At 56.8% G+C, this 57671-nt stretch carries 50 protein-coding genes (2 of these 50 running past the window's edge); 27 read left to right on the plus strand and 23 right to left on the minus strand.

The window, feature by feature from the left end; genetic code table 11:
- Both gyrA and mtnA read right to left on the minus strand, forming a co-directional pair.
- Positions 1-352, minus strand: the 5' portion of a protein-coding gene (gene gyrA, locus AACY26_RS07725; RefSeq protein ID WP_339512641.1) for a DNA gyrase subunit A. Its footprint begins 2315 nt before the window's first position; only the first 352 of its 2667 coding nucleotides appear in the window; it begins with the start codon at positions 350-352; the stop codon falls past the left edge of the window.
- Positions 353-815: 463 nt separating this feature from the next.
- Positions 816-1892: an S-methyl-5-thioribose-1-phosphate isomerase gene (gene mtnA, locus AACY26_RS07730; RefSeq protein ID WP_339512643.1), complete on the minus strand. Its 1077-nt coding sequence runs from the start codon at positions 1890-1892 to the stop codon at positions 816-818.
- 178 nt (positions 1893-2070) lie between these two features.
- Here mtnA and AACY26_RS07735 point away from each other — a divergent pair, with 178 nt between their 5' ends.
- The 5 genes from AACY26_RS07735 to AACY26_RS07755 all read left to right on the plus strand — a co-directional run bounded on the left by AACY26_RS07735 (position 2071) and on the right by AACY26_RS07755 (position 6876).
- Positions 2071-3393 carry a TRZ/ATZ family hydrolase gene (locus AACY26_RS07735; protein WP_339512645.1) on the plus strand — a complete coding sequence of 441 codons (1323 nt, stop codon included), beginning with the start codon at positions 2071-2073 and terminating at the stop codon, positions 3391-3393.
- Positions 3394-3526: 133 nt separating this feature from the next.
- Entirely contained in the window at positions 3527-4225 is a 699-nt protein-coding gene (ubiG, locus tag AACY26_RS07740; RefSeq protein WP_339512646.1) for a bifunctional 2-polyprenyl-6-hydroxyphenol methylase/3-demethylubiquinol 3-O-methyltransferase UbiG, read from the plus strand.
- The gene (gene mupP / locus AACY26_RS07745) at positions 4225-4896 is read left to right on the plus strand and encodes an N-acetylmuramic acid 6-phosphate phosphatase MupP (protein ID WP_339512648.1); all 672 of its coding nucleotides are present in this window, start codon (positions 4225-4227) and stop codon (positions 4894-4896) included. The genes ubiG and mupP overlap by 1 nt, the downstream gene beginning before the upstream one ends.
- 97 nt (positions 4897-4993) lie before the next feature.
- Entirely contained in the window at positions 4994-5734 is a 741-nt protein-coding gene (locus tag AACY26_RS07750; protein ID WP_339512650.1) for a YciK family oxidoreductase, read from the plus strand.
- A 215-nt stretch (positions 5735-5949) separates the two neighbouring features.
- Positions 5950-6876 carry a GGDEF domain-containing protein gene (locus AACY26_RS07755; RefSeq protein WP_339512652.1) on the plus strand — a complete coding sequence of 309 codons (927 nt, stop codon included), beginning with the start codon at positions 5950-5952 and terminating at the stop codon, positions 6874-6876.
- 77 nt (positions 6877-6953) lie between these two features.
- On the opposite strand, the gene rluB is transcribed toward AACY26_RS07755, so the two are convergent.
- The 6 genes from rluB to AACY26_RS07785 form a co-directional block, all read right to left on the minus strand.
- On the minus strand, positions 6954-8117 hold the full coding sequence (rluB, locus tag AACY26_RS07760; RefSeq protein ID WP_339512654.1) for a 23S rRNA pseudouridine(2605) synthase RluB: 1164 nt from the start codon (positions 8115-8117) through the stop codon (positions 6954-6956).
- A 216-nt stretch (positions 8118-8333) separates the two neighbouring features.
- On the minus strand, positions 8334-9323 hold the full coding sequence (gene scpB / locus AACY26_RS07765; protein ID WP_339512656.1) for an SMC-Scp complex subunit ScpB: 990 nt from the start codon (positions 9321-9323) through the stop codon (positions 8334-8336).
- Positions 9310-10026 carry a segregation and condensation protein A gene (locus tag AACY26_RS07770; RefSeq protein WP_339513122.1) on the minus strand — a complete coding sequence of 239 codons (717 nt, stop codon included), beginning with the start codon at positions 10024-10026 and terminating at the stop codon, positions 9310-9312. The genes scpB and AACY26_RS07770 overlap by 14 nt, the downstream gene beginning before the upstream one ends.
- A gap of 133 nt (positions 10027-10159) precedes the next feature.
- Entirely contained in the window at positions 10160-11374 is a 1215-nt protein-coding gene (locus AACY26_RS07775; RefSeq protein WP_339512658.1) for a tryptophan--tRNA ligase, read from the minus strand.
- A gap of 110 nt (positions 11375-11484) precedes the next feature.
- A complete protein-coding gene (locus AACY26_RS07780; RefSeq protein WP_339512660.1) occupies positions 11485-12111 on the minus strand; it encodes an L-threonylcarbamoyladenylate synthase in 627 nt (208 codons plus the stop codon).
- A 1-nt stretch (position 12112) separates the two neighbouring features.
- A complete protein-coding gene (locus AACY26_RS07785) occupies positions 12113-12988 on the minus strand; it encodes a PHP domain-containing protein (RefSeq protein ID WP_339512662.1) in 876 nt (291 codons plus the stop codon).
- A 179-nt stretch (positions 12989-13167) separates the two neighbouring features.
- On the opposite strand from AACY26_RS07785, the gene AACY26_RS07790 reads away from it, so the two are divergent.
- The 5 genes from AACY26_RS07790 to AACY26_RS07810 all read left to right on the plus strand — a co-directional run bounded on the left by AACY26_RS07790 (position 13168) and on the right by AACY26_RS07810 (position 16539).
- Positions 13168-13467, plus strand: coding sequence for a YciI family protein (locus AACY26_RS07790; protein WP_339512664.1), 300 nt, complete (start codon positions 13168-13170; stop codon positions 13465-13467).
- 51 nt (positions 13468-13518) lie between these two features.
- Positions 13519-13911, plus strand: a complete 393-nt coding sequence (locus AACY26_RS07795; RefSeq protein ID WP_339512666.1) for a translation initiation factor 2 — start codon at positions 13519-13521, stop codon at positions 13909-13911.
- Between the two features lie 5 nt (positions 13912-13916).
- Positions 13917-14600: a response regulator transcription factor gene (locus tag AACY26_RS07800; RefSeq protein WP_339512668.1), complete on the plus strand. Its 684-nt coding sequence runs from the start codon at positions 13917-13919 to the stop codon at positions 14598-14600.
- A gap of 124 nt (positions 14601-14724) precedes the next feature.
- The gene (locus tag AACY26_RS07805) at positions 14725-15114 is read left to right on the plus strand and encodes a Spy/CpxP family protein refolding chaperone (RefSeq protein WP_339512670.1); all 390 of its coding nucleotides are present in this window, start codon (positions 14725-14727) and stop codon (positions 15112-15114) included.
- 96 nt (positions 15115-15210) lie between these two features.
- On the plus strand, positions 15211-16539 hold the full coding sequence (locus AACY26_RS07810; RefSeq protein ID WP_339512672.1) for a HAMP domain-containing sensor histidine kinase: 1329 nt from the start codon (positions 15211-15213) through the stop codon (positions 16537-16539).
- A 24-nt stretch (positions 16540-16563) separates the two neighbouring features.
- Here the strand turns inward: AACY26_RS07810 and AACY26_RS07815 are convergent, their stop codons facing one another.
- Together AACY26_RS07815 and AACY26_RS07820 are read right to left on the minus strand one after the other, a co-directional pair.
- On the minus strand, positions 16564-17124 hold the full coding sequence (locus AACY26_RS07815; RefSeq protein ID WP_339512674.1) for a nitroreductase family protein: 561 nt from the start codon (positions 17122-17124) through the stop codon (positions 16564-16566).
- A 172-nt stretch (positions 17125-17296) separates the two neighbouring features.
- A complete protein-coding gene (locus AACY26_RS07820; protein WP_339512675.1) occupies positions 17297-17668 on the minus strand; it encodes a YkgJ family cysteine cluster protein in 372 nt (123 codons plus the stop codon).
- Between the two features lie 163 nt (positions 17669-17831).
- Here AACY26_RS07820 and AACY26_RS07825 point away from each other — a divergent pair, with 163 nt between their 5' ends.
- Positions 17832-19286, plus strand: a complete 1455-nt coding sequence (locus tag AACY26_RS07825; RefSeq protein WP_339512676.1) for a TrkH family potassium uptake protein — start codon at positions 17832-17834, stop codon at positions 19284-19286.
- Positions 19287-19372: 86 nt separating this feature from the next.
- Positions 19373-20833, plus strand: coding sequence for a TrkH family potassium uptake protein (locus AACY26_RS07830; RefSeq protein WP_339512678.1), 1461 nt, complete (start codon positions 19373-19375; stop codon positions 20831-20833).
- Between the two features lie 90 nt (positions 20834-20923).
- Here AACY26_RS07830 and AACY26_RS07835 read toward each other — a convergent pair whose 3' ends face one another.
- Entirely contained in the window at positions 20924-21925 is a 1002-nt protein-coding gene (locus AACY26_RS07835; RefSeq protein ID WP_339512680.1) for an AraC family transcriptional regulator, read from the minus strand.
- Between the two features lie 164 nt (positions 21926-22089).
- Here AACY26_RS07835 and AACY26_RS07840 point away from each other — a divergent pair, with 164 nt between their 5' ends.
- The 3 genes from AACY26_RS07840 (at position 22090) to AACY26_RS07850 (ending at position 24545) form a co-directional block, all read left to right on the plus strand.
- The gene (locus AACY26_RS07840) at positions 22090-22407 is read left to right on the plus strand and encodes an Mpo1-like protein (RefSeq protein ID WP_339512682.1); all 318 of its coding nucleotides are present in this window, start codon (positions 22090-22092) and stop codon (positions 22405-22407) included.
- A 13-nt stretch (positions 22408-22420) separates the two neighbouring features.
- Positions 22421-22993, plus strand: coding sequence for an HD domain-containing protein (locus AACY26_RS07845; protein ID WP_339512684.1), 573 nt, complete (start codon positions 22421-22423; stop codon positions 22991-22993).
- A 163-nt stretch (positions 22994-23156) separates the two neighbouring features.
- Positions 23157-24545 (plus strand): adenylate/guanylate cyclase domain-containing protein, encoded by a 1389-nt coding sequence (locus AACY26_RS07850; protein WP_339512686.1) that lies wholly within the window; start codon positions 23157-23159, stop codon positions 24543-24545.
- 117 nt (positions 24546-24662) lie between these two features.
- Here the strand turns inward: AACY26_RS07850 and AACY26_RS07855 are convergent, their stop codons facing one another.
- Together AACY26_RS07855 and AACY26_RS07860 are read right to left on the minus strand one after the other, a co-directional pair.
- Positions 24663-25700 (minus strand): glycosyltransferase family 4 protein, encoded by a 1038-nt coding sequence (locus tag AACY26_RS07855; RefSeq protein ID WP_339512688.1) that lies wholly within the window; start codon positions 25698-25700, stop codon positions 24663-24665.
- A complete protein-coding gene (locus AACY26_RS07860) occupies positions 25697-26512 on the minus strand; it encodes a UDP-2,3-diacylglucosamine diphosphatase (protein WP_339512690.1) in 816 nt (271 codons plus the stop codon). The genes AACY26_RS07855 and AACY26_RS07860 overlap by 4 nt, the downstream gene beginning before the upstream one ends.
- A 163-nt stretch (positions 26513-26675) precedes the next feature.
- Between AACY26_RS07860 and AACY26_RS07865 the strand changes: the two genes are divergently transcribed.
- The 3 genes from AACY26_RS07865 (at position 26676) to AACY26_RS07875 (ending at position 28696) form a co-directional block, all read left to right on the plus strand.
- Complete coding sequence (locus tag AACY26_RS07865; RefSeq protein WP_339512692.1) at positions 26676-27431, plus strand: AraC family transcriptional regulator; 756 nt, start codon at positions 26676-26678, stop codon at positions 27429-27431.
- 81 nt (positions 27432-27512) lie between these two features.
- A complete protein-coding gene (locus AACY26_RS07870; RefSeq protein ID WP_339512694.1) occupies positions 27513-27848 on the plus strand; it encodes a tRNA-binding protein in 336 nt (111 codons plus the stop codon).
- Positions 27845-28696, plus strand: a complete 852-nt coding sequence (locus AACY26_RS07875) for a DMT family transporter (RefSeq protein WP_339512696.1) — start codon at positions 27845-27847, stop codon at positions 28694-28696. Before AACY26_RS07870 ends, AACY26_RS07875 begins: the two co-directional genes overlap by 4 nt.
- Positions 28697-28725: 29 nt before the next feature.
- On the opposite strand, the gene AACY26_RS07880 is transcribed toward AACY26_RS07875, so the two are convergent.
- The 4 genes from AACY26_RS07880 to recQ form a co-directional block, all read right to left on the minus strand.
- On the minus strand, positions 28726-29019 hold the full coding sequence (locus AACY26_RS07880; protein ID WP_010483227.1) for a SelT/SelW/SelH family protein: 294 nt from the start codon (positions 29017-29019) through the stop codon (positions 28726-28728).
- Between the two features lie 66 nt (positions 29020-29085).
- Positions 29086-31209 carry a FimV/HubP family polar landmark protein gene (locus tag AACY26_RS07885; RefSeq protein WP_339512699.1) on the minus strand — a complete coding sequence of 708 codons (2124 nt, stop codon included), beginning with the start codon at positions 31207-31209 and terminating at the stop codon, positions 29086-29088.
- Between the two features lie 326 nt (positions 31210-31535).
- Entirely contained in the window at positions 31536-31970 is a 435-nt protein-coding gene (locus tag AACY26_RS07890) for a MarR family transcriptional regulator (protein ID WP_339512701.1), read from the minus strand.
- A gap of 142 nt (positions 31971-32112) precedes the next feature.
- On the minus strand, positions 32113-34248 hold the full coding sequence (gene recQ / locus AACY26_RS07895; protein ID WP_339512703.1) for a DNA helicase RecQ: 2136 nt from the start codon (positions 34246-34248) through the stop codon (positions 32113-32115).
- Between the two features lie 287 nt (positions 34249-34535).
- On the opposite strand from recQ, the gene AACY26_RS07900 reads away from it, so the two are divergent.
- From AACY26_RS07900 to lapD, 4 genes are all read left to right on the plus strand, one after another.
- Positions 34536-35123, plus strand: a complete 588-nt coding sequence (locus AACY26_RS07900; protein ID WP_339512705.1) for a YecA family protein — start codon at positions 34536-34538, stop codon at positions 35121-35123.
- Positions 35124-35138: 15 nt separating this feature from the next.
- A complete protein-coding gene (locus tag AACY26_RS07905) occupies positions 35139-35540 on the plus strand; it encodes a YbaN family protein (protein ID WP_339512707.1) in 402 nt (133 codons plus the stop codon).
- A gap of 277 nt (positions 35541-35817) precedes the next feature.
- The gene (gene lapG, locus AACY26_RS07910; protein ID WP_339512709.1) at positions 35818-36507 is read left to right on the plus strand and encodes a cysteine protease LapG; all 690 of its coding nucleotides are present in this window, start codon (positions 35818-35820) and stop codon (positions 36505-36507) included.
- A gap of 9 nt (positions 36508-36516) precedes the next feature.
- Positions 36517-38469: a cyclic di-GMP receptor LapD gene (gene lapD, locus AACY26_RS07915; protein WP_339512711.1), complete on the plus strand. Its 1953-nt coding sequence runs from the start codon at positions 36517-36519 to the stop codon at positions 38467-38469.
- Between the two features lie 171 nt (positions 38470-38640).
- Here lapD and AACY26_RS07920 read toward each other — a convergent pair whose 3' ends face one another.
- Both AACY26_RS07920 and AACY26_RS07925 read right to left on the minus strand, forming a co-directional pair.
- The gene (locus AACY26_RS07920) at positions 38641-38979 is read right to left on the minus strand and encodes a tryptophan synthase subunit beta (protein WP_339512713.1); all 339 of its coding nucleotides are present in this window, start codon (positions 38977-38979) and stop codon (positions 38641-38643) included.
- A 106-nt stretch (positions 38980-39085) separates the two neighbouring features.
- Positions 39086-46366, minus strand: coding sequence for a retention module-containing protein (locus tag AACY26_RS07925; RefSeq protein WP_339512715.1), 7281 nt, complete (start codon positions 46364-46366; stop codon positions 39086-39088).
- A 457-nt stretch (positions 46367-46823) separates the two neighbouring features.
- Here AACY26_RS07925 and AACY26_RS07930 point away from each other — a divergent pair, with 457 nt between their 5' ends.
- Genes AACY26_RS07930 through AACY26_RS07940 form a run of 3 tightly spaced genes read left to right on the plus strand, consistent with a single transcriptional unit; the run spans position 46824 to position 51722 of the window.
- The gene (locus tag AACY26_RS07930; RefSeq protein WP_339512717.1) at positions 46824-48179 is read left to right on the plus strand and encodes a TolC family outer membrane protein; all 1356 of its coding nucleotides are present in this window, start codon (positions 46824-46826) and stop codon (positions 48177-48179) included.
- Positions 48180-48200: 21 nt separating this feature from the next.
- Positions 48201-50357, plus strand: coding sequence for a type I secretion system permease/ATPase (locus tag AACY26_RS07935; RefSeq protein WP_339512720.1), 2157 nt, complete (start codon positions 48201-48203; stop codon positions 50355-50357).
- Between the two features lie 9 nt (positions 50358-50366).
- On the plus strand, positions 50367-51722 hold the full coding sequence (locus AACY26_RS07940; RefSeq protein WP_339512722.1) for an HlyD family type I secretion periplasmic adaptor subunit: 1356 nt from the start codon (positions 50367-50369) through the stop codon (positions 51720-51722).
- 6 nt (positions 51723-51728) lie between these two features.
- Here AACY26_RS07940 and AACY26_RS07945 read toward each other — a convergent pair whose 3' ends face one another.
- Positions 51729-52334, minus strand: a complete 606-nt coding sequence (locus AACY26_RS07945) for a tRNA-uridine aminocarboxypropyltransferase (RefSeq protein ID WP_339512724.1) — start codon at positions 52332-52334, stop codon at positions 51729-51731.
- A gap of 12 nt (positions 52335-52346) precedes the next feature.
- Positions 52347-53258, minus strand: coding sequence for a LysR family transcriptional regulator (locus tag AACY26_RS07950; RefSeq protein ID WP_339512726.1), 912 nt, complete (start codon positions 53256-53258; stop codon positions 52347-52349).
- 166 nt (positions 53259-53424) lie between these two features.
- On the opposite strand from AACY26_RS07950, the gene speB reads away from it, so the two are divergent.
- The gene (gene speB, locus AACY26_RS07955; RefSeq protein ID WP_339512728.1) at positions 53425-54384 is read left to right on the plus strand and encodes an agmatinase; all 960 of its coding nucleotides are present in this window, start codon (positions 53425-53427) and stop codon (positions 54382-54384) included.
- Positions 54385-54509: 125 nt separating this feature from the next.
- Positions 54510-55904: a sodium:solute symporter gene (locus AACY26_RS07960; RefSeq protein ID WP_339512730.1), complete on the plus strand. Its 1395-nt coding sequence runs from the start codon at positions 54510-54512 to the stop codon at positions 55902-55904.
- A 269-nt stretch (positions 55905-56173) separates the two neighbouring features.
- On the opposite strand, the gene AACY26_RS07965 is transcribed toward AACY26_RS07960, so the two are convergent.
- Together AACY26_RS07965 and AACY26_RS07970 are read right to left on the minus strand one after the other, a co-directional pair.
- Positions 56174-56308, minus strand: a complete 135-nt coding sequence (locus AACY26_RS07965) for a PA1414 family protein (RefSeq protein WP_010483193.1) — start codon at positions 56306-56308, stop codon at positions 56174-56176.
- Positions 56309-56427: 119 nt separating this feature from the next.
- A protein-coding gene (locus AACY26_RS07970; protein WP_339512732.1) for a TonB-dependent receptor family protein crosses the window boundary here: on the minus strand, positions 56428-57671 show its 3' portion. 811 nt of this gene lie beyond the right edge of the window; only the last 1244 of its 2055 coding nucleotides appear in the window; its start codon lies off the right edge, out of view — the gene reads right to left on this strand; the stop codon is at positions 56428-56430.

Genomic DNA, 57671 nt, shown 5'->3' on the forward strand with positions numbered 1-57671 from the left:
CGGCGTTATCGCCGTCGACCGAACCGAAGTTACCCTGACCGTCTACCAACAGGTAGCGCAAAGAGAATGGCTGAGCCATACGGACGATGGTGTCGTAGACCGCTGTATCACCGTGTGGGTGATATTTACCGATCACGTCACCAACGACACGAGCCGACTTCTTGTACGCCTTGTTCCAGTCATTACCCAGCTCGCTCATCGCGTACAACACGCGACGGTGCACGGGCTTCAAGCCATCGCGCGCATCCGGCAGTGCTCGACCGACAATTACGCTCATCGCGTAATCGAGGTAGGACTGCTTGAGTTCGTCTTCGATATTGACCGGGAGGATTTCTTTGGCCAGTTCGCCCATGAGTAGCCTGGTTCCTTTTTCTGGTGAAACTCCGCGCCATCCGTGCTGAACGAGGCGAAGCCTGTCGCTGTAACATCAAGTCAGCATCGACTCACGACAAATCAATAAGTTATGCCATGTGTGTATGCGATTTGGACAACCGCAAGCAGTTGTTCTGATAACTGCCGGAGGTTACCACAAACAGCGCTTTACACCTACCCTAAACCGACCAGCAAAAACGGCTAAATAGCCCTGTGACGCACTGAGAGGCCGCACAAGCCGATTTATTCCTTTGCAGCCTCCACCGCAGGCCATGCATAAATGCCATCAGAACGTCATCAAAACGCGTACCGGGAGCGCCAGCCAATGCAGTGAACCAAGACCGTACGATGTCAAAGATGCAAAACGCGGCCAGCACGCACTAATTGGAAATAAGTGCCTGAGCCGTCCCTCAATCTGCTCAGGCAAGTGCTATCCATGCCGGTTAATGCAGGCGCTTGCGGCACATCAACTGGGTCATCTTGGCCAAATCCGGGCGCTCGACCACACCTTTTTCGGTGACAATAAAATCGATTAAATCCGCAGGCGTTACATCGAACACCGGATTGACGGCATCGACACCCGCCGCAACGCGTTTGCCAGCCACTTCGAGCAACTCGCTGCCGTCACGCTCTTCAATCGGGATGTCTTCACCGCTTTCCAGGTCCATATCGATAGTCGAACTGGGCGCGACCACCATAAAGCGCACACCATGGTGCATGGCATTGACAGCCAACTGGTAAGTGCCGATTTTATTGGCGACGTCACCATTTGCGGTAATGCGGTCCGCTCCGACTATGACCCAAGTAATGCCACGGGTTTTCATCAGATGCGCCGCTGCTGAGTCAGCATTAAGGCTTACCGGGATACCTTCGTTAGCCAACTCCCAGGCAGTCAATCGCGAGCCTTGCAGCCAGGGGCGCGTTTCATCGGCATAGACTCGCTCGACCAAGCCGTCGAGATACGCCGCGCGAATCACACCCAAGGCCGTGCCAAAACCACCGGTTGCCAGCGCACCGGTATTGCAATGGGTCAAGAGGTTTTGCAGATTGCCCTGGTGCTTGCGGATCAAGTCGACGCCAAGCTGGGCCATGGTCAGATTGGCCTCACGATCGCTTTCGTGAATACCCAGCGCCTCAGCCTCAAGCACCGCCAGCGCGTCGTCTTGCGGCTTGATGCGTGCCAGCCGCTCACGCATGCGGTTCAACGCCCAGAACAGGTTCACCGCCGTGGGCCGCGAATCGGCCAGCACCTTGAAGTCAGCCTCAAGCGCTGCACGCCAGTCACCGCCTTCTTTTATACGCTGACGAGCTCCGAGCACCACGCCATAAGCTGCACTGATCCCAATGGCTGGCGCACCGCGCACCACCATCGACTTGATTGCCAAGGCAACCTCTGCGGCACTTTCATAGGCAAGCCATAATTCTTCGAAAGGGAGTACGCGCTGATCTAGCAGATAAAGACAACCATCACGCCACTCGATAGCCTTGACCTTTTCTGCTGCTAACAACTGCTCGCGCATCGACCCACCCTCGTAAAGCAAAGCCGCTGATTATACGCCCAAGCGCTCGCCAGCCTGTAACCATAGTTGCAGCAAAATCTCAAAATCACCGAATAAGACCTGTTTGCAGTCCTTTCGACTTCATGCGCGCGGCGTTCCACTATAGAATCGCCGGTCAACCATGCATAGGCGCCTATAAATGTCCGAAGCCCCTCTCGACCTTATCCTGCTCCCCACATGGCTGGTGCCTGTTGAACCGGCTGGTGTTGTGCTGCGCGACCACGGGCTGGGCATCCGCGACGGCAAAATAGCAATCATCGCCCCACGCGAAACCATTCTTAAGCATAGCGCCCTGCACATCCGTGAACTTCCGGAGCACATCATCACTCCTGGCCTGGTTAACGCTCACGGCCACGCAGCAATGACCCTGTTTCGTGGATTGGCAGATGACATGCCGCTGATGACCTGGCTGGAACAGCACATCTGGCCTGCCGAAGCCAAATGGGTCAGCGAAGCATTTATTCAGGACGGTACCGAGCTGGCGATTGCCGAACAGCTCAAAGGCGGCATCACCTGTTTCTCGGACATGTACTTCTTCCCGGAAATTGCCAGCCAGCAAGTTCACAGCAGCGGTATTCGCGCACAGATCACCATTCCCGTCCTCGATTTTCCGATACCCGGCGCCCGCGACGCCGCCGAAGCCCTGCATAAAGGCCTCGAGCTATTGAGCGACCTCAAGCATCACCCACGGATTAAAATCGCTTTTGGCCCGCACGCGCCCTATACCGTAAGCGACGACAAGCTAAGCAACATCAATGTGCTGGCCGAGGAGCTTGAGGCGGGTATTCACATGCATGTCCACGAAACTGCATTTGAAGTCCAGCAAAGCCTGGAACAACACGGCGAGCGCCCGCTAGCACGCCTGGCGCGTCTTGGCCTGCTTGGGCCGCGCTTCCAGGCCGTGCATATGACCCAGGTTAACGACGAAGACCTCGAACTCTTGGTCGCCAGCAACACCAGTGTCATCCATTGCCCGGAATCGAACCTCAAGCTCGCCAGTGGTTTCTGTCCGGTCGAGAAGCTGTGGAATGCAGGCGTCAACGTTGCCATCGGCACTGACGGCGCAGCCAGCAATAACGACCTCGATTTACTGGGCGAAACGCGCACCGCCGCGTTGCTGGCCAAGGCAGTCGCAGGCTCGGCCACAGCCTTGGATGCACATCGGGCTCTGCGCATGGCAACCCTCAATGGCGCGCGCGCCCTTGGTCTTGAGGCTGAAATTGGCTCATTGGAAGTTGGCAAGGCTGCGGATATATGCGCCTTCAACCTGTCCGGCCTGGCTCAGCAGCCGGTGTACGATCCGGTATCGCAACTGATCTACGCCAGCAGCCGCGCCTGCGTTGAGCACGTTTGGGTCGGCGGCAAGCAGTTGCTGGAGAACGGCAAGCTGAGCCGCATGGACGAAGCTCAAATCATCGCCAAGACCCGGGCCTGGGGCGCCAAGATTGGTGAAAAAGCCTGAAGCGGCTGCACATATATGCCAGCCGCTGCGACAAACTGACATACACTGGCCTGCTGGCAAGCGCCCACTAACAGACGTGGAAGTGGCACCATAATGCAGGCCACTAAATTGCAGATTTAACCAGGAACAGCTAATGAGTAACGTCGACCCGGCTGAAATCGCCAAGTTTGAAGCCCTTGCCCACCGCTGGTGGGACCGTGAAAGCGAGTTCAAACCACTGCACGAGATCAATCCACTGCGGGTTAACTGGATTGACGAGCGCGTCGGCCTGGCCGGCAAGAAAGTACTGGACGTTGGCTGTGGCGGCGGCATCCTCAGCGAGTCCATGGCCCAGCGTGGCGCCACCGTCACCGGTATCGACATGGGTGAAGCGCCCCTGGCCGTTGCCCAGTTGCACCAGCTCGAATCGGGCGTTTCGGTTGAATACCGGCAGATCACCGCTGAAGCCCTCGCAGAAGAAATGCCCGAGCAGTTTGATGTCGTGACCTGCCTGGAAATGCTTGAGCACGTGCCTGACCCGGCATCGATCATCCGCGCCTGCTACCGCATGGTGAAACCGGGCGGCCAGGTGTTTTTCTCGACCATCAACCGCAACCCAAAGGCCTACATGTTTGCCGTGATTGGCGCCGAATACCTACTGCGCCTGTTGCCCCGTGGCACCCATGACTTCAAGAAATTCATCCGCCCGTCCGAGCTGGGCAGCTGGAGCCGCGCTGCGGGCCTGGAAGTCAAAGACATTATCGGCCTGACCTACAACCCACTGACCAAGCACTACAAGCTGGCAGCGGACGTAGACGTCAATTACATGATCCAGACGCTCAAGGAGCAATGATGCGACTGCGTGCAGTACTTTTCGACATGGATGGCACCCTGCTCGACAGTGCCCCTGACTTTATTGCGATCTGCCAAGCCATGCGCGTCGAGCGCGGGCTGGAGCCCATTGCCGAGAAACTGATCCGCGACCAGGTCTCTGGCGGCGCCCGCGCCATGGTTTCGGTCACCTTTGGCCTGGACCCGCAAGATGCAGAGTTCGAACCCCTGCGCCTGGAATTCCTCGACCGCTATCAGCGTCACTGCGCCGTACTGACCCGGCCGTTCGACGGCATCAATGAATTGCTCGACGACATTGAGCAAGCCAAGCTGATCTGGGGCGTAGTGACCAACAAGCCGCTACGCTTTGCCGAGCCGATCATGCAGCAACTGGGCCTGGCCAAGCGCTCGGCCATTCTCATCTGCCCCGACCATGTCAAAAACAGCAAGCCCGACCCAGAGCCGATGATCCTCGCCTGCAAAACCCTGGACCTGGATCCGGCCAGCGTGTTGTTCGTTGGTGATGATCTGCGTGATATCGAATCCGGGCGCGCTGCCGGAACCAAAACCGCGGCGGTCACCTACGGCTATATTCATCCTCAGGACAACCCACGCAACTGGGGCGCCGATGTAGTGGTCGATCATCCGTTGCAGCTACGCGCGGTGCTGGACAACGCACTGTGCAGCTGCTGAATCCCCGACTGACCTGCGCCCAGCCGCGCAGGTTTGCGTAACCATTGAAACCGGCAACGGCGCAGCAGCGACGCAGCCAAGCAAGCGAGACCGAGTCATGTTCGATTACACCGCCCGCCCCGACCTCCTCAAAGACCGCGTTATCCTCGTTACCGGCGCTGGCCGCGGCATTGGCGCAGCAGCAGCCAAAACCTTCGCCGCGCATGGCGCAACGGTATTACTGCTGGGCAAGACTGAAAGCAACCTGAGCAAGGTCTATGACGAAATCGAAGCAGCCGGCCACCCGCAAGCTGCGGTAATCCCGTTCAACCTCGAAACCGCCCTGCCACATCAGTACGATGAACTGGCGGCGATGATAGAAACCGAATTTGGCAAAATTGACGGCCTGCTGCACAACGCCTCGATCATTGGCCCGCGCACCCCGGTCGAGCAGTTGTCCGGCGAGAACTTCATGCGCGTCATGCAAGTCAACGTCAACGCCATGTTTATGCTGACCAGCACCTTGCTGCCTTTGCTCAAGCTCTCAAGCGACGCCTCGGTGGTCTTTACCTCAAGCAGTGTTGGCCGCAAGGGCCGCGCCTATTGGGGCGCCTACGGCGTTTCGAAATTTGCCACCGAAGGTTTTATGCAAACCCTGGCGGATGAACTGGAGAATGTCGCTCCAGTGCGCGCCAACAGCATCAACCCCGGCGCAACCCGCACCGACATGCGCGCCCAGGCCTATCCGGGTGAAAACCCGGACAACAACCCCGCGCCAGCCGACATCATGCCGGTTTATCTGTACCTGATGGGCCCAGACAGCACAGGCGTCAGCGGCCAGGCATTTGACGCGCAGTAAGCTTCAATAGTGGCAAAACAATGCCAGTTTATTGGCAGCTGACCGGCAAGCCTTTGCCGGTCATTTGTCATCCGTGCCGAACACAGCCTTGGACATTCGCCACCAATCGTCATAAGTGACTGAGTTCACAGAATTTTTCATAAAAATGAAACGGCTGGCACGAAAATCGCTCTAACCGACCATTGCCGCACTTTAGCGCCAGAGGTTTAGCGTTCATGGCCCCCCCAAACTCCAGCAACACAATTGATTTCGATGCGGCCAAGCTGCAACGTCTCGGCTACTCGAGCAAGCGAAAGCAATCATTGCAGCCCCTTACCCTTGCCCAACTGCGCCAGCACCTTAATTTGCAACTGCAAACCAGTCTTGACGCAGAGCGCACACTGAATCTGTTTTTCAGCGAAATTCAGCGTCTGGTCGCACTCGACGGCTTGTCTTATCAGCACAATATCAGCGACCTGAACCTGGAGTTCGGCCAAGCGGCAGGCAATGCAGCCAGCTACCGCCTCAGCCATGAAGGTGAATACCTCGGTGAGCTGATTTTCCGGCGCAAACAACGCTTTAGCGAAGACGAACTTCATCAGTTAGAAGCATTGCTTGGCAGTTTGCTCTATCCACTGCGCAATGCCCTGCTGTATCGCACAGCCATCCAGAATGCGTTACGCGACCCGCTGACCAATACCGGTAACCGTATTGCCATGGAGCAGATGCTTCACCGTGAAGTGGATATGGCACGCCGTAATCTTCAACCGCTGTCACTGCTGATGCTCGACCTTGACCACTTCAAGCAGATCAACGACAACCATGGGCACGGTGTTGGCGATGAAGTCCTCAAGGCCGTGGCGACCACCATCAAGGCGCAACTGCGCAATGTGGATATGATTTTCCGCTACGGCGGCGAAGAGTTCCTGATCCTGCTTTCAGGTACCGGGCGCGATGCCTCGGCTATGGTGGGCGAACGCTTGAGGCATTCGGTCGAGCAACTGCAATACATCAACCAAGGCCAACCGCTGACACTGTCGATCAGCCTCGGCGGCGCCAGCCTGTTGCCCGGCGAGTCCGACGAAAGCCTGCTACGCCGCGCCGATAACGCGCTGTACATCTCCAAGCGTGACGGCCGCAACCGTTTGAGCATGGCCGGATAATCCCGACCATCGCAATTGAGAACTCACAGAAAGCAAAAAGGGTCGCACGAGGCGACCCTTTTTTATTGCGCCTAGGCTTATGCCTTCGGCTCAGGCTTACGACCACGACCGAAGCCTGGACGCTGACCTTCAGCCGCTGGCGCGCTACGACGCTTGGCCGGAGCACCCGCTGGCTTGCGCCCGCCGCGCTCGCTCGACTCTGAACCAGCCCGCTCAGGACGAGGCTTGCCAGAAGTGCGCTGCTTGTTCATATCGCTTGGACGCTCGGCAACCGCAGACGACTTACCGGCACCACCACGGGACTGATCACGCGAACCGCGACCGGAACGGGCATCACCTTCAGCCGGGCCACCATGGGCTGGACGCAAGGTACGCGCTGAGCGATCACTGCGACCAACCGGCTTGGCCGATTTGCGCTGCTGGCGGTCCAGCTTATCGCGCGCCTTTTCTTTCATGTCCGGCAAGGCAACAGGCTTGAGGCCGACTTCTTCGCTGAGAATATCAACTTCGCGCTGGCCCATTTCACGCCAACGGCCCATGGTCAGGTCGGAGGTCATGAACACAGGCCCGAAACGTACGCGCTTCAAACGGCTGACGACCAAGCCTTGGGATTCCCACAGGCGGCGCACTTCGCGATTACGGCCTTCCATCACCACGCAGTGATACCAATGGTTAAAACCTTCGCCGCCGGGTGCTTCCTTGATGTCGGTAAACTTGGCCGGACCATCTTCGAGCATCACGCCCGCCTTCAGGCGCTCGATCATCTCTTCATCGACTTCGCCACGCACCCGCACCGCGTATTCACGGTCCATCTGGTAGGAAGGGTGCATCAGGCGGTTAGCCAGTTCACCGTCGGTGGTAAACATCAGCAAGCCAGTGGTGTTGATGTCGAGACGGCCGATGTTGATCCAGCGGCCTTCTTTAGGGCGCGGCAAACGGTCGAACACAGTCGGACGGCCTTCAGGATCGTCACGGGTGCAGATTTCGCCATCGGGCTTGTTGTAGATGATCACGCGACGCAGGTTTTCAGCCGCTTCTTCGCGCTTGATGACCTTGCCGTCGAGGGCGATCGCGTCATGCAGGTCGACGCGCTGCCCCAGGCTTGCGGCTACGCCGTTGACCTTGACACGGCCAGCACCGATCCAGGTTTCGATCTCGCGGCGTGAGGCCAGGCCCATGCGCGCCAGGACCTTCTGCAGTTTTTCGCCTGCAGGGCTAGTTTGTTCAATTTCTTCACTCATCTGGGCACCTCCCGGTGTTTCTCTGTGATGCGACGACATCTCGTCGAGGGCGCGCATCATACGCGCCCGGTGAAAGAGTAGCTAGCCGTAAAGACCTTATTGGAATTTCTGCCGACCGGCATGGTGGACAAGCTTCGCGTTGTCACACCCTACAGAGCTTGATGTGTTGGGTGGAAGACGCTTCACCCTTCCACCATTGTCAACCACGCCCAACCACTAATAGTTGCCGTTAAGCTCATCGGCGATGGCGGCTTGCAAGGCGCGCTCGGCTTCGGCTTCTTCATCCCGCGCGGCCTGAACCGGGTCATAATGCGTCAGATCCGGCCCGGTTTGCTCAACGCTGTCAGCGCCGATTGCCGGGCTTGGCGCTTGCGTGTCCTGATTTTGCTCGATTTGCACATCAGGCGACTCAGAAGACTCTGACGGCTCATCATCAGGCGACGACTCTAAATCATCAAAATCGATTTTCAGCCCTTGCTCCATGTCATCCAACTCGGCCAGCAAGCTGCTGAAACTGGTTTCTTCTGGGATCTTTTCAGCTGCAGGCGCCACATCGTCACCGCCCTCTTCCCCGGCCAATGCCAAGTCAGCCCGCGCTTGCAGACTGGCGGGCACTGGTGCTTCGCCTTCGGCGTAGCCAACAAACTCAGGTTCTGGCTCAGCGCTCGGCTCCAACTCACGCAAGTCAGCCAGCGGCGGCAATTGATCAAGGCTTTTCAAGTTGAAATGATCGAGAAACTGCTTGGTGGTCGCCAGCATCGCCGGTTTTCCCGGCACCTCGCGGTAACCGACTACGCGAATCCACTCGCGCTCAAGCAAGGTTTTGACAATGTTGCTGTTGACCGCAACACCGCGAATATCTTCAATTTCACCGCGCGTTATCGGCTGCCGATAGGCAACCAGGGCCAGGGTTTCAAGCATTGCCCGGGAATAGCGCTGTGGCCGTTCCTCCCACAAGCGCCCAACCCAGGGGGCAAATTTTTCACGCACCTGCAGGCGATAGCCACTCGCCACCTCGACCAACTCGACCGCACGTCCGTCACAGGCCTTGCGCAGCACTTCGATCGCTTTCTTGAATACGCCTGGCTCCGGCCGCTCACCTTCCTCGAACAATTCATACAAGCGCTCAAGCGTCTGCGGCTTGCCAGACGCCAGCAAGAAGGCTTCAAGCAAGGTGGCCAGGTCTTTGGGTTCATTCAAATTCATTTATTTGCTCAGCTCGCGCCCGGACGTGAATTGGACCATAGGGCTCATTTTGCACTAACTCAGCCAGCGATTCCTTGATCAACTCAAGCACCGCCATAAAGGTGACCACCACACCCAAGCGCCCTTCTTCGGCGACAAACAAGCTGACGAAGGGAACGAATTCACCGCCCTTGAGTCGCTCGAGCACATCACTCATGCGCTCGCGGGTCGACAGGGTTTCGCGGGTGATCTGGTGGCTTTCAAACATATCGGCACGGCGCAGCACTTCAGCCATGGAAACCAGCAACTCCTCCAGGCTGACATCTGGCAGCAACTTGCGCGCCTTGGCTTGCGGCGCATCCAGGCGCGGCACCGTGAGATCGCGGCCAACCCGTGGAATACCATCCAAGCCCTCGGCTGCCGCCTTGTAGCGCTCGTACTCTTGCAGACGGCGGATCAACTCGGCACGCGGGTCGTCCTCTTCCTCTTCGGCGCTGGCAGAACGCGGCAGCAGCATGCGCGACTTGATCTCGGCCAGCATGGCCGCCATCACCAGGTATTCGGCTGCCAACTCCAGACGCACGCTATGCATCAGCTCGACGTAGCCCATGTACTGGCGGGTAATCTCGGCAACGGGAATATCCAGCACATCAATATTCTGTTTGCGGATCAGGTACAGAAGCAGGTCCAGCGGCCCTTCAAACGCTTCAAGAAACACTTCCAGAGCATCTGGTGGAATGTACAAGTCCAAAGGCATCTCAGTGAGCGCTTCGCCGTAAACCTTGGCAAACTGCAGCTCTTGCTGGGCATTGGCTTGATCGTCTGTGACCGCTGGCGTGGCTTGGCTCATGGCTTGCTCATCGATAGTTCATGCCAAGTGCCTGGCGCACTTCGACCAAGGTGTCGCGCGCTTCATCGCGAGCTCGCTCAGCGCCGCTGGCGAGAATGCCACGCACCACGTCGAGATTATCTTCGTATTCAGCGGCTCGCAGTTGGATCGGCTGCAAGTCCTGCTGCACTGACTCGATCAGCGGCTGCTTGCATTCCACACAACCGATGCCCGCGCTGGTGCAACCTTGCTGCACCCAATCACAGGTGGTCTCGCTGGAATAGAGCTTGTGCAGCGGCCACACCGGGCAACGGGCTGGCTCACCCGGATCATTGCGGTGAACGCGGGCCGGATCGGTCGGCATGCGCTTGATCTTCTCTTCAACCTGCTCTTGGCTGTCACGCAAGTAAATCGCGTTGTTGTGCGACTTGGACATCTTGCCGCCGTCCAGCCCGGTCAAACGTGGCGCGTCACTGAACATGGCTTGCGGCTCGGGCAGCACTAGCTTGCCGCCGCCTTCCAGATAACCGAGCAAACGTTCCTTGTCGCCCAAGGTGATGTTTTGCAGCTCCTTGAGCAGCGCCCGAGCGGTATCCAACGCCTCGCTGTCGCCTTGTTCCTGGTAGGCCTGGCGCAAGTTGTTGTAGAGCTTCGAGTTTTTCTTGCTGAGCTTGCGGATTGCAGCCTCTGCCTTGGCTTCAAAGCCAGGTTCACGACCATATAGATGGTTAAAGCGCCGGGCCACATCGCGGACAAACTCGATATGCGCCAGCTGGTCAGAGCCAACCGGCACTATGCCGGCGCGATAAAGCAGAATGTCAGCGGCTTGCAGCAAAGGGTAACCGAGAAATCCATAGGTCCCCAGATCACGGCCCAGATGCTGTTCCTGCGACTCTTTATACGAGGGTACGCGCTCCAGCCAGCTCAGCGGGCAGAGCATCGACAGCAGCACATGCAGCTCCGCATGCTCCGGCACCTGTGACTGGATAAACAGGGTTGCTGAGCTTGGGCTCAAGCCGCAAGCCAGCCAGTCAATCGCCATGTCCTGCACATGCTTGGACAGTTGGCTGACATCTTCATAATCGGTGGTGAGCGCGTGCCAGTCGACGATGCAAAAAAAGCAGTCATAGCTGTGCTGCAGCTTGACCCAGTTTTTCAGTACGCCGTGATAATGGCCAATATGCATCTGGCCGCTTGGACGCATACCTGAAAGCACGCGCCGCTCAGAGTCTACAAGGTTCAAACCGGGTTTCCCGCTCAAAGCATTTGCACAGACATTAGCAAGTCACAGCGCGTTACGACAGCCTGACGAAGCATCAGATCTTCAGCCTGCATCACACGCCAATCAATGCTTCAAAGATTTTCGAAGGGTGCCGGATCACCGCAACCAACACGCACGATCTCAGGCTCTGCCTCAGACAGGTTGATCACGGTAGAGGCCTCCAGGCCACCAAAGCCGCCATCAATGATCAGCTCGACATGGTGTTCGAGCAGCGAACGCATTTCATAGGGATCGCTCATCGGCAAGGTCTCATCCGGCAAGATCAAGCTCACGCTCATGATCGGCTCGCCCAGTTCCTCAAGCAAAGCCTGGGCAATCGGGTGGCTCGGCACCCGCAGACCAATGGTCCTGCGCTTGGCGTGCAGCATGATTCGCGGCACCTCACGCGTGGCATTGAGAATGAAGGTGTAAGGCCCGGGCGTGTGGGTCTTGAGCAGGCGGAAAGCGCCGGTGTCGACCTTGGCGAAGGTGCTCAGTTGCGACAGATCCCGGCAGACCAAGGTGAAGTTGTGCTTGTCATCCAACTGGCGCAAGCGGCGAATACGCTCCAGCGCGTTCTTGTCCCCCAAGCGGCAGCCAATGGCATAGGATGAGTCGGTCGGATAGACAGCAACACCGCCGCCGCGGATGATTTCCGCCGCCTGTTTTATCAGGCGCGACTGAGGGTTCTCCGGGTGAACCTGGAAGAATTGACTCACATTAGCTCCCTGCTCGTAAGACTGCGGATTGTTGAACATGCTCAAAGCGCGTCCATAGTGGCAAGAGGTCTTCGGGTACCGGGCGATACATCCCCAGTTCCGACCAGTTGCCCGGTGCATGAAAGTCACTACCAGCGCTGGCCAGCAGATCAAACTCGCGCGCCAGGATGGCCAAGCCACCAACCTGCTCAGCTGGCTGCATGCCGTTACAGACCTCAAGTGCATGGCCACCTGCTTCAGAAAATGCTGCTACCAAACGGCGCCGCTTACTACGAGTAAAGTCGTACTGCCACGGGTGCGCCAGACTAATCAATGCATCAGCTTGCTGTAAGGTCGCTACCGCCTCGTCAAGCGTCGGCCAGTGCTGCTTCACATCGCCCAACTTGCCCGAGCCTAGCCACTTGCGAAAGGCTTCAGCGCGATCTTTCACAAAGCCTGCACGGACCATGAATTCAGCGAAATGCGGCCGCGCCGGGGCATTGCCACTGTCGCCCAGCTCCTGTTGAATCGCACGTGCGCCTTCAAGCGCGCCGGGCATGCCCTTGGCGGCGAGGCGCTGGTCAATTTCCGCTGCGCGTAGCCAGCGCCCCTGGTGCAACTCGGCAATTGCCTTGCTCAACACAGGCGCATCACTAGCGAAGGCATAGCCCAGCACATGAATGGTTGCACCGCCCCACATGCAGGACAGCTCAATACCATTGACCAGTTGCATACCATGCTCATTGGCGGCGGCGCGGGCCTCATCAAGCCCTTCAATCGTATCGTGGTCGGTCAACGCAAGCAGCTTGACCCCACGTTCATGTGCCCGCGCCACGACCACTGCCGGCGCCAATGCGCCGTCAGATGCAGTGCTGTGACAATGTAAATCGACATCCATATGGGCACTATCTCAATAATTTAGGGTTGATATTATGCGGGCAGATGGAGATTCTTGCTGAGTTGAGTCGCACCCAACTGTTTTTATAGACATAAAGGTTATGATTCGGCGCTGTATAGTTCCTGTAAATCTGCCACCTATGCCTAGGCTGCTGTGCCTACTACTGATTAAGGATCGAGATGCTCTACGCCATTATCGCCACTGATGTAGAAAACTCCCTGGAAAACCGCATGGCTTCGCGCCCGGCGCACCTTGCGCGTCTTGAGCAACTTAAAGCCGAAGGTCGTCTTGTTCTCGCGGGCCCGCACCCGGCTATCGACAGCAACGACCCAGGCTCCGCAGGTTTCTCTGGTAGTTTAATCGTAGCTGAGTTTGACTCGCTGACTACCGCGCAAGAGTGGGCCAACGCTGATCCCTACAAGGCCGCCGGAGTGTACAGCTCGGTTGTAGTCAAACCTTTCAAGCGAGTTATGCCTTAAACGCCATACCACAATGCTCGAGCCAATCAACAGTAGGACAAAGGAGCTCTAATGCGCCCTACTACGCTCACCTTGTTACTTGCTCTATGCTTGCTTGCGCCTGCCCTGCAGGCCGAGCAGACCCCAGATGAAACCGAAGCAACCCAAGCCCGGATTGATGCACTGGAACAACGCCTGGCCTTGAGCGAAGACCAACGCATGCAACTCAGTGAGCAACTACAAGAGCAGAGCACCGAGCGCGAGAGCATTCAACTGCAGCGCCTGCGCCAGGATAATCAGCGGCTCAAGCTGCAACTCAAAGCCGCCCAGGCCCAAACCCCGCCACCGCTGATTAACGAACGCCAGCAATGGTTTGCAGTTGGCGCTGGCGCAGGACTATTGGGCGTGCTGATTGGCGCACTGTTGCGCGGCAGTCGCCGTAAACGCCGTGAATGGACCAACTGATCAACATGAGCGCACTTTTACTCATTGACGATGACATCGAGCTTTGTGAGTTGCTGAGTCACTGGTTGACCCAGGAAGGCTTCAACGTGACGGCTTGTCATAACGGCCAGCAAGCTCGAGAAGCCCTAAGTCACCAGGCGCCCGATGCCGTGGTGCTGGACGTGATGCTGCCTGACGGCAGCGGACTGGAGCTGCTCAAGCAATTGCGCAGCGAGCATGCCGAGCTGCCAGTGCTGATGCTCTCAGCGCGAGGCGAGCCGCTGGACCGGATTCTCGGGCTGGAACTGGGCGCCGATGATTACCTGGCCAAGCCCTGTGATCCCCGCGAATTAACGGCCCGCTTGCGTGCCGTATTGCGCCGCAGCACTACAACTGCCTCAACCACACCGCAGCAACAGTCTTTAGGCGACCTGCAACACAGCCCAGCCCGCGGCATTGTCAATATTGGCGAAACCGAGGTATTGCTCACCCTTTCCGAAAGCCGGGTGCTTGAGGCCTTACTCAATACGCCGGGCGAGCCGGTCGATAAACAGGCGCTGGCGCAGTTGGCCTTGGGTCGCAAGCTCACGCTGTATGACCGCAGCCTCGATATGCACGTCAGCAACTTGCGCAAGAAGATCGGCCCCCACCCCGACGGCCGGCCACGCATCATGGCCCTGCGCAGTCGCGGCTATTACTACAGCCTGTAAAGCTGCTGTGGATTGCTGTGCGATCTTTACCTTGGCTTTACCATTCGCTGACTGCGCTTGACCAAGACCTGCATAAACTGAGCTCATCCGGTAAACAACCGGCCTTGAGATTAGGAGATACATCATGCGCAAGACTCTCACTGCAGTATTACTCGCCCTGACTCTGCCAACACTGGCCATGGCTGCAACAGATGGCAGCCATCATGACGGTAAAGGCCCAGGTCATCGCGGCGCCATGTTCAAAGACCTGGACCTCAATAAGGAACAGCGCCAGGACATGCGCAAACTGATGGGCGAACAGATGAAAACTCGCCACGAGATCACCAAGCGCTACCTGGAAAAACTGCCCGAGAAAGAGCAACAAGCCATGAAGGCCGAGCTCAAGGCGTCTTTCGACAAGCAACAGGCCGCCATGCGCAGCCTGTTGACGCCCGAGCAGCAAAAAAAGTTTGATGAGCACCTAAAGAAAATGGAAGAGCGTCGTGCTGAAAAGCACAAAGCCAAAGCCGAATAAATAACCAGACCACAGCCTCGCTTGCGAGGCTAACTAATTAACTGCCAGGCTCGACAGCGCTATGCTGCCGGGCCTGACTGCATCAAGGAGTTACCTGTGCGGTCACTGTTCTGGCGAATCTTTGCGAGCTTCTGGCTGGCGATTGCCTTGGTTGCTGGCTTGTCCATGCTACTCGGCCGTGCCCTCAACCAAGACAGCTGGATACTCAACAACACCCCAGCTCTGCAGGGAATTGCCGAAACCTGGACCGAACGTTACGAGAGCGGCGGCAAAGGCCCCGCACAAGCCTTTCTGAGACACCACAAGGATAAATATCAGGTTGACGTGCAAGTACTGGGTGAAAACGGCCAGCAACTGGTCCCCGGTACATTCCCGGCACGCGCTGCAGCCTTTGAGTCACGACAAAAAGACAAGCGTCTGCCTTGGCGGCGCCTGACCACTGAATACATCAGCCCCAACACCGACAAAACCTATCTGTTTATTTACCGAATCCCTTATCCAGTGCTCAATAGCTGGCATCGCGATAGCCTGCTCTGGCCGATCAGTGCGCTGGCCATTGCTCTGGTGGTATTAACGGCCTTGAGCCTGCTTCTGACCTTGTCGATTACCCGACCACTGAACCGCTTGCGCGGCGCGGTGCATGACCTTGGCCAAACCAGTTACCAGCAAAATAGCCTGGCGCACCTGGCCAAGCGCCGTGATGAACTGGGCGTGCTGGCCAATGACTTCAACCGCATGGGCGCCCGCCTACAAGGCCTTATTGGCAGCCAGCGCCAGCTATTGCGCGATGTCTCCCATGAACTGCGCTCCCCCCTTGCCCGCCTGCGAATTGCCTTGGCGCTGGCCGAACGTGCCAGCCCCGAAGAACGTGAAAAGCTGTGGCCGAGACTGACCAAGGAATGTGATCGCCTCGAAGCATTGATCAGCGAGATTCTCGAACTGGCGCGCCTCGATGCCAACCCGGGAGCAGTGCAGCCGGTCAGGCTGCAGGAGATCCTGCAAAAACTGGTTGAATATGTGCATATCAGCGCCCCGGAGCAACGGGTCGCAATCGATATAGCCCCCGGTCTTGAGCTACAAGGCTGGCCGAACATGCTTGAGCGCGCACTGGATAACCTGCTGCGCAACGCCTTGCGCTTCAACCCTCCGGGTCAACCGATTGAAGTCAGCGCGCAGGTAAAAGATGGCGCGGTGCGGATCCGTGTGCGCGATCATGGCCCGGGCGTCGATGACAAACACCTGGGCCAACTGGGCGAACCCTTTTTCCGTGCACCGGGCCAAACATCGCCCGGCCACGGCCTGGGCTTAGCCATTGCTCGCCGCGCAGCAGAGCGTCATGGCGGCAAGCTGATCCTGGAGAACCACGGACAAGGCGGCTTTTGCGCCAGCCTGATCATTGCAACCCAGGCGGACGCAGAATCCTGACACGTCTCAACCAGCGTCGATGCTCTAGGCTGGCCAGGCGCTGACGAAATCATCGATATTGAGTGTCGGCGGTGTACGCAACTCACGTTCTGGTGTGCCCAGATACAGATAAGCCACAACCTGCTCGCTTGCCGACAACCCCAAGCCAGCGGCCACATGTGCATTGGTCGCCATGTCACCGGTGCGCCAGACGGCACCGATACCCTGCGCATGCGCCGCCAGCAAAATGCTATGCGCCGCGCAGGATGCAGCGATAATTTGCTCTTGCGCCGGTACTTTCGGCGATTCTTTGATACTGGCAATTGCCACGACCATCAAGGGCGCCCGCAAAGGCATCGCATGGGCCTTATTCAGCGCTTCAACGCTGGGCTGCGTGCCTGAAGCCGATAACGCCTGGGCGAACAGCTCCCCGAGTTGCTTGCGTGCATCACCCTCAACCGTCAAAAACCGCCAAGGTCTTAGTTGCCCGTGATCCGGGGCTCGCAATGCAGCACGAAACAGCACCTCACGCTGCGCCGCATCAGGAGCAGGCTCGCTCAAGCGCGGAACAGAAACTCGGTTTATAAGTGCATCTAGCGCGTCCATCGATCACCTCTCGCAGAACATGAAGCTAAATTCTAGAGCCTGCGAGATAGCCTGTGGGAAAAACCTGCTCGAACTGCTCTATCCGAAAGCATTCTTGTTACTGCGCACCAACGAAAAATGCGCCCAGTGGCGAGCCACTGGGCGCATTGTTATTTCGTGTGCTGGATTATCTTTAGGCGACCCGATTTGGTGACACGCTCGGCTGCACAGGTGGTGTCAGCGGCGGCAGGCCGTAGGCCTTACGCGCATCGTCACAACGCGCATTATGTTCACCGTTGGCCCAGGAGGCTTCAAACTCACGGCACGGGCTGGAACGTTGTTCATATAATGTACAACGCACCCCTTCCCCAACATTCCCCAACAGTGCATTGCAGCGTGCTGGTTTATGCTCTGTACCACGCATGGCAACACGTTGCGGAGTAATCAATACCACTTGATCATCCGGCACCGTACCGCCAGCAGACTGGCACTCGCCCCAAAAGAAAGACACACGAAAATACGCGCAGCAGGCGCCACACGTTAAACACGGATTAGTTTCAGACATGATTATAAGGACTCAGAAACCGGCAAGGGCCGGCACCTGGCGGCTATTCTATGCTTACCCAAGCCGTTGTAAAGCACAGATAATGGTGGTTTACAGCTTTCTTGTGCCGGGTAGAATGGCGCCCTTTGTAACTTTCCGTCTGTCCTCCACTTGAGCCCCCTTTATGGCCTTGGCGACACTGCGAATTATTGGCTTCATCCTCGGTATCTTTTTATTGACACTGGCGCTCAGCATGATGATTCCCCTGCTGACGCTACTGGTATATGGACGTACCGAAGACCTCGACCCATTCCTCTGGTCAAGCCTGATTACCGCCGGGGCAGGCATGGCGCTGGTTATCCCTGGGCGCCCTGAAAACGCTCATCTGCGCCCGCGCGACATGTACCTGTTGACCACTGGTAGTTGGCTGGTGGTGTGCATCTTTGCGGCATTGCCGATGGTGCAAATCCACCATATCAGCTACACAGACGCATTTTTTGAAACCATGTCGGGCATCACCACCACAGGTTCTACGGTGCTCAGTGGACTCGACACCGCCTCCCCTGGCCTGCTGATCTGGCGCTCGATGTTGCAGTGGCTTGGCGGCATTGGCTTTATTGGTATGGCGGTGGCGATTCTGCCGTTGCTACGAGTTGGTGGCATGCGCCTGTTCCAGACCGAATCCTCGGACTGGGGCGAGAAAGTCATGCCGCGCTCGCACATGGCCGCCAAATACATCCTGATGGTTTATCTGGGCCTGACACTGCTTGGTTTTATCAGCTATTGGCTGGCGGGCATGACGCCATTTGAAGCGATCAACCACGCCATGACCTCAATTTCCACTGGCGGCTATTCAACTTCAGACTCATCGCTCGCCCATTGGGACCAACCGGCCGTGCACTGGGTCGCCGTGGTGATGATGATTTCCGGCAGCCTGCCTTTCACCCTTTACGTTGCCAGTGCTAGAGGCAACCGACGTGCGCTGGTTCGCGATCATCAAGTCCACGGTTTTATTGGTTTTCTGGTTTTGACCTGGCTGGTTTTCGGCACATGGCTGTGGATCAACTCAGACTACAGTTGGATGGACGCTGTACGTATCGTGGCGGTCAACGTCACTTCCGTGGTTACCACCACAGGCTTTGCACTGGGCGACTACACCCTCTGGGGCAGTTTCGCTGTAATGCTGTTCTTCTACCTGACCTTTATCGGTGGCTGCTCGGGCTCAACCGCTGGCGGCTTGAAAATATTCCGCTTCCAGGTGGCCTATGTCCTGCTGCGTGCCAACTTGCAGCAACTGGTTCACCCCCGTGCGGTGATCAAGCAGCAATACAACAACCACAATCTCGACGAAGATATTGTTCGCTCGCTGATCACCTTCTCATTCTTCTTCACCATCACCATTGGCGTCATTGCACTGGGCCTGGCGCTTTTGGGCCTCGATTGGATTACCGCTTTGACCGGCGCTGCAACAGCCGTATGTAACGTTGGCCCGGGCCTGGGCCCGATCATTGGTCCGGCAGGCAACTTCGCCAGCCTGCCTGATGCGGCCAAGTGGTTATTGACCCTGGGCATGCTGCTTGGCCGACTGGAAATCCTGACCGTACTGGTATTGGTTACCCGCTCATTTTGGCGTCACTGATATCAGCAGGCTAGAATGCTGGGAAAAGAACCACAGGGAAGTCGGTTCCATAATGAAAACCATATTGCGCGTGGGGGTTGAACTGGATGTCTAAATCGACACTGCGCATCCTCGCCTTCATCAACGGCGTGTTCCTGGTAACCCTTTCAGTGAGCATGCTGGTACCGGTCATTACCTTGCTGGTGTTTGAGCGGCCTCACGAAATCAATTCATTCCTTTGGTCGAGCCTGATCACCTTTGTCAGCGGCTTGACCTTGATTGCCCAAGGCCGCAGCCGCCAGCAAGCTTCGCAATTGCGCCCACGCGACATGTACATGCTGACCGTTTCGAGCTGGGTGCTGGTTTGCCTGTTTGCCACGCTGCCGTTTATTTTCAGCCAACACATGAGCGTCACCGACTCCTTGTTTGAAAGCATGTCGGGCATTACCGCCACCGGAGCAACCGTACTCAGCGGCCTGGACGATATGTCGCCGGGCATCCTGATTTGGCGCTCCCTGCTGCACTGGCTGGGCGGCGTCGGCTTTATTGCCATGGCCGTCGCCATTTTGCCAATGCTGCGTATCGGTGGCATGCGTCTGTTCCAGACCGAATCTTCGGACCGTTCCGACAAGATCATGCCGCGCTCGCACATGGTGGCCAAATATATGGTGGCCGCCTATGTTGGCCTGAGTATTTTCGGCGTCGTGGCGCTGTGGCTGGCGGGGATGGGCTGGTTTGACGCAATCAACCACACCATGTCAGCCATCGCCACGGGCGGTTTCTCAACCTCGGACAGCTCGATTGGCCACTGGCAACAACCTGCGGTGCATTGGGTGACCGTGTTGTTGATGATTCTCGGCAGCCTGCCATTCGTGCTCTATGTCGCGACGCTGCGCGGCAACTTCCGGGCGCTGTATTACGACCAGCAGGTTCGTGGCTTCCTGGGGATTTTGCTCAGTACCTGGATCATCCTCGGCACCTGGTATGCGCTGACTACAGACTTGCACTGGCTGGAAGCGGTGCGCCACGTTGCGGTCAACACCACCTCGATTATCTCCACGACCGGCTTCGCATTGGGCGACTACACCCTCTGGGGCGGCTTTGCCGGCATGTTGTTTTTCTATCTGGGCTTTATTGGTGGCTGCTCAGGCTCGACAGCGGGCGGCCTGAAGATCTTCCGTTTCCAGGTCGCCTATATCCTGCTCAAGGCCAACCTCAAGCAACTGGTTCATCCCCGTGCGGTGATCAAGCAGCAATACAACCGACACCGGCTCGACGAAGACATCGTCCGCTCGATTCTGACCTTCTCGTTCTTCTTTACCACCACTATCGCAGTGATGGCGCTGGGCTTGAGCCTATGCGGACTCGACTGGATCACCTCACTTAGCGGCGCTGCCAGTACCGTCTCCGGAGTTGGGCCGGGTATGGGGCCGATCATCGGGCCAGCCGGTAACTTTTCCAGCCTGCCGGATACCGCCAAATGGATTCTTACTTGCGGCATGCTGCTCGGGCGCTTGGAAATCCTTACGGTGATGGTGGTGTTGATGCCTTCGTTCTGGCGACATTGAGCGCTAGGACAGCACGAAGCTTGTCCTGAAATCCGGCAAACACCGCAGCATTCATAACCATCAATGTATTTGCGGCGGTTGATGGCGGAGTTAGGCGCGGACCCGGTATTCGCTGGGGGTCACCCCAAACCAGCGGCGAAACGCCCGAAAAAAATTACTCGGATCGGCAAAACCCAGCAGATAGGACACCTCCAGCAAGGTCAGATTCGGCTGCGCGAGGTACTGTTGCGACAGCTCGCAGCGGGTGTCGTCAAGCAACTGCTGAAAGCTGGTGCCCTCTTCCTGTAAACGGCGCTGCAGGGTGCGTTGCGACATGTGTAATGTTTGCGCAACGACTTCACGTTTTGGCTCGCCCTGAGGCAGCAGTCGACAAATGACCTGACGCGCTTGGTGAGTGACTCGGCTCTCGGAGAACCGCGCCAGAAATTCACCAGCAAAACGGTCATGCAATTGCGCCAGCGAGGGGTTGGCCGTGGGTAACGGCATTTCCATATCTGCACGCTCAAACAGCAGCGCATAATGGCTGGCATTGAACTCCAGCGGTGCTTGAAATACCTGCTGGAACGCCTCGATATCCGCCGGCGGATCACCCTGTAGAAGAATCCTGCGGGGGCGAATCAGCTTGCCGGTCATCCACCGGCAAAAAGCCAATGCGTAAGCCAGCGACGCTTCCGCGCTCTGGCGTGCCGGCGGCAAGCGATCGCCATGGATCGCCAGCACCAGCTCGTAGCCGTCAGGGGTAGGCCTGAAGCTCAGGTCTGCGCCCTCGGCAATAATCCGTTGATAGCGCACCAGTCGCGCCAGGCCTTCCTTGAGCGAACTGCTCGACATCAGCGCATAGCCAACCACATGAAACGAGGCGGGACGCACCACCTTGGCCATGTTCAAGCCAATGGCGGGATTTCCCGAGAGCTCAACGGCACGGGTCCAGAGTCGAGTCATGCCGTCTTGCGGAAACCGCGCATCCGGGTCTTCGAGTAATGCGTAATCGAGGCCAAGCTCAGGAAATATCGAGCGGCAGTCTACACCGCCCATCTCTAATGCCTGAACGATGCCTAAAGCCCAATTGGAAGATGTTGTGCGCTCACTCATTGTGGATTCTTATTCTAAAAGTTCGACAAATAACCGCTAAGGAACCGACTGCAATGGCGGGCAAGGATACTAATGTGGCACTTAATGTCACTGGTTGATCCTGGTTCTGAGCCTAGACTGTAAGCATTAGTGAGCCTGACTAAAATAACAACAGGAGGCACATCATGACTGCCCAAACGACTGAACGTTTTCATTCCTTTGCCGAGTTCTACCCTTACTACCTGCAAGAACACAGCAATCCGACCTGCCGTCGCCTGCATTACGCCGGTAGCACGCTGGTGCTGTTGATCCTGGCCTACAGCCTGCTCAGCCAGCAATGGCTTTGGTTGCTGGCAATCCCTGTTGCAGGATACGGATTTGCCTGGGTGGGCCACTTTGTGTTCGAAAAAAATCGCCCGGCAACCTTCAAGTACCCACTGTACTCGCTGCTCGGCGATTGGATCATGCTCAAGGATGCCTGCACGGGTCGCATTAAATTTTAGTAGGGGCTCAGTAATGAATATGCACGCACGCTTTACCCATATGGAAAACGGCACACAGGACGACTGGGCCATTATCGCCAAGGACTTTCGCGCCTATGCCGACCAGTTGCCTGATCGCATTCTCACCCACCTCAAGCTGCTGGACGGCGACTTTGGCGGTTTCCCTGTTGACCGCCTGACCCATTCACTGCAGACCGCAACCCGCGCGCACAAAGATGGTCGCGACGAAGAGTATGTGGTCTGCGCCCTGCTGCATGATATTGGCGACACCTTGGGCAGCTACAACCATGCAGACATAGCCGCCGCCATGCTCAAGCCTTTTGTCAGCCCCGAAAACCATTGGATGGTCGAGAAACACGCGATCTTCCAAGGTTACTACTTCTTTCATCACCTGGGCATGGATCGCCACTTGCGCGAGCAGTTCAAAGACCATCCGCAGTACCAGGCGACTATCGATTTCTGCGCCAAGTATGACGCCTCGGCCTTTGACCCAGAGTATGAGTCCCTACCGCTGGAGTTTTTTGAGCCGATGCTACGGCGTGTCTTTGCCCAGCCAAGAAACTCGATCTACCGTGATGCAAAATAAAGCGCTTTGACAACCGGTAATCCGTCAAAATGATGCATTCGTCATTGCTGCTTGGCGGCTAAGCTGGGCTTGGTTATGATCCCTGTTTGGCTGGAACTCATTCGTTCCAGCCAAATTAACGCCCAGCTAGAGGCGTTCCTTTATCAGGGATCATTGCCGTACCATGACTGTCCGCACCGTTATCCTACCCAGCGTGCTACCGGCGCCGGTGATGCGTGAATACTATTCGCGCATTCTGGCCTATATCTCTGTCGCCGCCAGTATAGCTGCAGGCACCTACGTCCAGTATTTCTCCTACAGTATTTTATGGATTGTTCCATACGCCCTGCTTTATCCGCATTTGGCGCATCAGATTGGCCAATACTACAAGCGTCAGTACCCTACCAAAGCCACCCAAGGCTTGATGATTGTCGACGCCATACACTGCGGTTGCCTGGCCGTACTGCTGAATTTCTCACCGGTCCTGAGCTTGATGAGCCTGTTAACCCTGCTGTTCAGCTCCCTCGTGGTTGGCGGCCTGGGCAATATGACCCTGGCGCTGGTGACCACGCTGATCAGCACCTTGGCCTGCTCTGCTCTAATCGGCCCGAAATTCATGGGACAAACCCCGACGGCGGTGTCCCTGGTATGCATTTTATTCACCACCTTCTACATCACCATTACCGCCTACTTTGTCCACCAGCAAGGCTTGCACCTGGCCCAGGTGCGAAGCGATATCAGGCGCGAACAGGAAAAAGCCGCGCGGCTTGCCCGCAATCTTGCCAAATACCTGTCTCCGCAAGTCTGGGAATCGATATTCAGCGGCAAAAAATCGGTGCGCCTGGAAACCCAGCGCAAAAAACTGACGGTATTTTTCTCGGACATCAAAGGTTTCACCGAGCTATCCGAGGAGCTTGAGGCAGAGGCACTGACCGACCTGCTCAACACCTACCTCAATGAAATGTCGAAGATCTGCCTGAAATACGGCGGCACCATTGATAAGTTCATTGGCGACAGCGTCATGGTGTTCTTTGGTGACCCTGCCAGCAAAGGCGCAAAGAAAGACGCTGTTGCAGCCGTCTCAATGGCCATCGCCATGCGCAAGCACATGAAGGTGCTGCGCCAACAATGGCGCGCCCAAGGCATCACCAAACCCCTTGAAATCCGCATGGGCCTCAATACAGGCTACTGCACCGTGGGTAACTTCGGTGCCGACACGCGCATGGACTACACCATCATCGGCCGCGACGTGAACCTGGCCAGCCGCCTGGAAAGCGCTGCCGAATCAGGTGAAATCCTGATCTCGCACGAAACCTACTCCTTGGTCAAAGACGTCATCATGTGCCGTGACAAAGGCCAGATCACCGTCAAGGGCTTCACCCGCCCGGTGCAGATTTACCAAGTGGTCGACTTCCGTCGCGACCTAGGCGCAACTTCAAGCTATGTCGAGCATGAACTGCCTGGGTTCTCAATGTACCTGGACACCAACGGCATTCAGAACTTCGACAAGGAGCGAGTGATCCAGGCGCTGCAACAAGCCGCCAAAGAGCTGCGCGACAAAGTCATCATGTAGCCAAGCCAAACGCAAAAAGCAGCCTATTGGCTGCTTTTTTGTTGTTGATGCATCACCAGCTATTTTTAACGCAGCATGGACTGCTCCAGCACGGGCAGCCCTCGTCTATCTAGCGCGCTAGTTTTCAGAGGCTCCATAGGCCAACACCTGCTGTAGCTCACCATCAAGCAGAGGTTGTTCAGCCATGAACTCTTGCGCCGATACCTGCCATGATTGCCTGGCCGCCTCAATCGCGCAGCGTTCTCGGCTTAACTTGAGCGCCTGCATGCACGCATGGCCAAGGTCTTCGTGCATGAATCCGGTGATGCCCTGTTGCAGTACATCAAGCGGCCCGCGCACGGCAAATGCAGCAACCGGCGTACCGCAGGCCAGCGCTTCGAGCATGACCAGGCCATAGGTGTCGGTCAGCGATGGGAATACCAGCACACTTGCCTGCTGATATTCCCTGGCCAGTTCTTCAGCGTGCCGATAACCCATGAATTCAACCTGCGGATACTGGTGCTGCAATGCCTGTCGCTGCGGCCCATCCCCCACCACGCGCTTGATACCGGGCAAGTCCAGGGTTAAAAACGCCTCAAGGTTTTTCTCCGGGGCGATCCGTCCAACGTAGAGGAAAACGGGCTTGACGCCCTCCTCATGGGTTTCCAGCGGCTTGAATAGCCGGGTATCAACCCCTTTGCGCCAGAGCTTAAGACGCTGCAATCCCCAACTGGAGAACTCAGTACGCAAGTGTTCGGTGGTCACCAGAACCGCCTGGCTAGAGCGATGAAAGCGCCGCAGGTAGGCATAACCCCAGCGCAAGGGAATCCAGGCGCAGCGCGTGCTCACGTACTCCGGATAACGGGTATGGATGGCACTTGAAAAAGCCAGGTTGCGCTTGTTCAGCCAACGCCTGGCCGCCCAACCCAGCGGCCCTTCTGTGGCCAGGTGTACGCAATCGGGCTGAAAAGCCTTGAGCGCGGGCCCCAGTCGCCAAAGATCCCAAACCAACGAGATTTCCGGATAGGTCGGACAAGGGATGGAGCGAAAATCAGCCGGTGACAGCAGTTTTACTTCATGCCCCATGCCACGCAACTCGCTCATCAAGGCCTGCAAGCTGGTGACCACGCCATTAACCTGCGGCACCCAGGCATCACTGACAATAAGTACCCTCACGCGACGGGCTCGACTGCCGCGGCAAGCTGCTGCGCCTGACGCGCCTGGTCATCAGCCAGGCGGTAGAGCTCGATATGCCCATCAATGTGTTCGATCAACGCGGTACAGGACTCGACCCAATCACCGCAGTTCATGTACTCCACATCACCCATGGGACGGATTTCAGCGTGGTGAATATGCCCGCAAACCACACCATTAAATCCGCGCTTGGCGCACTCGTGGGTAATGGCCTGCTCGAAGTCACTGATGAAGTTAACCGCGCTTTTGACCTTGTGCTTGAGATAGGCAGACAGCGACCAGTAACCGTAACCGTAGCGTTGGCGCCAGTGATTCAACCAGCGGTTCAGGGTCAGAGTGAACTCGTAGGCAGAGTCGCCCAGAAATGCCAGCCAGCGGTGATAGCGCGTGATGACGTCAAACTGGTCGCCGTGAATCACCAACAATCGCCGGCCATCCGCCGTGAGATGTTCTGCCTCGTCGACCAGGTGAATATTGCCCAGGATCAGCTTGGAGTAGCGGCGTAGAAATTCGTCATGGTTACCGGTGACATACACCACTTCGGTGCCGCGCTTGCTCATGGTCAACAAGCGCCGAATCACGTTGCTATGGGATTGCGGCCAGTAGACGCCGCTGCGCAGCTTCCATCCGTCGATGATATCGCCAACCAAATACACCTTGTCGGCCTGGTAGCGCTTGAGAAAGGCAGACAAATGTTCCGCCTGGCAATCACGGGTACCCAGGTGGACATCCGAGATCCATAACGTTCTGACACGTTGCTTGCTGCTTGGCTTGATCAACTGTGCACTCGTCATTTGGCCATCCTCAGGCAGAGTTTTAATGAGCTTGCGTGAGGCCGGTGAACGCAATATGACGCCATGACTTCAATTCAATGACAGCTGCACGGTTGTGCACTGACTTGTCTGCCGATGCACGCTTGGTGCTGATAGAATTGCCGGACCTTGAGGGGACACTGGTATGCATCCACTACTGTCACTGCGTCACTACAGTCACGACCTGCTGAGCCACAGTCACGATCACGCACAACTGGTATTCGGCCTTAACGGCCTGCTTGAATTCGAGGCCGCAGGCGTCGGCAGCCGGGTAGTTCGTCAATCCGTGGCGATCGTTCCGGCGGCAACCGAGCATGCCTGTGGCAGCCCGGCAGGCAGTGATTGCCTGGTACTCGATATCCCTTCCGAGGGTTGGCTGAAGGAGCATCTGGGCGCCCATGCCGATGCAGGCCTGAGACTGACGGGCGCCACCCAGTCCTTATCGCTGAACACTGTGCAGGGCCAACTGGTCAGTTGGCTGGCTGCCAGTCCAATCAATGACCCGGTGATCGCCCAGCAAGGCGCTGCATTGTTGTTGGCGAGCCTGCTCAGTGAACAATCTGGTGCCGCCTCAAGCGAACCCCGCCTGCCGCTGCATGCAATCGATCGCTATATCCACGAGCATGCAGCGCATCCGCTTCAGGTGGCGGACCTTGCACGTTTGGCCGGGCTGTCGAGCGCACGCTTTCACAGTCGTTTCCTGGCCGAGACGGGGTGCACGCCCATGGAGTATGTGCGCAACCAGCGCCTCGAGCTGGCGCGCCAGATGCTGCAAACCAGCCACCTTGGTGTCGGTGAAATCGCGGCGCGGGTTGGTTATTCGTCCCAAAGTGCCTTTAGTGCTGCCCTATCACGTTACTTTGGTTGCACCGCGCGTTCGATTCGTGCGGCGCAACAGTAGCGCGACAAAAATCGATACTCCTGCGACAGACGCCTGCCATTCGCCCCTCTAGAATGGCGCGAAGTAGATCACGGAGGCGTTATGCAGCAGATTGAATGGCAAGATTTTGCCCGCGTTGAACTGCGCGTTGGCACCATTATCTCGGCCGAACCCAACAGCAAGGCAATCAAACCTGCCTACGTGCTTGAGGTTGACCTGGGCGAGCATGGGGTCAAGACCTCAAGCGCGCAAATCACCGCTCATTATCACATCGAGGACCTTATCGGCCGCCAGGTGCTGTGCGTCTGCAATTTCGCAGCCAAACGCATTGCAGGTGTCCGCTCGGAAGTATTGGTCACCGGTGTTTACGACGAAGCTAACAAAGTGGTGCTGGCAAGCTTCGACAAACCCGTTGCCAATGGCGCTCGCCTGGCATGACCGAACGTAAAGCGTTACTCGCCATTCACCTGGGCGCCCTGCTGTTCGGGCTTTCAGGCATTTTCGGCAAACTCGCCACAACCTCGCCACTGAATATTTCGGCCGGCAGGGCTGTGTTCGCGGTGCTTGCGCTGGCCCTGTTCGCGCATCTGTCGAGCCAGTCCCGAGGCTTGCGGCCAAGCGCGCGACAACTGGGTTTATTAGCGCTTGGCGGGCTGTTGCTCGGCAGCCATTGGATCACCTTCTTTGAAGCCGTAAAGGTTTCCGGTGTCGCCATCGCAACACTCGGCTTCGCCAGTTTTCCTGCGTTCACCGTACTCCTTGAAGGCTTGTTGTTTCGCGAACGCACCAGCGGCCGAGAGTTCTTGATGGTTGGCGTTGTCTGCCTTGGCCTGATTCTGGTGACACCCGACCTAAACCTCAGCAGCGAAGCTAATATCGGCCTGTTGTGGGCGGTGTTGTCGGGATTTTTATTTGCACTTTTATCACTGCTCAACCGTGCCAGTACCCAAGGCCTGGACCCGGTAAAAGCTGCGTTGTGCCAGAACCTTACTGTGATGCTGTTGTTTATGCCGCTGGCTTGGCAGCAACTTCCAGAAATCACACTGATCAATTGGTTCTGGCTCGCGTTATTGGGCGTGTTCTGCACCGGGCTCGCACACAGCTTATTCGTTGCCAGCCTGCGGGTAATCAAGGCTCGCACCGCGGCAGTGATCTTCGCCTTGGAGCCCGTTTACGGCATTGCCTTCGCATGGTGGTTGTTCAGCGAGCAGCCGAGCCTGCGAATGCTCGCGGGCGGCACCTTGATCATCCTGGCGATATTTGTATCTGCGCGAATGGCTAAGTAACCCGCCCTGGTTGACGCCAAGGCGAGTTATCAGTGGATCTTGCGATCATCGTTATGGCCAAGGTCGCGCTGGGGGTCAAACTGATCACGCACCCGTTGCTTGAGTACCTTAGCCTCGGGAAAGCCGCCGTCAGCTTTGCGCTCCCAGATCTGCACGCCGTTGCAGACAATCTTGAACACGCCGCCAGTGGCGGGTTCGAGCGTGACTTTTGCCAGGTCATCGGCGAAGGTCGAGAGCAGTTCCTGAGCCAACCAGGCGGAGCGTAACAACCACTGACACTGGGTGCAGTAGGTGATGGTGATTTCAGGTTTAGCGCTGGGCATAGTGATTCTCAACTGTCACGGACAGCCCATGATAGCGCGTGCTCGCCTGCTTGATCTGGAAATTGGTCAAGCAATTTTGGCCAACAGCTTGCGGGCCTCCTGCTTTTGCTTGTCATCACCGTCATTAAGCACTTCGTTGAGTATATCGCAGGCACTTTCAATACTGCCTTGCTCGATATAGGCCAAAGCCTGATTGAGCTTGCGCATATTGCTGGCATTGGCGTCGAAATCAGACAAATTGTTGAGATTGGCTGGCGAGCGAGGATCATCCTCAAACCAGGCGCCCAGGGCAGCGTCGTTTTCTGCCGTCAGCGCGGCGAACTCATCGTCATCATGGGGCAGTTCTTCAAGGCTGGGTAGATCACGCAAGTTTGTATCTATATCCACCTGCTCGGGCTTGGCCGGTTTTGCCTTGGTTTTTGCCGAAAACGGGCTCACCAGGTCCCAGTCGGCATCCAGGGACAAGTCGTCAAGGTTGAGCTGATAGTCCTCCGCTGCACTTGGCGCTGGGGCCAAATCAACGGGTTCATCCAGTTCAAGGGCATCGAAGTCGAGTTCGATGCTCTGCAACTGCGGATAGCGAGCGTTGAGTTGATCAATACGCTCAGGCGAAAAGTTACTCTGGCGCAATAGCGCTTCTTCTGCCTGGAAACGCTGTGCATCGCCTTGCAGCGCCAGAACTTCGAGCAAGCGAAAGCGAATATCGTGACGTTCAGGATGAACCTGCAAGGCCTTGCGCAACGCACTGACCGCTTCGGGGTAACGACCATAGGTGATGTAGATGTTGGCTGCTTCAATCGCATCCACCGGCACCTCCTGCCGGCTTGCCGCGGCTGCAGGTACAGGTGCAGGTGCAGGTGCAGGTGCAGGCTCAGTAACCGGAGCTTGGGCGCTGAGCGCAACCGGCTGGAAAAGCGGCTCTGCTGGCTGCGGCGTATCCACGCTGGCTACGGCGACTGCTGGCGTCTCAGGCGCAGGAGTTCGTTCACGCTTGGATCGCCATAACAGTGCCAGCAGGCCAGCTAACAACAAGGCGAGCAAGCCATAGAGGTAACGCATCCAGTCAGTGGGCTGCTCAACCGGCTCCACCGGGGCTGGCGCTGTTACCTGAGGCTGGGCGCTGGTTTGCGGCGCAGGTCCGGCGTCAAGCTGTGATTGCAGCTCGGCCAGCTGTCGATCCTTGGACTCAAGCTGGGTTTGCAGCGCCTCAACCTGCTCCTGTAGCTGGGAAATGCTCTGCTGCAGCTGCAAACTCAGGTTTGACTGATTCGCCAGCTCAAGGTCCAGGCGCTGCTGGATCTGGGCCAATGCCTGCGCATCTGCCCTGTCGCCAGCCACTGCAGGGGCGGTCTCCGCACTGCCTGCGCTGGATGGCTGACCACTGGTAGCATCGTTTTGGCTTGCACTAATCGCAGGTTGATTCGAGTTGCTGTTGGGTGATGATCCTGCCTGGCTGGTATCTACAGCGCTGTCGGGCAAGCGCAAATCAACGCCTGCTTTGAGTCGATTGATATCGCCATTGGCAAACGCCTGGGGGTTGAGCGCGTAGATATCATTCATCAGAGATTGCTGCGAGGCATTGCTGCCTTGATCACGTAACTGTGATGCGATCCGCCACAGGGTATCGCCACTGCGCACCAGATGAGTCTGACCGAGCGTGGCGGTTGGCATCACGTCTGGCAGCGCAGGCCGTGTTGGCCGTGTTGGCGTCGCAGGTGAGGCGGCAACGGTCGAGGACGAGCGGGTGCTGTACTGGCTGCTTGGCGCAGGCGAAGCCGAGCCGTAGGCTGAGGTAATAGGTGGATCAAGCAGTATGGTGTATTCACGCAACAACTGGCCGTTGGGCCGAGACACTTCGACAATAAAGTTCAAGTACGGCTCGCGCACCGCCTGGCGTGAGGTGACCCGGACAATACTGCGACCGTTGCTCAATACCGGGGTAAATCTCAGGTCGTTAAGGAAAACAAACCGCTCGACACCTGATCGACTAAAAGCCTCTGGCGATGCAAGCTTGACCTTGATCTCATTGGCGCTCAGATCACCAACCTGAAGCAGTTGAATATCAGCTTCGAGCGGTTGGTTCAAAGCCGAATGCAGGGTTATTTCACCAAGTCCAAGTGCCGGGGCAAAACTGGAATAAAGTGCCGAGCTGGAGGCTAGACCTATTAATACATGGCGAACTCGAGACATGGGCACTCCCCTAACGCTTAACAACTCAGTATCCACTTGCCTAGGGCATATGCGCTATCGCACCGTGGATCTGTCTGCAGCTGTAGAACTTCGTTCGGGAGTAACGTTCCATGTGCAACCCGGCTGCAGCGAAGTATAGCCACTATTCAAACAAGCGGCCTACAGGGGTTAGCGCCTTTTTTAAGGCAAATGGCCATTATTCATTGAAGGCAATGGCCACAAATGCAGTAAGTCTATTAAGTTGACCGAGGTCACATTCCTGAGAAACGAGCGTAATTTCCAGCAACAGCGTCGCTGAAGCCTGCAGATTAGGCCCGTTTCATCAGTTAACGCCGTTCCAGGTTGCTCAAGATCTTGGCATGGACCTGCTGGCAGCGGTCCAAATCCTGCTCATCGATTCCGGCAAAGAGCTCTTTGCGCAACTCGGTGGAAATTGCTTCGATTTTCTTGATCAAAGGCTCAGCTTGCGGGCTGAGGGCAATTTTCTTGGCGCGACGATCTTCGGGTACAGCCTGGCGACTGACCAACCCCTGCGCTTCCAGGCTGTCGAGCAAGCGCGCCAATGTCGGCCCTTCGACGCCGACGCTTTGGGCCAGTTCGCGCTGGGTTGGCAACTCATCGAAACGAGCCAGATGCAGTAGCACCAGCCAGCGCGCCTGGGAAAGGCCCAGGCCGACGAGGCGTCGGTCGAGTTCGGCACGCCAGGCACGAGACATTTGCGCAATTTGCATAGCAAAACGATGTTGATCAGATGACGACATGATGGAACGGCTCTTATAACTATAAAAAACTAATTATTAGTCAGCTAATCATAACCTTGGCGCCAGAGCAAGGTTGATGTCAGACAATGACTTACAAGATGTTCCAGAACGTGCACCAAGGTCCAAAAATGTCGCTTTTGGCCTACTCAAGCCCGCCTTCAAACTCGGCATGCAGTGCCGCACGTACGCAGTGCAGCACGCCCTCTTCGACCCGTCCGGAGAGCAAGGCGCTGACTTCACTGGCGGTCGGCAACTCACCATCGCCGCTCAAAAAGGCATCTTGCACCTCGTCCAGCAAGGCTTCGGGAATATCCAGGGCTTGATCAAGGGATAACTGCTGGCTGCTGATGGCTTCAGCGAGCATGCCATACACACTTTTAGTGCCACATTGCAGTTGGTTGGCGATCTGTTCCGGGGTCATGCCTGCTCGTGCCAGGCTGACCAACTCATGCCGCATGTCGGTCACCACCCGTGGTGCTTCTGCCTTGCCACCGAGCACGTCTAGAAAAGCGGCGCCGTAACGCTCAAGCTTGCGGGCGCCAACGCCACTGACCTGCGCCATTTCACTCAGGCTGCCAGGTTTGCTGCGCAGCATTTCAAGCAAGGTTGCATCAGGAAAAATAACGTAAGGCGGTACCGCGTGTTCCTCGGCAAGCTTGCGCCGAAGGGCACGCAGCGCCTCCCACATTTCACGCTCTTCGCCCCGGACGAGCTGGCTGGCGGCGCTGCTTGAAGCCTTGGCGCTTTGCTGGGGTTTAAGGTCGCGACGCAGCTCCAGTTGCACCTCGCCACGCAAGAGCGGCCGACAGCTATCCGACAGGCGCAAACCGCCGAAGCCTTCAAGGTCGACATCCGCCAGTCCGCGCGCCACCAATTGGCGGAACAAGGTACGCCAGTCAGTTTCAGCCCGATCTTTGCCAACCCCAAATACTGATAAGTGCTGATGCCCCAGGCTGCGAACTTTGTCGTTATCACGTCCCAGTAACACATCAACCAGATGACCGACGCCGTAACGCTGGCCGCTGCGGTAAATAGCCGACAACGCCTGACGCGCCGGCTCTGTGGCGTCCCAGGTTTGCACGCCATCGATGCAGTTGTCGCAGTGCCCACAAGGCTGCTCGAGCACTTCATCGAAATAGCCCAACAGTACCTGGCGGCGACAGCGTGTTTCCTCACAAAGCGCCAGCATGGCGTCTAGTTTGTGCTGCTCGACTCGTTTGTGACGCTCGTCACCATCGGAGTTATTGAGCATTTGCTTGAGCAGCAATACGTCTTGCAGGCCATAGGCCATCCAAGCATCGGCAGGCAAGCCATCGCGCCCTGCTCGCCCGGTTTCCTGATAGTAAGCCTCAAGGGATTTTGGCAAATCCAGGTGCGCCACAAAGCGCACGTTGGGTTTGTCGATGCCCATGCCGAAGGCAATGGTTGCGACCATGATCAAGCCTTCCTCGTTGAGGAAACGCTTTTGATGGTAGGCGCGAAGCTCACTGGGCAAACCGGCGTGATAAGGCAACGCTGGGAAACCCTGGGCACTAAGGAAGGCTGCAACCTCATCGACTTTCTTGCGCGACAGGCAATAGACAATCCCCGCATCGCCTTTGCGTGCCGCCAGAAAGCCAAGCAGCTGTTTGCGTGGCTGCTCTTTGGGCACAATCCGGTAAAAAATATTGGGGCGGTCAAAACTCGACAAAAACCGTTCCGCATCCTGCAGGTGCAGGCGATTGATGATCTCTTCGCGGGTGCGCATGTCTGCCGTCGCCGTCAGGGCGATACGCGGCACTTGCGGGAAAAACTCGGCCAGTTGCCCCAGTTGCAAGTATTCCGGGCGGAAGTCATGCCCCCACTGCGATACGCAATGCGCCTCATCAATGGCAAACAGGGCAATATCCAGGCGCTGGAGAAAAGCCAGCATGCGCGGCTGCACCAAGCGCTCAGGCGCCAGATAAAGCATTTTGACTTCGCCCCGGCGAATGCGGTCGGCAATATCGCGCTGCGCGTCGCTGCTCAAGGTCGAATTCAAGGCGACGGCTGCAACCCCTAGCTCGTCAAGGGTTGCGACCTGGTCATCCATCAAGGCGATAAGGGGCGAGACCACCACCGCCAAGCCTTCACGCATTAATGCAGGCACCTGAAAGCACAACGACTTGCCGCCGCCGGTCGGCATCAGCACCAGCGCATCACCGCCGCTGGCTACACGTTGAATAATCGCCTCCTGACGGCCACGAAAACTGTCATAGCCAAAGATGTCTTTGAGGATGCGTTGTGCCGCGTCTTGCATGAAAGGCCTCCAAATCGAGCTCGGCATTATACGCACGTGCTCGACTCAGAAAATTTCGCATCTGCAATTTGTCGAAAGTTAACCTATCGATCTGGGGTAAAAGCACATGCCAGAGGTGCTTTTCAGGCTTTTAAGCACGCTATATCAATGATCAGGATCAAATAAACGATGCAATAGCCCCCGCCAACCCTGCAACCATTTATGCATGGGTTAAACTTGAGCTATGGCCGCTGCGCGCTGTCTAGACTAGAATCCAGCCTCGTTTACTTCTTCAAGGTAGCCCTACGATGTCCTTTGCCGAGCAACTGTCCCGCCTGCAAGCCTTCCTCGATGCTGATGAGTTGCACGAAGAAGCCCTGGACTACGTCGCCGCCCACGGCTACCTCACTGCCCTGTCGATTTGTACAGAACAGGTGCCTGAGCGCGAGTGGATCGACGCCCTGTTCTCTGAAGCCCCGCACTACCGTAGCGACGCTGAGCGAGATGAAATCGAAGCCACGCTGGTGTTGCTCAAGGCCCATATTGCCCGCCAACTGGCGAGTGACGATGAACCGGAAATACCTTGCGAGCTTGATCTGGGTGAAGACCCGGATGACTCTGACCTGCGCGGCTGGTGCATCGGCTTCATGGAAGGCGTCTTCCTGCGTGAATCCGTCTGGTTCGAAGACTCCGAAGACGAAGTCAGCGAATTGCTGTTGCCGATCATGGTCGGTTCCGGCCTGTTTGATGAGCAACCCGAGTTTGATGAAATCGCCCGTGACCGCGACTTGGTAGACAGCATGGTCGAGCAAATTCCTGAACTGCTGACCGCGCTGTTTCTCCTGTGCAATGCACCAGAAGAAAAGCCAGCGCTGCTCAAACCGCGTCACCACTAATCCTTCGCCGTCCGCATGACGGGTAAGATCAAGCATAACCCTGCAGTTCGCTACGCCCTGCTGGCCATAGGCTGGCTGAGCGTAGCGCTCGGGGTGATTGGCATATTCCTGCCTGTCCTGCCCACTACCCCCTTTCTCCTGCTGGCCGCCGCTTGCTTCATGCGCAGCTCCGAGCGCTTCTACCATTGGTTGGTCGATCACCCAAGGCTTGGGCCATGGATTCGCGATTACCTGGAAGGTGAAGGCATTCCACGCAAGGCTAAAATCTACTCGATAAGCCTGATGTGGCTGAGTATTGGCTTGTCCTGCTACTTGGTGCCCATGTTCTGGGCCCGGCTGTTTATGCTGACCAGCGCGGTCTGCGTGACTGTCTATATCCTGCGCCAGAAAACCCTGCCGACACCGCCTTCAACCTAAGGCTGAATAGTCAATCCGCGTGAGACCTTTGCTGGACAAGCTTCGCGTTGTCACACTCTACGCAGACGGTTTCATCCTGTAGGGAGGACAGCGATTTTCTGTCCGCCATTTGCGACACAGAACTTAGTGGCATGACCATTTCTGGTGGACAAGCTGCGCGTTGTCGCACCCTACGCATCACCACGCTTTATTCTTCTACCAACATTCAACACTGAAGCTGAAGCACAAAGCCATTACTGCACCTAGACTTTGAACGACCTCCAGCGAGTCGTTGCAGATGCCGACATGCCCGTCCAGCACTGTTGCTCAGCGTTTCAGCCATCTATGGCTGGGCACAGCGGTCTTTGCCCTGGGTTTAGCCACCGCTACGGCCAATTGGGATTTTGCCCTGATCATCCAGAACGCACAGACGCGCTATGGCTCTCTAGGCCCCGCCGAACAGCGTCTGCAGCAATGGCAGCAGCTAATCGAGAGCAATCAGCAAAACCCAGAGAACCAGCAGCTCAAAACGGTTAATGCATTTTTCAACCGGCAGCTGCGCTTTGCCGATGATCGCCGTACCTGGCGTCAAACTGATTATTGGGCGACGCCCGTTGAGTCATTGGTCAAAGGCGCTGGCGACTGTGAAGACTACTCAATCGCCAAGTATTTCACCCTGCGTCGCCTGGGTATTGCCAGCGAGAAGTTGCGGATTACCTACGTCAAGGCACTTAAACAAAACCAGGCGCACATGGTGCTTACCTACTATTCAAGCCCCAGCAGTGAACCGTTGGTGCTCGACAACCTGATTGGCGAGATTCAGCCGGCATCGCAGCGCAAGGATCTATTACCGGTTTATTCATTCAATGCCGAAGGTGTCTACCTGCCCGGCTCGAACAGCAAGAAGAGCGACACCAAGAAATTATCGCGCTGGCAGGAACTGCTCAAAAAAATGCGTACGGAAGGCTTCGCCATAGGCGAAGGTTAGGAGATCCTGATGTCATTACTAAAACAACTGTTCATCGCCATTTGCCTGTTTCTTGTGGTGGCATTCACCGGCAGTTTCATCAGCGGCATGGAAAGCTCGCGCGAGCAGTTATTGAGCCAATTGCGCTCGCACGCACAGGATGCTGCAACCGCGCTCGGACTGTCATTGACACCCCATGTGGATGATCCGGCGATGATCGAACTCATGGTCAGCTCGATATTTGACAGTGGCTATTACGCGACAATCAGGGTGGTGAACATTGCCGACAACAGCGTGATTGTCGAGCGGCGCACCACCACGGCGCCAGAAAATGTGCCGACCTGGTTTATCGACCTGGTCGACCTGACCCCAGAAGGCGGCGATGCCTTGATCATGCGCGGCTGGGAACAGGCTGCACGAGTTGAGGTGCTCAGCCATCCGCAATTTGCCCTGACCAGGCTCTGGGACAGCGCCATCGGCAGCCTTGGCTGGTTATTGGCCTGCGGGCTGGTGAGTGCGATACTCGGCGGCTGGTTGCTGCGTACCCAGTTGCGACCGCTGGACGATATGGTCAAGCAAGCCCAGGCGATCACCCGACGCGAGTTCTTGAGCATGCCCAAAGTGCCGCGCACACCTGAACTGAAACGTGTGGTGCTGGCCATGAACCTGATGGTCGAGAAGCTGAAAAACCTGTTCGCTGAAGAAGCTGCGCGCAGTGAAAAGCTGCGTGAGGAAGCCTATCAAGACAGTCTGACGGGACTGGCTAACCGGCGCTTGTTTGACCTCAAACTGGCTCAGCAGCTTGAGGTATCCGAGCAAAATACCGACGGCTACTTGATGCTGCTACGTGTCAATGACCTTGGCGGTCTCAACCAGCGTCTGGGCGGACAAGAAGCCGACAACCTGATTCAGGCTATTGGCCTGCAACTGACCGAACTCATGCAACAGCACGAAGCCAGCAGCTGGCTTGCCTCGCGTAATCGCGGTGGCGAATTCACTCTTCTCGCCCCCAGTCTCAGCGCAGAAGGCGCCGACAAACTTGCCCAACAACTTAGCGAGCAACTGCAAAGCCTGCGCCAGACAGGCGCCAGTGACTGCAACCCTGTTGCGCACATGGGCATCGCCGCCTATCGCCCAGGAGAAAGCCCAGGCACAGTGATAGGCCGCGCCGACCAAGCGCTGGCACAGGCACAAAGTAAAATGCCGGAACAGCCTTGGGAGCGTCTCGATGACTTTAACCTGGCACAAGGCCAAGGTATCCATGAATGGCGCATGTGGATCGACGAGGCGCTGACCGACGAGAAAATCCAGCTCTACTTCCAACCGGTGAGCCGTTGCGACGACATCAGCCAACTGATGCATAAAAAGGTACTTGCGCGATTGCTCGACCAGCAAGGTGAAGCCATCGCCGCAGGACGCTTTATCCCTTGGATCGAACGGCTCGGCTGGGCGGCAAGATTCGATCTGGCCATGCTTGAACACAGCCTTAAGCATCTGGCTATGCACCCTGAACCGCTGGCCCTGAGTTTATCTGCTGCAACCCTGCGCGAACCTGAAAGTTGGACCAAGCTGTTGTCTGTGCTCAAGCAGCATCCTGAACAGGCGGCGTTAATGACCCTGGAGCTGGATGAACGCCACCTGCCCTCTGCGCCAGAGCTGGAAACACTTGGCCAACAAATTCGCGCGACGGGCTATCAGCTTGGCCTGCAACACTTTGGTGGACGCTTCAGCTTGATCGGCAATCTGACCAATCTTGGCCTGGCTTACCTGAAAGTTGATGGCAGCTATATCCGCGCAATCGACCAAGAAAGCGATAAGCGCTTGTTTATCGAGGCCATATTCCGCGCGGCCAACAGTATTGATCTGCCACTGATTGCCGAGATGGTGGAAACCGAGGCCGAACTCAAGGTACTCAACGAGCTGGGAATCGAGGGAGCCATGGGTCGCCTGATTGGCGCGCCCAGCCCGTGGCAAGACGCCTAGTCTTGGTCGCGTTGTCACACCCTACGCAGCGTTTCCACCGTGGGGCGGACAGCGCTTTTCTGTCCGCCATTTGCGACACAGAACTTACTGGCATGAACATTTCTTGAGGGCAAGCTGCGCGTTGTCACACCCTACGCATCGCCTGACGCTTCGCCCTTCCACCATAGCAGCCTAGGGGATGCGCTCGTCAGCATCACCGAGCAGGCCACTCAAGCCATCCAAGGTGGCCCGTGCTTCTGCGCGAACATGCAATTTGCGCCGCGCCGCCTCGGGCAAGTCGGTGTAGCGGATCACACCGCGATCGACCAATACGCTGACCAAGTCTTCGAGCACCCGCACCATTTCCAGGTCTGAACGCTGCAAGTCAATCAGTCGATTATTCAAGGCATGGCTGGCCAACCAAGCCTGAACATCGGGATTATCTTGCGGCAAGGTTTTAGTCATGCTCGCAAACGGCTCTTGCTCAACCCGCAGGATTCGTTGTTTTTCATCAAGCTGGACATAAACCATGGCATTGCCTCGTGCAGACCCGAAAAAGCCCGCCAGCTTTGCAGCTGACGGGCTTGATTAAGGTTAGACGCTGTTTAAAAAACAGCATCCTGCCAGGCAGGTAGTTTCAGGACACCAGGGTGTGGTTATCCAGCATGTTTTGAATAATGCTCGCGCTATCACCACCGGATAGCGTGACATTGGCCAAGGTTACTGTCTGATCGATACTGGCTGGGTCTGCAACCTGCCCTGAGCTGGAGATATTGATTTGCGTGTCAGCGCCGCTTGGCGCAAAACTCAAATATGCACTGAGTTCAGCGGCACTGCTGTTATCAACCACGCCGACCAGCAGGGATGACAGATCCAAGGCATCGCCATCAGCGATGTTGAAGTCACGCACCACATCATGGGAGCCGCTGCCTCGATCAGCACTGTTCCAGACAAAGGTATCGGCCCCGGTTCCGCCAAACATCTGGTCATTGCCGATGCCGCCAATCAACAGGTCATCACCGCCCTGGGCAAATAGCCAGTCATTACCACTGCCGCCTTCGAGCCGATCATCACCGCCTGAGTTGGGTACTGACGCCCCAAGGGCCAAGGCATTGCTTTCGATAAAGCTAATGAGCTGCGCCTGGCTTGGCGCCGTACCGCCGTTAACATCAGTCAGATGGCTGACCAGCACCTGGAAGCTCGGCGCCGTGGTTTCATAGCCCGCAATCCAGGTGGTGTTCAGTGCATCACCAAAGATCAAATCATCGCCCGCACCGCCGACCAGATGATCATCACCCAATGGCGACAAGGCTCCCGGCGTCACATGCCCCGGGTCAAGCGTTGCCAAGAGCTGGTCAGCTGTGAGTACGATCTCGGGCTTACCAACCTGCGCGTTTACCGTGCCGCCCACCACGTTAGTGCTGACATTGCCGGTAAGCTGGTCGGTATTGTCAAAGTAACGCAGTACATCGCTGTTGATGCCTGAGCCGATGCCAATGGCATGCAGCTCAGCACGTCCCATCAGGACGCTAGCGTCATCCAGCGCACGGGTTACGTCATTGAGATTGACGGTGCTGCCGGTATCGCTGCCGTCATTGTTGTAGGTTGTCGGGTCACCATCGGTCAGGAAGTAGGCCAGGTTTTCATAGTGATTACCTTCAATACCGGCAAACCATGCATTGGCAGTTTTAAAAGCCGCCTCATAATTGGTGCCGCCGTCTGCGGTGACTCTGTCCAATGCATCCCTGTTGCCGCTAAGCGCCGCTTGCACATCATCCAGCGAACCGCTGAGCAATAACGATGAGGTCGAGGAAAATACCACCAAGGCGATATTGATATTACCCGGGTGCGAGTCGAGCTTATCAAGGAAGGACCGCACGGCATCCTTGAGCAAGTTCAAGCGGCTGCTGTAGCCACCCTGTCCATCCGGGTCATCGGCCATGCTCCCTGAACGGTCGAGGATCAATGCGATGTTGTAGTTTTTCGCAGGGTCGACGGTTGGTGCGCCTGCCCCGCCGATATCGCCTATCAAGGTGTCCTTGCCGCCAACGCCCGCAATCAAGCCTTTGCCGTCGCTGTCAAACGGGCTGGCAATAAAGTGTGGCGTGGTCGAACTGCCAGCGCCGGTACCAAAGTCGCTGGCATTGTTGCCGACCACCAGCACCGATTGATCGCTGCGAATACAGATATCCAGATTGGCGCTGCTTGGATCGCCGTCGCCATCGACCACTGTGTAGGTGAATTGCTGGGTAATCTGCCCGGTTTCGCCAAACACCAGATCGGCATTGGCCGCGAAACTGAAATCGCCCGCTGCATGCCCCGTCGAACTGTCGAGATAGATGGTCAATTTACCCGTGGCGGTAGTCAGGGTCAGTTTATCGGTGGCCGCATCGTAGCTCGCTGTAACTGGGCCAGAGCCGCTGCTGAGGATGGCATTACCCGCCGCATTCAGGCTGAAGGTCTGGCTGCCAACGGTGATCGACTGGATATGGTCGATGCCATCGGCGCCCGGCTGGTCATTGGCCAGCACATTGCCTGAAACATCGCCGCCCACACCGGCAAGATCCGCCAGAGTCGCTGACAAATTGTCCGGCGAGGTGTTGATTACCACATTGCTGGTGGAGATTTGTTGCAGGTAAGAGCCGGTGAAACTGATGCCAACCGAGTAGGCATCGAAGCTGTTGGTCGTAGGGTTGCCATCACCGTCAATATTGTCGATGAAGTTGCTCCAGTTGTTATTAATCCAGTTGGTCAGCGCTTGCCCGGTTTTACCCGCGGTAGGCTCACCATCGGAGATGAAATACAGCTTGTTTTGCTGCGCAGGGTCAGCGCCGAATGCAGCCAAATCATTGCCAATTTCTGTTTTAGCCACCTGCAGTGCGGCTTCATAGTTGGTGTTGCCGCTGGCGTTCAAGCCCTGCACCTTGGCAAGCAAGTCGATGTAGCCTTGATCTGTGGTCGATGAAAAACTGTAGTCGCCTATTTCAGATGCCGATCCGGCAAAGGCAATCAGGTTTATGTGAACCGCTGTGCCCAGTTCGGCATAGGCAAGTGCAAGGTTAGCCACAGCAGCCTTCAACGCGGTCAGCTTAGCGCCCTGCATGCTGCCGGAAACATCCAGCACCAGGGTCAGATTCACCTCGGGCAGCGCTGACTGAACAATGCAGGCTGGCTTGTCATCAACGGCGCTCGGCACATCATCGATCACCGTCACATCCAGCGTAGCGCTGTCAGTGTCGCCATCAAGGTCGGTAACTTTAATTGCAAACTGCTCGACGATGCTGTTTTCGCCGCTGGCAGTAGGATGCATCGACGGATCTTGCAAGGTGTATGAATAACTCACAGTACCGCCACCGATGGTGCCGGTGAAGCCCGTGATATGCAGAACACCGGCCGGGCTGTCGATACTCAAAGGAACGCCCGGCGTAGCGCCTTGCAGTTGCGCAAAAGTAAAGCTGCTGCCGGCGATCTCAATGCTGGAGATACCGTCGCCCGCTGTAATAGTGAAGCTGCCATCATCACTGAGCAGGGCTGCATTGGGTGAACTGCCGTTGACCAGGTTTTCTTCGTTGAAGCTCAGTTCGCCGCCTTCTACATTCAAGCCTTCAACCGTCACACCCGTGTCGCTGCCGACAATCTTGATCGTGAGGGTCGCGGTTGAAATATCACCATCAAAATCGCGCATGGTGTATTCAAGGCTCTGGCTAATCTTTTGCCCATCGGCCAGCGCGACAGTGTCTGGATCACTGTTGTTGAGGGTAAAGCTGTACTCACCGGTTGTACTGTTGAGCACGAGCGTACCGTACTTGCTCAGCTCGGCCATGGCAGCGCTATTGAGCGGGTTATTCCAACTGACAAAAGCTTTGCCGCCATCGTTGCCTGCCAGATCGTTGGCCAACACAAAACCGGAAGCGACATTGCTGGCATTGCCTTCGACCAGCGTCTGCGCACAATCATCGACCGCCGTTGGAGCGTCATCCCTGAAGCTGATCAGCTTGCCGAGATCCAGCGTGCTGGCGACTGAGTCACCATCATTGTCGGTCGCGGTTGCGCTCAGGTGGATAAGGTCGCTGCCCAGCACTTTGACTTCATCAGGATCGCTGCTTGGATGAACAATCGCCCGCACCTGATCAAGGGTGACGACACCGGCAGCACTTACGCTGACAGTGAATACCAGATCACCTGAACTGGTTCGCCCTTCCACCGCACCAGCGGGATTCACCGAGAGCAACACCGCCTGATTAGTCAGCGAATCGACCAAACCAGAATCAACAATGCCGAAAACAGGGTCGGCTATGCCCAGCGAATATTCCAGGCTGCGCAGGCCATCGGCACCGGCTTGAACATTGAAGATGCCGCTGAAGTCACGATTGGCATCAATATCAAGACGTGTTTCATCGACCTGTAATTGCCCACCCCAAGTGACCGAGGTGCTGACGTCGTTGTAGTCGAAGTCGGAGCTCAGTGTCTGGTCTTCCCAGTTCTGGTTGCCAGGGTCTGCGGTGTCCTGCAAGTGTGCGCCGCCCGGGTTGAGCGTGGCATCACTGAACAGCACATTGGCGCCATCGGCCCCGGTCAGCGCCGCACCATCGAGTTGGGCCTGCCATTTGCCGTCAACCAGGGCAAAAGTCAGTTCGGCGCCATCGACCAGGCTGGCATTTGCGCCACCGTTTGGAATGATAAAGAAGCCAATATTTTCAGGGTTCAAGCCATTCAAACTGGCGGTTTGTCCCACATCCACATCATGAACGTTTGCCCAGATCACCTTGCCGCTTGCTGGCGATCCGTCCGGATTTTTAACGTAGTAGCCATAACTGTTGGCATATCCGGCGTCGCTGCCGTTGAAGGTCACGAACGAGGTATCAGAAATCGCGCTTTGCTCAATCGTTGGCGTGTCATCGTCGATGGTGACTTGCAGGGTTTTGGTCACTGCATCGGAGTCGCCATCGGTGACGGTGAAGTTGATATTGAGCAGGGCATCGTTTTCCGCACCGCCTTCGGCATGCAGCACCGGCTGCAACAAGGTCAGGGTGTAGGCGCCAGTCGCAGGGTTGAGCACCATGGAAACCAGATCACCGCGCGAAGATGAGATGATCAGCGTGTTGCTGCTGGCATCCCACTTCGAGACAACATCTTCAGCACCCAACTTATCCGGGCCACTAAGCACCACGGACTTCAAGCCATCGGCGCCTGCGGCATAACTGAGCGTGCCGCTGACGCTGGTGGCTGCGTTCGGGGTGTCGCCAACGCCGCCATTGATCCCGCCGGACAAGCCTTCATCGTCGAGGATCAATGGCGCCGCCGCATTTTGCGCAACAGGCACATCATCCTCGATATTGATGGTGAAGGTATTTGCCGCGAAACCACCTGCCAGCGGATCACCATCGCCGTCGGTTACGCTGAGAATGCCCGAGAAGTCGATGCCTAGCCCCGGCAGGGTTTCAGCATCATTGCCGTCGGCTTGTGGGTGATCAATGGGGCCTTTGAGCACGAACTCGTAACCGCCGCCAGCGGTGACATTCAAGGTAAAAATCGTATGGCCATTGGCGCTGGCAGTCAGGCTATTGCCGGAGAAGGAATAGCTCAGTGCTGTGCCTTCACTGGTCAGGTTTTGCGCCAGCAGCGATGCGGTCTTGCCGTTCAACGAGAACTCGCCAGGACCATCGGCACCGAAGCTGACCAAGGCCTTGAGCACGCCGTCAGCACCCTGCGCTGTGACTGTTTGCCCACCTTCGGCATTGCCCTGGTAAGGCGCGCCATTGGCGCTGAGCAATGCATCTTCCTGCACGCTTCCACTGACCACTGGGCCGTTTTCGCCACCGACCAGAATCGGCACGTCGTCTTCGATATTGATGGTAAAGGTATTGGGCGGGAAACCGCCGGCTAATGGGTCGCCATCGCCATCCGTCACCCCAAGTGATGCCGAGAAATCGATGCTCAGAACCGATTGATCCTCGCTGTCATCGCCATCGATAAGTGGGTGATCAATAGGGCCCTGGAGCACAAATTCATAACCGCCAGCAGCGGTCACTGTCAGGGTAAAAATCGGGTGGCCATTGGCGCTGGCAACAAGGCTATTACCGACCAGAGTATAGCTCAGAGGCGTACCCTCGCTGGTCAGACCTTGGGCATTGAGCTGGCTGACATCGGCATTGAGAAAGAACTCACCGGGCCCATCGGCACCAAATTTCACCAAACTATTGAGCTCACCAGCATTACCTTGGGCGGTGACCGTTTGCCCGCCTTCCGGGTTGCCTTGATACGGCGCGCCAGCCGATGTGTTCAGTGCATCTTCCTGCACATTGCCATGCACGCCAAACGGCTGGGCGGCAGCAAGTGACATGCGCCCAGCATCCTGGCTGCCTTGAGGCCCGGCAAATACCGGTACATCGTCTTCAATGTTGACGGTAAAGCTACCGGCCGGGAAAGCCGTTGCCAGGGAGTCGCCGTCGCCATCGGTTGCGGTGATCAGCGCAGAAAGATCCAGCGGGAAGCTCAGTAGCTCGTCGTCGTTGCCATCTTTAACCGGATGATCAACAGGGCCGCTGAGGCTAAAGCTGTAGCTGCCATCAGCGCCCACCACAAAGGTGAAAATGGTTTCACCGTTGGCCACTGCGGTTAGCGTATTGCCCGCCACGCTGTAACTCAGGGCTGCGCCCCCCGAGGTCAGCCCCTGGGCGGTAAGCGAGTTGATTGCCGCGCCACTGTTCGACAGACCAAATGAGCCCACACCGTCGGCACCGAAATTGACCAGGGTATTGAGCGTACCGGGCGCACCCGAGGTGACATTGGTGATGCTGTCGCCATCGGTATTGCCTTGCGCGGTTTCATCTTCATCGACAAACAGGTGAATCTGCGCGGCCTCGCCCACAGCGACAACAGGCCCGTCGTCATTGACCAGCACGCTCAAGGTTGCAGTCGGGGAAACATCGCCATCCAGGTCGGTGACCCGTACGCTGAAACTTTCGCCAACCTGGTCATCCGCTCCTGTTGCATTGGGATTGGTGTGATCCAGGGTATTGGCGCTCAGCACGAAGCTCCAGTTGCCATTGGCATCAACGGTCAGCACGCCATATTGGCCTTGCACCGTGCCGCCTTGGGTAACATCGACCCAGTTGCCATTGACGTCCATCACTTCAAGCAGCGAGACGCCATCACGGGATTCAACCACCAACTTGCCGCTGGCTTGCTCGCCATTACTCGCGGGGTTGGTGCCTTGGGCCAATGCAGACTCTTCGACGATGGCAGGTCCGGCAATCACGCTGCCGACAAAGTCCTGGTAATCCACGGTGACCACAGGCGTGAAATCAATAGGTTCTGGCGCTGGCGGTGGTACCACAACCGGAGGTTCGACAGGTGGCTGAACCACTGGTGGCTCGGGGGTTTCAGCCACCGGCAACCTTGGATCGACCTCAATGTCTGGGTCGACGAACTCAGGTCCATCGTTAAAGCCTGCTGTGGGGAAGCCGAGTTCAGGATCCACAGCGCCGCCGACCGCATCGAGCAACACAAAGCTGTGCCCGCCACCCACACCGCCCGCCCCACCAGCGCTTCCGGGGCCAGCTGCAGTTGCCTCTGCTTCCTGGGTGGGGTCGACGCCAGCTTCGATGGCGGCCTGGAGTTGTTCTACATCGGTCAGATCACTGGCAGTCGGCACAGGCGCGTCCTGCTGCGGTGTGCCCGAACCCTCTGCGGCCTGCGCGAGCATCTGCTCGGAAAGCGCAAGGCTGCTGTCACGGCCCAGGGTCAGCATTTCGCCATTGCTCAGCTTGACCGCCAAGGCACCAGCAGCGCCGGTATTGATTTGCTCCCCAGCAAACAGGCGGTCGCCTTCAACCAAGGGACGCCGTGAACCGTTGCTGGCTACAGCGAATACTTCGCCAACTACTTGGGTTACCACACCAATCAACGTCGCCATGGTCTCGTCCTCATCTACGGCAGCCAGTCTTCAACCGGCCTGTTTCGTTGACGACGAACACACAAATTCCGGGTATCGAGCGTTACAAAAAACAGATTCAAATGGCGCGACAGGCAATCAAAAAAGACGACATGCCAAAAAAATGTCGCATAAAGATTTGCCCGCCGCGTCCATCTGAATCAACCCCGCCCTAATACATGTTTCTTGGTATTCGCCTTAGCACTTTTGTTCCAAAAAATGCGCCAGACCCATTATTTGCTGGCTCACTTACCAGTAACAATGTGCTGATTTTCTCAGAGTACCTAAGATTTTTTAGGAATAACCCTTGTGAAAAATTTTTATGAGGCTGCGCCAAAGATGTTCTTAGCTTTGTTGTTACAAACCTGAAACGGTTTAACACTAAAAAACGTCAACTAATTGGCGACAAGACTAGGGCACGGAACAAGGAGTTCTTCAAATGCGCGCATTAAACTTACTCTACAGCAGTATTCTCATCGCACTGTCATGCTCTCAGGCTCAGGCAATGTCCTTGTCTGAAGCCATCCAAAGCACCCTCGACAATCACCCGGAACTGCATGCGGGCATGAACAGCCGGCTATCGGCCGACGAAGAGGTCAAGATCGCCAAGGGTGGCTATCAACCCAGCATCGACTTGCTGGCCGGGTACGGCCGGGAAAATACCGACAGTCCAACCACACGGGCGCTGGGCAATCACAATGACGAAACCCTGAACTACGCAACATCCGAACTTCGCTTGCGGCAGATGCTCTTCGATGGCTTCAACACCCCCAACGAAGTCGCGCGTACCGAGGCCGTGGTCAACTCCCGCGCCTACTACGTGCGCGGCACTGCCGAGAGCTTGGCACTGCGGACCGTAGAGGTGTATCTCGATGTGCTCAAGCGCCGCGAAATGGTCAACCTGGCTAAAAACAACCTGCAAGCGCACCAGCGCATCAACGACCAGATTGACCTGCGCAGCCAACAAGGCGTTGGCAGCACGGCAGACTTTGACCAGTCCAGCGCGCGCTTGGCTTTGGCGGAAAACAACCTGTACACCGAGCAGGTCAACCTTGCTGATGCTGAAGCCAACTTCTTCAGTGCCGTCGGCCGTCCTGCTGATGAGCTGGAGAGTCCGGCCACCATCCGGGGCAGCATGCCGCAAGACTTGCTCGCGGCCAGGCAAACCATGATGGAGTCCAACCCCTACCTCAAGTCGGCGCAGGCCGATGTCAATGCCGCCGAGAAACAGTACGAGGTTGCCAAGTCGCCGTTTTACCCTCGCTTCGATGGTGAACTGGCTACCACGGCCGACAACAACATCCAGGGCGACGAAGGCCACTACAACACATGGCGAGCTGCAGTCGTGATGAACTACAACCTGTACAACGGCATGCGCGACAAGGCGCGGATGCAATCCTCGGCACACCAGGTCAATCAGTCGATGGACATTCGCAACAACGCATTGCGCATGCTCAATGAAAACCTCTCCCTGGCCTGGAACGCCTTGCAAAACGCAAGGCTGCAAACGCCCAAGGCGCGTGATTACGCCAACTACACAGCCAGCGTACGCGAGGCTTACCAGCAGCAGTTCAGCCTGGGGCAACGCACCCTGCTCGACTTGCTCGACAGCGAAAACGAACTGTTCACCGCCAACCGACGCTACACCGATGTGCGCTACACCGAGGAGTTTTCGATGTACCGCGTCATCGCGACCATGGGTGATTTGCTCCAGCAGCAGCAAGTGATAGTTCCAGCTGAAGCCATAGCCTTGAGCGAAGTGAAAAGTGAAGCACGACTGCCGGAAATGAAGTAGCCAGCGCGAGGAGCACTGACCTTGACCACCTTGGAGCTGCCAAGCCACGGCGACCCGCGCTTGAGCCACGACGATCCATTACTCGATGGCCTGTTGATTCTATGCAAACTACACGGTTGCACTGTCAGCCGGGGGAGCTTGAGCGCGGGCCTGCCCATGCCCAAGCAGTGTCTGACCCCAGATTTACTGGTCCGCTGCGCGGCCAGGGCTGGTCTGCAAGGACGCTTGCTGCGCCGTGAGCTGAGCGCAATATCCGCACTGAATCTTCCGGTGCTGTTGCTGCTAAACGATGGACGCAGCGCGGTGCTGCATAAATGGCTGGATGCCGATCAAGCCCTGATATTGCCCTGCGAAGCCGACGGCGGCGAACAATCCGTCAGCCGTGACGAACTGGCTGCAGCCTACAGCGGGCAAGCATTTTTTGCTCGGCCACGGCATGAACTGGAAGAAGCCCGGCAGCCGCTTGTGCCACGAATCGAGGCCTGGTTCCGCGACACCTTGAAACTCTCGCGCTGGCTTTACGCCGATGCGGTGTTGGCCAGTTTGCTCATCAACCTCCTAGGTTTGCTGGTGCCCTTGTTCGTCATGCAGACCTATGATCGCGTGGTGCCCAACCAGGCAACCGCGACCTTGTGGGTATTGGCCATCGGGTTATTTATCGGCACCAGCTTTGAGTTGTTGCTGCGCATACTTCGCGCGCACTTGCTCGACACTGCGGGGAAAAAAACCGATGTGGTGCTTTCGGCCACCTTGTTCGAGCGCATCACAGGGATGTCGATGAGCTCACGCCCCAGCAGCATTGGCGGCTTTGCGCAGAGCATTCATGATTTCCAGGGGCTGCGAGAATTCCTGACCGCCGTCACCTTGACCAGCCTGATTGACCTGCCCTTTTCCCTGCTCATGATTACCGTAATCGGCCTGCTCGGTGGCTGGCTGGTGGTGATCCCGCTGCTGGCTTTCCCGATTACTGCAGTGTTTGCCTGGATCATTCAGGTGCAACTGCGCGACACCGTGGAAAAAAGCCTGGCACTGGCCTCGCGCCGCCAGGCGCTGTTGATCGAAACCCTGGGTGGTCTGGAAACCCTAAAAGCCTGTGGCGCCGAAAGCGAGCGCCAGCATGATTGGGAAAAAACCCACGGCGCCCTCACCCGGCTCGATACCCATGCACGCTTTCTCGCCTCACTGGCAACAAATGGCACCTTGTTCCTACAGCAGTTTGCCGGCATGGCGACCATAGTTGCCGGGGTTTACAGCATCATTGCCGGGTCACTGAGCGTCGGCGCACTGGTTGCCTGCTACATGCTCGGCAGCCGGGTATTGGCGCCACTTGGGCAAATCGCCGGCTTGATCACGCGCTACCAACAAGCACGCCTGACAATGACCAGCACCGATGCGCTCATGGCCATGCCCCAAGAGCGCCAGGCCAAGCAGCGGCCACTTGAACGCACGCACTTGTCTGGCGCGGTGCAAGTGCGCCAAGTCAGCTTCAGCTACCCCAACCAGTCCAGCCCGGCGTTAAGCGAGGTCAGTGTGCATCTCGCGGCGGGCGAACGGGTGGGCATTATCGGGCGCAGTGGTTCAGGTAAAAGCACGCTGGCCAAGTTGATCATGGCGTTCTACACGCCAACAGAAGGCCAGGTGCTGCTCGACAATCTGGATCTGCGCCAGCTCGATGTGGCCGATCTACGTCACCAGATAGGTTTCGTCTCCCATGACTTGCCGTTGCTCAGCGGCAGCTTGCGCGACAACATCACCCTGGGCGCACGCTACGTCAGTGATGCACGCATGCTCGAAGTGGCCGAGCTGACCGGAGTCAACGAACTGGCCAAGCAGCACCCGCAGGGTTTTGATCGCCCGGTTGGCGAGCGTGGTCAATTGCTGTCTGGCGGCCAGCGCCAAGCCGTGTTGATGGCCCGCGCCATGTTGCTCGACCCACCGATAATGCTGCTGGACGAACCGACCAGCGCCATGGACAACACCAGCGAAGAAATCCTGCGCAACCGCCTGCAAACCTGGACCCAAGGTAAAACCCTGCTGCTCATCACCCATCGCGCCTCAATGCTCAGCCTGGTCGACCGGCTGATCGTCCTGGATAACGGGCGCATTGTCGCCGACGGCCCGAAAGAATCGGTTATCGAAGCCTTGCGCAAAGGCCGCGTCGGCCCGGCGGCGGTTTAAGGAAACATCATGAGCCAGCAGATCCTGAGTAACTACTTCGCCGCCAGCAAGCATGACAAAGGCGATACTGAGTTCATGCCGGAGGTCGACGGAGCAGTGCTCGAAGACACGCCATGGTTTGCCCGCATTACCATCTGGGTCGTCACGGCTTGCATCCTCAGTGCGGTGCTCTGGGCCAATTTCGCGATACTTGATGAGGTGACGACCGGCCAGGGCAAAGCCATTCCCTCAAGCAAAATCCAGGTCATCCAGAACCTTGAGGGCGGTATCGTCAGTGAGATTTTTGTGCGTGAAGGCCAGGTTGTTAATAAAAACGATGTCTTGCTGCGCCTTGATGACACACGTTTTTTGTCCAACAAGGGCGAAAGCGATGCCGACCGGCTGGCGCTGATTGCCCGGGTGGAGCGTTTGAGCGCCGAGGCAGAAGGCCGACCGCTGGCGATGCCCGAGGAAATAACCCGTAGCGCTCCACAACTGGCCGAGGACGAAGCAGGCCTGTACAGCTCGCGACAACAACGCCTGCAAAGCGAACAGCGGACACTTGGCGAACAACTTCGGCAAAAGACCCAGGAACTGGCCGAGTTTCGCTCCAAGGCGCAGCAGTACCGCTCCAGCCTTGGTTTGATCCAGCAAGAACTGAACATGTCTCAACCCCTGGTTAAGGCAGGCGCCATTTCACCGGTCGAAATTCTCCGATTGCGCCGCAGTGCGGTTGAGGTTCGCGGTTCGCTCGATGCAACCACCCTGGCCATTCCAAGGGCGGAATCGGCAATCAGCGAAATCAAAAGCAAGGTCGAGGAATCCGAATTGAGCTTTCGCGCCGATGCCTTCAAAGAACTCAACGATGCCCGCACCGAACTGAAAAAGATCAACGCCAGCGGCTCGGCGATTGATGACCGTGTGAGCAGAACCACGGTGATTTCGCCCGTCAACGGCATCATCAAGCAACTCAAGGTCAACACCATTGGCGGCGTGGTCCAGCCCGGTAGCGACATGCTTGAGATTGTGCCTTTGGAAGACAATCTGCTGATCGAAGCCAAGGTTCGGCCCCAGGATGTGGCCTTTCTCCATCCGGGCCAGAAAGCCATGGTCAAATTCAGCGCCTATGACTACACCATTTATGGCGGCCTCAAGGCCAACCTGGAGCTTATCAGCGCAGACACTATCACCGATGATGAAGGCAACAGCTTCTATCTGATCCAATTACGCACCGATAAGAGCCATTTAGGCAGTGATAAGCAACCGTTGATGATCATCCCCGGCATGGTCGCCACGGTCGATATCATCACCGGCCAGAAAAGCGTGCTCGATTACCTGCTCAAGCCGGTGCTCAAAGCACGCACCGAGGCGCTGCGTGAACGCTGAGGAACCCTAATCCTTGCTTGAATGATTACGCGCAAAGGTTTGCGCGCCCATTGCCCTGATCTGGCCTTCGATCAAGGCATCGAAGGGCTGCAACAGCGCGGCAAATGATTGTTCCGGCTCAAGCAATTGCAAGGCAGCAGTCACCGCCTCGATCGTCGACAATGAGCCCTCCATCGATGCTTTTCGCAAGCGATAGCGCGACTGCTGACCAGGCGGCAAGGTTACTCGCGGCAGGCTTGCCAACACCGGATTGAGGTACAGCAACTTACGCGCCTTGCGCCAAGTACCATCGGGAACCACTAGGCGGACGGGCGCCTCGTCAGCAGCTCGACCAATAGCCGTCAACGGCTGTGCCGCCTCCCCCGGAAACAGTAGATAGTTGCGATAACCAGGCTGCGCTAAATACGCGTCCAGTTGCTCAAACTGCTCGCCAATCCACAACGCTGCATTTTGCAGCCCCAGCGCCAGTAAACCTGCGGTATTAAGCGCGTGCTTGACCTCGCTTGGGTGCTGTAGGACAAGCACCTGAGTGCGGCTATGCAGGTTCGGAATCAGTGCGCAGAGGCAATGCTCAAGCGGTCGAGCACAGCGCTCGCAGCGGGGGCGAGACATATCAATAACTCCTTAGCCAGCAGCGTTTTTGTCAGATGCATTGAGTTGCGTCTTGAGCAGGTCGCGGAAGGTTTGGATCAAAGGCTCACGCGAACGGCCTCGACGCAAAATCAACGAAAACGGTGCTTGATAGCCAAAGGTTGCTGGCAACAATACGCGCAGCTGCTGCAACTCGACCCAATGCTGCGCATAGTGTTCAGGCAAATAGCCAATGTAGGCGCCAGACAACACCAGGATCAACTGCGCTTCCATCGACTCGACCGTGCCCGCGCTGTGCTTGAAGCCGTGGCGTGCCAGTTCAGCCTGGCTCCAATAGCCACGCCCGACCATGCGTTGCTGGGTAATCACCTCGGCGGGAATGCGCCGCTGCTTGAACAGCGAGTGACGCTCGCTGCAGTACAGCCAATGCTGTTCGCGGTACAAAGGCTGGTACAACAGGCCATTCATGCGGGTCGAGAACGCGCCTATGGCAATGTCCAGGCGGTTATCCAGCACTGCGAGCTGCAATTCATAGGGGCTCAAGACTGACAAATGCAGGTGCACCGCCGGGTGTTCATGGCTATAGGCACCAATTACTTCAGCTAATGGTAAAGCCATGTCGCTTACCGTTGAGTCAAGCACGCCGAGATTCAGGGTTCCGCGCAGCTCGCCCTTGAGCGCTGCGGAGTAGCGTTCAAAGCCCTCTAGTTCACCCAGCAAGCGCATGGTTTCCTGATGGAACAGCTCACCCTTGCTGGTCAGGCTGAAACCGCCACGCCCTCGGTGACACAGGCTCAGCCCAAGGGAGGCTTCGAGCTGGCTCATATAGGTGCTGATCGCCGAAGTCGACAGCTTGAGCTCCTGCTGAGCCGCCGCAAAACCTTGATGGCGCACTACGCTGGCAAAAATCCTGAGCAACTTCAGGTCGGGTAACGCCTGACTCATAACCACTCCGCAACACAAGAAATCAGCTAATTGGTGATTCTAAGCCCTGCGCCATTAGTTTAGAAATCTATGAACTAATTTTTTGTTCTCAGCGATTTGTCACGGCGCAGTGATGGCGAAGAATCGACGCACTTCAATAAAACCATAACAACCGTGAGGCCATCCCATGGACAAGATTTTGCACCAACCCCTGGGCGGTAACGAAATGCCGCGTTTCGGCGGCATCGCCACCATGATGCGCCTGCCGCACATCCAAACTCCTGAAGAACGCAAAAAGCTCGACGTAGGCTTTGTCGGAGTTCCGCTGGATATTGGCACCTCGCTGCGCTCAGGCACCCGCTTCGGGCCGCGTGAGATTCGCGCCCAGTCGGTGATGATTCGTCCCTACAACATGGCAACCGGCGCCGCGCCCTTTGATTCGCTGAACATTGCCGATATTGGTGACGTGCCCATCAACACCTTCAACATGACTGAAGCGGTACGTATCATCGAGGATGCCTACGACCAGATTCTCGAAGACGGCATCCTGCCCCTGACACTTGGCGGCGACCACACCATCACCTTGCCAATCTTGCGCGCGATCAAGAAGAAGTTCGGCAAGGTCGGGCTGGTGCACATTGATGCTCACGCTGACGTCAACGATCATATGTTCGGCGAAAAAATCGCTCACGGCACAACCTTCCGCCGCGCCGTCGAAGAAGGCCTGCTCGATTGCGATCGCGTAGTGCAGATTGGCCTGCGTGCCCAGGGTTACACCGCCGAAGACTTCAACTGGAGCCGCAAGCAAGGCTTTCGCGTGGTCCAGGCCGAAGAATGCTGGCACAAGTCGCTTGAACCCTTGATGGCTGAAGTGCGCGAGAAAGTCGGTGGTGGCCCGGTTTACTTGTCATTTGATATCGATGGCATTGACCCCGCTTGGGCACCAGGCACCGGCACCCCGGAAATCGGCGGCCTGACCACCATCCAGGCGATTGAAATCATCCGTGGCTGCCAAGGCTTGGACCTGATTGGCGGCGACCTGGTTGAAGTTTCCCCACCCTATGACACCACCGGCAACACTTCGCTGCTGGGCGCCAACTTGCTCTACGAAATGCTCTGTGCGTTGCCTGGCGTGGAAAGTCGCTAACACACGCCTGCTGGTCGAAGCCGTCCTTGCACGCAGACAGCTTCGACCATGACGCCAACACCTGAATTAAAGATTTGCACTCCGACAAGTGCGAAACATAAAAACAATTAAAAGAGACACCGCAAATGACTCTCGATCTTTTCGTAATCCTTATCTACGTAGCGTTGATGCTTGGCCTGGGTTTCTATGGCATGCGTCGCAGTAAAAACCGTGAAGACTATCTAGTTGCCGGGCGTAATCTTGGGCCCATGTTCTACCTCGGGACAATGGCGGCAACTGTACTCGGCGGCGCATCCACCATCGGCACCGTGCGCCTAGGCTATGTCTACGGCATCTCCGGCTTCTGGCTCTGTGCATCCCTGGGCCTGGGCATCATCGGCATCAGCCTGTTGCTGGCCAAGCCGCTGCTAAAACTCAAGATCTATACCGTCACCCAGGTTCTGGAGCGTCGCTATAGCCCAACGGCGCGGCATGCAAGCGCCGCCATTATGTTGATCTACGCCCTGATGATTGGCGCCATTTCAACCATCGCCATCGGCACCGTGATGGAGGTGCTATTCGGCATGCCGTTCTGGATGACCATCCTGATTGGTGGCGGTATTGTCGTGGCCTACTCGACCATTGGCGGCATGTGGTCGCTGAGCCTCACCGACATTGTGCAATTCCTGATCATGACCATCGGCCTGGTGTTTATCCTGATGCCAATGTCGATCAGCGATGCGGGCGGCTGGGATGCCCTGGTTGCAAAACTCCCTGCCAGCTACTTCTCGTTTACCGCGATTGGCTGGGACACCATCATCACCTACTTCCTGATCTACTTCTTCGGCATCTTTATTGGCCAGGATATCTGGCAGCGTGTATTCACCGCACGCAGTGAGAAAGTCGCAAAATTCTCCGGCGCAGCCGCCGGTGTCTACTGCATTTTCTACGGTTTGGCCGCTGCCCTTATCGGCATGGCTGCCAAGGTGGTATTGCCGGATTTGGATAACGTCAACAACGCCTTCGCCAGCATTGTCCAAACCAGCTTGCCGGACGGTATTCGCGGCTTGGTGATTGCTGCTGCGCTGGCCGCATTGATGTCAACCGCCAGCGCCGGGCTGTTGGCGGCCTCGACCACCGCTGCGCAAGACCTTTGGCCACTGTTCAGCAAGCGCAAAGTCACTAGCGAAAGTGCAATGATCAACCGGGTTTTCACCTTGTTGCTCGGTTGCCTGGTGCTTGGGATTGCCTTGGTTGTCAGCGACGTTATCAGCGCCCTAACCCTGGCCTATAACCTGCTGGTCGGCGGCATGTTGATTCCATTGCTCGGCGCGATCTACTGGAAGCGAGCGACCACTGCTGGCGCCATTACCAGCATGGCGCTAGGTAGCCTGACAGCTGCGCTCTTCATGTTCATCGATGGTCTCGAAGCCAATACACCGATCTATTACAGCCTGGCAGTTGGCGCAATCAGCTTTGTTGCGGTCAGCCTGTTCACCCCGCAACTGGTCACACAGACGCGCTTGGCAACCAACGATTAATCGCTGCACTCACCTCCGACTGAAAACAATCGCCGCATTTATGCGGCGATTGTTTTTGTACAGGTGAACGCCAGCTATTGAGCCTGGTCAGGCTGCAAAGTCACTTGATCAAATTGAATGATATTGCATGAAAGCAGCGACTGAACTTTGTCACTTGGCGACTGGTCCAGGCCGGACTGAGTAGACGAAGGATATTCAGGTGCCAGAAAATTGATCAGCGACAGCAAAGCCACTGATCATCATTGTCAACCTAGACAGCTGAGCAACACTCAGCGCTGGCGGCGCGGCTCTCGTGGCCGACGAGGATCGTCATTGCGCACGGGAATGGGTTGCAGCTTAGGCCGGTCAAGCAGCCCCAGCGCGACCAGAAGATCGTGAAAAGCATTCTGCATCTTGGCGATCATTTAACTTCCTCCTGCCAAGGCTTACGGATAAGACGCATAGCACGTCTTGCATAAGCATAGATTACCTTGAATAACTCTGCCTCGATTGATGCTCGTCAGTTATCCGTCAGCAACTTTGCTCAAAATGTTACACGCAGCCCTGTATAGACCGTTCGTCCTGGGCCGGGTTCATAATAACGACCGTTGGCATCGTTGATTCGCACATTGTCGTAATACTCGCGGTCAAACAGATTGTCTACGCCCAGGTATGGCTCCCAAGTCTGCCCGCCCGCCTTTATCTGCTTGCCGATGCGCAAGTTGGTCAGGGCATAGCCACTGACTTCCACATCGTTGGCATCGTTGGCATACATGGCGTCATAGGCACTCATATTCAAGCGCGCATAGTTGCCGTCGTGTTCGTAGGCCACTTCGGTGAATACGCTTTGTCGAGGAATACCCGCCAATGAATTGCCATGGTAATCATTGTCGTCAACTTGATAGTCGTCGAACTTGAAGCGGCTGTAGGCATAGGCACCGGTCAGGCGCCAGGCATCAGCCACTTGCCAGCTAAGGCTCAGTTCAAGACCATCGCGGCGCGACTTGCCAGCATTGCGATAATAATTACGGCCCGATTCGCCCGGCAAACTGTAGCCAACCAGTTCGTCATCGAGCTTCATGCTAAACAGCGCCACGTCATAACGCAGCGTCGACCACTCACCTTTCAGGCCAATTTCGCGATTAAGCGTGCGGGCGGGCTCGAGCGATGAGTTAAAGCCGCCGCCATTTGGATTGGCCAACTCACTGATGGTCGGCGTCTCGAACGAGGTCCCCACCTTGGCGTATAGCGACTGATGAGGATCAAGCCTGTAGCTCAAGCCAGCGCTGTAGTTCCAGTCTTCAAGGTTGCGTGAGCCGGAATTGTCGCCATCGCTGAGGAAACGGTCGTCAACCGACAGGCGTACCCGGTCGTAACGCACGCCCAGGGTCGCTTGCCAGGCATCAGTCAGGTCGATCTGGTCTTCGATAAAGATGCCGCTGCTGTCGGCGTTTTCATCTTGCTTTAGGGTCTCGTCACCGCGCTCGCCCAGCAAGTTGTCGTAGCGCCTGCGGTCATCACGCTGCACCTCAAGGTCGAAACCGCCGGTGAATTTATGCGACATACCCAACAGTTCTTCGCGGTGGCTGTATTGACCACCCATGCCAGCAAACAGGCGATCAAAGGTGGTTTGCCCGCCATTGGTGAACGACAAGCTGTTACCAAACTGGCGCTGGCCTACATAGCTGCGCAGCTGATACTCATCATCACCGGCACCGTAGCCATCCCAGACGGCACTCAGACGCTGCTGGCGAATCCATTCATCGGCGTCGTAGCGCAGGTTATTCG

The organism is Pseudomonas sp. RL_15y_Pfl2_60, from assembly GCF_963970595.1.
Classification (GTDB): Bacteria; Pseudomonadota; Gammaproteobacteria; order Pseudomonadales; family Pseudomonadaceae; genus Aquipseudomonas.

Bases quoted from the DNA above. Each gene is read 5' to 3' on its own strand.
- mtnA (WP_339512643.1), bottom strand. From the start codon at position 1,892: ATGCGCGAGCAGTTGTTAGCAGCAGAAAAGGTCAAGGCTATCGAGTGG.
- AACY26_RS07735 (WP_339512645.1), top strand. From the start codon at position 2,071: ATGTCCGAAGCCCCTCTCGACCTTATCCTGCTCCCCACATGGCTGGTG.
- ubiG (WP_339512646.1), top strand. From the start codon at position 3,527: ATGAGTAACGTCGACCCGGCTGAAATCGCCAAGTTTGAAGCCCTTGCC.
- mupP (WP_339512648.1), top strand. From the start codon at position 4,225: ATGCGACTGCGTGCAGTACTTTTCGACATGGATGGCACCCTGCTCGAC.
- AACY26_RS07750 (WP_339512650.1), top strand. From the start codon at position 4,994: ATGTTCGATTACACCGCCCGCCCCGACCTCCTCAAAGACCGCGTTATC.
- AACY26_RS07755 (WP_339512652.1), top strand. From the start codon at position 5,950: ATGGCCCCCCCAAACTCCAGCAACACAATTGATTTCGATGCGGCCAAG.
- rluB (WP_339512654.1), bottom strand. From the start codon at position 8,117: ATGAGTGAAGAAATTGAACAAACTAGCCCTGCAGGCGAAAAACTGCAG.
- scpB (WP_339512656.1), bottom strand. From the start codon at position 9,323: ATGAATTTGAATGAACCCAAAGACCTGGCCACCTTGCTTGAAGCCTTC.
- AACY26_RS07785 (WP_339512662.1), bottom strand. From the start codon at position 12,988: ATGGATGTCGATTTACATTGTCACAGCACTGCATCTGACGGCGCATTG.
- AACY26_RS07790 (WP_339512664.1), top strand. From the start codon at position 13,168: ATGCTCTACGCCATTATCGCCACTGATGTAGAAAACTCCCTGGAAAAC.
- AACY26_RS07795 (WP_339512666.1), top strand. From the start codon at position 13,519: ATGCGCCCTACTACGCTCACCTTGTTACTTGCTCTATGCTTGCTTGCG.
- AACY26_RS07800 (WP_339512668.1), top strand. From the start codon at position 13,917: ATGAGCGCACTTTTACTCATTGACGATGACATCGAGCTTTGTGAGTTG.
- AACY26_RS07805 (WP_339512670.1), top strand. From the start codon at position 14,725: ATGCGCAAGACTCTCACTGCAGTATTACTCGCCCTGACTCTGCCAACA.
- AACY26_RS07815 (WP_339512674.1), bottom strand. From the start codon at position 17,124: ATGGACGCGCTAGATGCACTTATAAACCGAGTTTCTGTTCCGCGCTTG.
- AACY26_RS07820 (WP_339512675.1), bottom strand. From the start codon at position 17,668: ATGTCTGAAACTAATCCGTGTTTAACGTGTGGCGCCTGCTGCGCGTAT.
- AACY26_RS07825 (WP_339512676.1), top strand. From the start codon at position 17,832: ATGGCCTTGGCGACACTGCGAATTATTGGCTTCATCCTCGGTATCTTT.
- AACY26_RS07830 (WP_339512678.1), top strand. From the start codon at position 19,373: ATGTCTAAATCGACACTGCGCATCCTCGCCTTCATCAACGGCGTGTTC.
- AACY26_RS07835 (WP_339512680.1), bottom strand. From the start codon at position 21,925: ATGAGTGAGCGCACAACATCTTCCAATTGGGCTTTAGGCATCGTTCAG.
- AACY26_RS07840 (WP_339512682.1), top strand. From the start codon at position 22,090: ATGACTGCCCAAACGACTGAACGTTTTCATTCCTTTGCCGAGTTCTAC.
- AACY26_RS07845 (WP_339512684.1), top strand. From the start codon at position 22,421: ATGAATATGCACGCACGCTTTACCCATATGGAAAACGGCACACAGGAC.
- AACY26_RS07850 (WP_339512686.1), top strand. From the start codon at position 23,157: ATGACTGTCCGCACCGTTATCCTACCCAGCGTGCTACCGGCGCCGGTG.
- AACY26_RS07860 (WP_339512690.1), bottom strand. From the start codon at position 26,512: ATGACGAGTGCACAGTTGATCAAGCCAAGCAGCAAGCAACGTGTCAGA.
- AACY26_RS07865 (WP_339512692.1), top strand. From the start codon at position 26,676: ATGCATCCACTACTGTCACTGCGTCACTACAGTCACGACCTGCTGAGC.
- AACY26_RS07870 (WP_339512694.1), top strand. From the start codon at position 27,513: ATGCAGCAGATTGAATGGCAAGATTTTGCCCGCGTTGAACTGCGCGTT.
- AACY26_RS07875 (WP_339512696.1), top strand. From the start codon at position 27,845: ATGACCGAACGTAAAGCGTTACTCGCCATTCACCTGGGCGCCCTGCTG.
- AACY26_RS07880 (WP_010483227.1), bottom strand. From the start codon at position 29,019: ATGCCCAGCGCTAAACCTGAAATCACCATCACCTACTGCACCCAGTGT.
- AACY26_RS07885 (WP_339512699.1), bottom strand. From the start codon at position 31,209: ATGTCTCGAGTTCGCCATGTATTAATAGGTCTAGCCTCCAGCTCGGCA.
- AACY26_RS07890 (WP_339512701.1), bottom strand. From the start codon at position 31,970: ATGTCGTCATCTGATCAACATCGTTTTGCTATGCAAATTGCGCAAATG.
- recQ (WP_339512703.1), bottom strand. From the start codon at position 34,248: ATGCAAGACGCGGCACAACGCATCCTCAAAGACATCTTTGGCTATGAC.
- AACY26_RS07900 (WP_339512705.1), top strand. From the start codon at position 34,536: ATGTCCTTTGCCGAGCAACTGTCCCGCCTGCAAGCCTTCCTCGATGCT.
- AACY26_RS07905 (WP_339512707.1), top strand. From the start codon at position 35,139: ATGACGGGTAAGATCAAGCATAACCCTGCAGTTCGCTACGCCCTGCTG.
- lapG (WP_339512709.1), top strand. From the start codon at position 35,818: ATGCCGACATGCCCGTCCAGCACTGTTGCTCAGCGTTTCAGCCATCTA.
- lapD (WP_339512711.1), top strand. From the start codon at position 36,517: ATGTCATTACTAAAACAACTGTTCATCGCCATTTGCCTGTTTCTTGTG.
- AACY26_RS07920 (WP_339512713.1), bottom strand. From the start codon at position 38,979: ATGGTTTATGTCCAGCTTGATGAAAAACAACGAATCCTGCGGGTTGAG.
- AACY26_RS07925 (WP_339512715.1), bottom strand. From the start codon at position 46,366: ATGGCGACGTTGATTGGTGTGGTAACCCAAGTAGTTGGCGAAGTATTC.
- AACY26_RS07930 (WP_339512717.1), top strand. From the start codon at position 46,824: ATGCGCGCATTAAACTTACTCTACAGCAGTATTCTCATCGCACTGTCA.
- AACY26_RS07940 (WP_339512722.1), top strand. From the start codon at position 50,367: ATGAGCCAGCAGATCCTGAGTAACTACTTCGCCGCCAGCAAGCATGAC.
- AACY26_RS07945 (WP_339512724.1), bottom strand. From the start codon at position 52,334: ATGTCTCGCCCCCGCTGCGAGCGCTGTGCTCGACCGCTTGAGCATTGC.
- AACY26_RS07950 (WP_339512726.1), bottom strand. From the start codon at position 53,258: ATGAGTCAGGCGTTACCCGACCTGAAGTTGCTCAGGATTTTTGCCAGC.
- speB (WP_339512728.1), top strand. From the start codon at position 53,425: ATGGACAAGATTTTGCACCAACCCCTGGGCGGTAACGAAATGCCGCGT.
- AACY26_RS07960 (WP_339512730.1), top strand. From the start codon at position 54,510: ATGACTCTCGATCTTTTCGTAATCCTTATCTACGTAGCGTTGATGCTT.
- AACY26_RS07965 (WP_010483193.1), bottom strand. From the start codon at position 56,308: ATGATCGCCAAGATGCAGAATGCTTTTCACGATCTTCTGGTCGCGCTG.